Raw genomic sequence first — 57,671 nt, forward strand, 5'->3', positions numbered from 1 at the left:
TATATTTGAAAACAGGATTAAACTATAAATAATTTAACCCTGAGTTTTTTAACTTACACAGATTTTAGGATAGTGTCAAAAAAAGCGAAACTAAATAAGTTTCGCTTTTTTTATGTGATATAAATTTAGTCTAGTTATTAACACTAATTAGGTTAATATCAAATACTAAAACAGAACCACCAGGAATACCTCTATTATTATTTATTCCATAACCTAAATTATATGGAACTATTAAAAGACCTTCACCACCTTCTTTAAAAAGTTGTATACCTTCTGTCCAACCACTAATTACTTGACTTAAATTAAATTCTATTCCGGCCTCAGTACTTTTATCAAAAGTAACTCCATTTAAAAACGTTCCTTTGTAAGAAACAGTTACATCAGAACCGCTTGTTGGTTGAGTTCCTTCTCCTTGACTGTTAATAACATAATATAAACCAGACTCAGTTTTTGTAGCATCTAAATTATTGTCTTCAATGTATTTTAATATATCAACTTCTGTTTGAGGTTCAGGTTGAATTACTTCATTTTCTGAATCTATACAAGAAGTAAAAAGCACTATTGATAAAAATAAATATAAATAGGATTTCATGGTTCGTTTTTTTATTTAGGCGAATATAAAAGAAATACAAATCATTATATAATTTAACAATGGAAACTATTCATTATTTTAGTTATATTAAGGCTCTAAATTAGAATAATTATGAAATTACCAAAAAGAGCTGGAGATAAATCTATACCAGTTGAATTAGAAGAAGGAAAAAACTATGCATGGTGTACTTGTGGTTTGTCAGAAAACCAACCTTTATGCGATGGGAAACATAGAGGAACCGGTATGAGTCCGAATGTATTTACTGCCGAAAAAACAGAAACAAGAAATTTATGCGCTTGTAAGGCTACTAAAAACGGACCATTTTGTGATGGCTCGCATAAGTAATAATAATAAGGCTGTCTAAAAAGCAATAAACCTTGTCATGCTGAACTTGTTTCAGTCTCTTAACTTACTGAAATTCAATCTTCATAAGAATCTGAAATAAATTCAGATTGACAAAAATTCACTTTTTAGACAACCTTATTTATTTTATAGTAAACAAACCTATTTCTCATATAATTTTGTTTACAAGTGTTTTTACTTCGTTATAGTTTAATATAAAAAAACACTAGTTTATTGGTGTATTATTCACTTTTGTATACGAGACTCTCTCTTTTATTCTGATCATTATTTTTTAAAGTTTAATTACCTTATAATTAATAGGTTTAGATAAAAATCTTCTTAAATTTGAATATTAATTTCATTTATGATTAAAAATTTAATTAGATATTTTAAGAGTATTTATTTTATTAAAGCATTTTTAGTTGCTTTAGCTATGGTAATTGCTGTAATTGTCTCAGTTTATTTTTTCGATAGTTATAATGTAGGGTTTAGTATTGCTTTAGGCGCTATTTTATGTGCACCATCAGATGTTTCAGGTAGTGTAAAACATAAATTTTATGGAATGGTGGCATCCATAATTTTAGCTTTTTCCATTACATTACTAATAGGTTCCTTTAATAATTATCCATTTATTCTTGCTCCTTTATTAATTATTTTAGTTTTTTTAGTTTCTTATATTTCTGTATTTGGTTTTAGAGCTTCTTTAATTTCTTTATCTGGCTTAATAGCAATTGTTTTGGCTTTTGGGCACCATAGTACAGAAATTTCTATTTTAGAGCATTCGTTATTTATCCTTTTAGGAGGTGTTTGGTATTTAATTTTAGCAATTTCTACCCAGTTATTGTTGCCTGCAGTTCAGGCAGATTTTTTGTTTGTTCAATTATTAGAAAAAACAGCAGAATTTATAAAAATAAGAGGAGCGTTATTGGTTGAAACGAATGATAGAAGTTCTCTTTTAGAACAACATTTTAAACTTCAAACAGAGATAAATGAACTTCAAGAAAATATAAGAGAAGTTGTTTTAGAAAAAAAGTTTAATTCTGGATTTAGTCATAGAATACGACGTCAACAATTAATTTTTTCTAAAATTATTGAAATCTATGAACTCGGAATTTCAAATACAATTGACTATGAAAAGTTAGATGCTATATTTAAAGATCATCACGAGAAATTAGATGAATTTAAACTTTTAATATTTGAAGTTTCAGAAAAATTAAAGCACATTTCAAAAGTTATTTTAAAAGAAGAAAAGCTAACATATCAAAACAATTTTAAGGTTTTACTTAAAAAAATAGAAAATCATATTGAAATTTATAAAATAAAAGTTGGTTTACCAGAATCTAGGGAAGGCGTTATCTTTTTATTAAATTATAAGGGGTATCAAGAAAAACAAATCAGTAATTTATTAGATATTATTAGAATCTTAGATAACTACTATAAAAATGATAAAATTAGAGCTATTAAAGATGCAGAACAGTTTTTAACTCCTCAAGATTATGATTTTAAAAAACTAAAAGTAAATTTTACTTTTAAGTCACCTATTTTTAGGCATTCCTTAAGATTAACACTCACCATGTTAATTGGTTTTATAATTGGTTCTGCTATAGAAATGCAACAATCTTATTGGATTTTATTAACCATAGTTGTTATTATGAGACCTAGTTATGGTTTAACTAAAGAAAGAACCAAGAATAGAGTAGTAGGTACATTAATTGGTGCTGCAGTGGGAGTTGGAATTATATTTTTAACACAAAACCCAGTTATTTATGGAATAATAGCTGCATTATCTTTAATAATTGGTTTTTCTTTAGTGAAGCAGAATTATAGAAATGCGGCAGCTTTTATTACACTTTATGTCGTTTTTATGTATGCTTTAATCCACCCAAATATCTTAAAGGTTATACAGTTTAGAGTTATAGATACCTTAATTGGTTCTTTGTTAGCATACGTAGCAAATTATTTTTTTTGGCCCGCTTGGGAAGCTAAAAATATAAAAGAAGTATTATCTAAATCAATTGATGGTTTTTTAGCGTTTTTACAACAAATAGATGTGTTGTATCACAAAAAAGGAGAAGTGCCTACCGTATATGCCTTGGCCAGAAAAGAGGCTTTTTTACAAGTAGGAAATCTAAATGCAGCATATCAAAGATTGGCTCAGGAGCCAAAATCTAGGCAAGAAAATATTGCGATATTTTATGAGTTAATGACTATTTTTAATACCTATTTGTCTTCACTTTCATCTTTAGGGATGTATATAAGAACTAATAAAACGGGTAAAGTGCCACTACAATTTGAAGTGTATGTAAAGCACATTTTATCTAATTTAGAAAAAGCGAAAGAACTTCTAAATAATACGGAATCTACTATTTGTTTAGAGACTGAAGAGTTGGCTATTGCTACAAAAAACTATGATGATTATTTTCAAAGTTTATCAAATGAGAGAGATAAAGAAATAGAAAAAGGATTGCCAATTACAAAAGAAATGAGATCTCAATTGCACGAAACACAATTGGTTTCCGAGCAAGTAAGATGGCTATTAAGTTTGTCTGAAAGTTTGATAAAAAACATCAAAAAAATTTAGTTTTTTATCAAACTTAAAATAGCAAATAAAGTGTTTATATTAATACACTTTTTTACCATTTACATAACTAGCAACTGCTTTTGTATTCGGTATTTTATGGCCATCAACTTTCATGATGTCTTGGTTAAGAATTACAAAATCTGCAAACTTGCCAACTTCAATAGAGCCTTTTTCTTCTTCTTCGAAGTTAGAATATGCAGCCCAAATAGTCATTCCTTTTAAAGTTTCTTGTCTAGTTAATGCATTTTCCAAATGAAAACCATTTTCTGGATAATTGTTAAGATCTTTTCTAATAGTAGCAGCGTAAAATGTTAAAAACGGATTTACTTGCTCAACAGGAAAATCGGTACCCAATGCAATTTTTCCATATATATTTAGTAAGTCTTTAAAAGCATACGCACCTTTCATTCGCTCTTTTCCAATTCTATCTTCTGCCCAATACATGTCTGAAGTTGCATGGGTTGGTTGCACAGAAGGTAATATATTATCAAAGTTTTTAAAATCTTCAGGAGCAATAATTTGTGCATGTTCTATTCGCCAACGTCTGTCTTTTTCATTTTTTAAAACTTTTTTATAGGTTTTTAAAAGCCAAGTATTTGCAGAATCGCCAATAGCGTGTGTATTCATTTGAAAATCAGAGGCTGCAATTTGTGTTGCAATTTCTTCGTATCTCTCTGGCGCATAAATTAAGGCACCAAAATGGTTTTCCCTATCAGAATATGGTTTGCGCATTGCAGCGCCTCTAGAACCCAAAGCACCATCTCCATATACCTTAAAAGAACGTACATTTAGTCTGTCTGTTTTTACAATTCCATTGTTAATGTAATAATCTATTTCTTTTTGATTATCGCCAGAAACCATTGCATAAATACGCATTTTTAAACTTCCGGTTTGTTGTAAACTATCAATTAACTCAATTGTTTTTTTGTTGATACCAGCATCATCTACCGTAGTTAACCCGTAAGAAAAAGATATTTTTTGAGCATCTAATAAACCTTGAATTGCTTCTTCTTTTGTAGTTTCTGGAAACTTGATAAAATCCATGGCAGCATCAATTAAGACTCCAGTTAATTCACCATCTTTCAAAATAATTTCTCCCCCAGAAACTTTGGTATCTTTTGTTATTTCAGATAAATCAATTGCTGCTTGATTTACCAATAAAGCATGTCCATCAACTCTACCAACAGCAACAGGAGTTGTTGGAAATAATTGATCTAATTTTTCTTTAGTAGGAAATTCTTTTACTTCCCAATCATTCTGATCCCATCCACGACCCGTAATAAAAGTGACGTTTTTTTCTTTTTGAAAAGCAACAATCTTTTCTAAAACTTCGTCGTAACTTTTAGTGCCTTCTAGAGGTACTTTTTGTTGTTGCATACCCATTCCATAAAAATGACAATGTGCATCTATTAAACCAGGTACAATTGTTTGGTTTTTTGCATCAACTATATTTTCTGATTGATATTTTTCTTGAATTTCTTCGGATGTTCCTATGGCTATAAATTTTCCGTCTTTTATAGCAAAAGCTTCCGTTTTATCAAAATTATTATTAACGGTATAAGCATTCGAATTGATAATAATTAAATCTGTTTTCTGTTTGTTATTGCAAGAAATAAAAGCAATTGATATGGTGAAGAAGAAAAGAAGTTTTTTCATTTTGGTTGATTCTAAGGTTATGAGTTTAGGTAAATGAGGTAGGATAAATATATTAATAAAAATTGTAACGGAATTCTAACAATAGCTATTTTTTTAGAACCAATAGCAGGTCTTTCTTTGGTAACATCCCAAATATGAATGGGCAAGAAGAGGATCAGCAAAATAAAAATTCCTATAGCAGCATTTTTTACAGTAGATGGAAAAAACAGTCCTAAGCCTACTGCAAACTCAATAACTCCTGCAATATAATTGACCAATCGTTTCGGTAAAAAATTGGGAATAAAATGTTTAAAAATATTAGGTTTTATAACGTGCATAATTCCTGCGAAGCAGAATAAAACACCGAAAAATATTTTAAGAATTAGTATAAAAATTGCCATTCAATTCTGATTTTAAGAGTTTGTTGTTAAATAAATGAAACCTACATTAATTTCTAACACCCTTTTTTATCCTATCTATTTTTCTTCGGATGAAAATTGAACATTATCCACTGTTTTTTTAATTATCTATTACAAAATATTAGTAAGATTGATGATAAAAATTAGAGTAGTCATTTTTCATATTTGTAAAATCATTTAATTTTATAAAGCTACAAAAATGAAATGACTCTTTATTTAACCTGAAAATGAATATGATCATCATGTCTAACAGCACCACAACCATGAAATCTAATTTTAGAATTACGGATGTTAAACCTATTTTTAAGATGAGGTTCTATAAAAATTTTGCTAATAGCATCTTCTTTTAAGATGTGTATAATAAGATTTTTGGTTGCTTTTTCTGAGATTTTTAAAGTTGAATTGAAGCTTCCAAGAGTAGCGTATTTGGTATAATCATATTGCCAAAAGCCTTTTTTCTTGCAAATATTGGTTTGATGAATTTCATTATTTAAAGGTGTTACAAAGATTCCATAACCACTATTTGATGGTTTTAAATTAGATATGATTCCTTTTTTAGTTTGATAAATAAAAGAAATATCAATCTTTTTACCATCATTATGACTTAAATGGGGAAGTAGCGGAAAGCCATCAAAAAAAGGGAAATTTGCATCTAAATATACCACTTTTAGAGTAGGCGATTCAATCTTCATTTTTAAAGAAACAGCAGTTAACACTTCTTGTAGTTTAGGTGTAATGTAATTTCTATTAAAGAGTTTGGTAATAAAGTTATGTGCCTCTAAGTTTTTATTGTTTTCAATTTTAACACGTCCAAATAATGGTGCAACTTTAGGAACTATTAAAAAGGATGTTATGAAATATAAGGTGATGAAAACAAATGTTCTTTTCAATTTATATTTTGATACTTTATAAGAAACTAATAAAAATGTAATTACATATACTATGCCACCAATTTGAGTTGTTGCAGTTAAAAATATAAAAATTAATAGATGTAATACTCCTTTAAATAAATATTTAATTTTCATTTAGAATTTTACGAGCCTCAGAAAGTATGCTTCTATGTTTTCTGGCATTTACGTTTGTCATTGCATTTATTTCTGTAGTAACTTCCGTTAAAATTTCTTTAGCAGCTTCTTTTTTATCATTTCTAATTAAGAATTTTGACAGTTCAAGTCTTTCAGGGTAATGAGAATATCTAATGTCAATTTTTCTTAATTGAATTTCTGCTAATTCTAATTCACCTTTTTGCTCTAGCGCTAAACCATAAAAAAAGATGGTTTCTTTAAAGTTTTTTTCAATGTTTATTTTCGGAGCGTAAGCAATAACCTTGTCGTAATTTTGAACGTTATAATAACAAATAATGAGTTTATTTATGGTATGTGGGTCGTCTTTAAAGTTACTTGCTAGCGCATTTTCGTAGTGATCAATTGCTTTTAGGTACTCTTTGTTTTGTGCATACGCATCTGCTAAATTAATCTTGTTTTGAAATGTGTTAGAAAATTTTAATGCAGTTTCTAGCTCTTTAATTTTTTTAGTAGGGTTAATTATAGTGGTAATTTCTTCTGTAATTTGTGTAACGTCTGTTTTATTTATTACTTGTGTTAAAAGATAAATAATACAACCAATTACTGGAACAAAAAATATTATAAAATACCAATACATATTGTTTCTATTCTTATAGGCGTGGTATGCACAATAAATTTGAAGTCCAATAATTAAGTAATATAACATAAAATAAGTTTAGTAAAAAGGTTGTTTTTATACCCGTTTTTTAAAAATCGAACTTATAGGTTAACCCTCCAAGTATTTGAGCTCCTTGTGTATTAAAGTTTGCAAAACGTTGGTATTTTGTATTTAATACATTGTTTAATTTTAGAAAAGCAGAAAACTTATCGTTAAAATGATACCCTCCGTTTAGGTTTACATCTGCAAAAGAATTTATAGATTCTGTACCGCTTAAACTAGCTGGATATTGGTTACTATATAATGCATCTTTTCTCTCGCTTACAAAGAAAATATTAGCACCTGCAAACCATTTTGTTGCTTTGTATTTGGCAGAAATACTTCCTTCTACAGAAGGTAAGTTCCAAGCCTCTTCTGCATTTTTTAACTTGTAGTTGTTGTATATTCCTTGTAATCCGAAGGATAAATTTTTAGAATACTCATATTCTAGTTCTGTAAATAAAGAATTGGTTTTTACATCATCATAAGACACGTTAAAAGAATTTCCGTATTCATAACCGTTTAAATCCATGCTATTGAAAGCAGTATTAGTTCCATCAGATTTAGAATTGTTTCTTATAAACAAAGGTTTGTCTTCTTCTGATTTAAAACTGGCCTTTACGTTAAAACTTAAATCGTCTATAATTAAACCTTTAAGTCCAAAAAAGAGATTCGATTTTTCTAACGTTTGGGTTATAAAAAGGGTTGGTGAAACGTAAGGATTTTCCTCTGTAAAATTTTTGTAGCTATTGGTATGTAAATCACCAGTAAAACCACCATAAATGTTTAAATAATCGTCCATTATTGGTCCTTCTACAAAAATATCTGGTAATATAAAAAAGTTATTAGCGCTGTTTTCTGAATCAAAAGAAGCAATTAGTTTTAAGCCCGTTTTTATAGAAAAACCTTCATATTCTATTTTATATTGAGGATTTATGTTGATGGTAGATGTTCCGTATTTTAAAGAATTAGAGTTGCTATAATCGTTTTTAAATTCTCCTTGTAAAAACTCAATACTTGTTGCTAGAGAAAGGTCATTTAAATTTGATCCTATAAAATCTAAAGGCAGGTTCAATTTTGCATCAAATTTAACTAAGGTTTCCTTACTTTTATAACTATCTGTAAAATTGGCAATGTTTATTTTTCCAGAATCAATATAGGAATCCTCAAAAGTAAACTCACCAATTAAGTCGAAATAATTATATACTTGCTCTTCGTTAATAGCAGAAATTGTTGGATCAGTATAATTAAGGTCGGGTAGGCCATACCAATTATAAAGATTTCTTTCAGAATTTAAAGTTACTTTCCAATCGAAATAGCGCTCTTCTTGTTTGTAAAATGCGCCAATATTAAAGTTAGAAAAATTACTGTTAAGTACGGTATTACTTACATTGTCTAGAGAAGCTAAATACTTGGCATTAAAACCAAACTCGTTTTTAAAACTGGTACTATATTTTAGATACGCTTCTAAATATGGAGTTGTATAATTACCAAAACCAGCAGCTAAATAGTTGTTGTAAATTCTTTCTTTAACGCCCACATCAATGCCTTTTACAACACCACTTTTAGGGATAAAAGTAGAGGCAACTGGAGCAGAAAAAATAGTGTATTCTAGTTTTTTCTTCTCACTTTTTTTAAGCAATTCTATTTTTGGGTTTTTATTAATTTTTTTGGCATCAGAAATTTTAGGATTGTATTTTGTAACAATATTTACAACTTCTGTTTTTACGGTGTCTATAGCCTGATCCTTTTTTTGAGCGTTTAAACTTAAAAATGAGAAACAAACGAGAAATAATGTGAAACCTTTTTTCATTATTTTTTATTATTTTTAATAGTATTATCCTCTTTAATAGGAGTTACAGAGTTATTAGTTTTGGCTTCGTTTTCTTTTATTTTTCTGAGCTCTTTTTTAGCCTCTTCAACAATGTCTTCAAATTGAGTAAAGTTTTTAATAATGTTTTCTAAAACAAAAGTAGCTTGATATACATCTTTTAAACCATAATAATTTTTACCCATTATAATATAACTTTTTACAGCCCAATATTTATAAGAAGAGTAATTGGCAATTAAATTCTGAACCGTTTTATTAGAGTCTAGGTATTCTTCTTGCTGATTTTTAAAGAAAGCATTATAAAATAATGCTTCTGCTTTTAATTCTCCAGAAGCTTTAGTTTCTACTTCTGTATAATATTCTTCTGCAGTGTAGAAATCTTCGTTTTTAAAAGAAGCGCGTGCAATTATTATTTTAGCATCGTTTTCTAGTTGGCTATTTAACTTCTCTTTTGCAAGAACTTTTTTCGCATATTCTATAGCCTGCCCGTAAGCTGCTGTTTCATAATAGCCTTTCATTAGATTACTTTGGGCAAATAAAACATTTTCTGCAGTATAGGCCTCTAACTCTAATCTGTCTAAAATTTGTATGGCATTTTCAAACTCATCTCTTTCAAGAAATATTTGTGCTAATTTAGCAAGAGAATCTTCACTATATTCATTTTGTCCTTCTTCTAAAACATTTTGATAATAGGCAATGGCCTTGTTAAATGCTTTTTCTTTAAATAAGATATCTGCCAAGTAATAATTAGCCTTTAGCTTATGAATTCCTTCAGGAAAAGAAAGCGTATATTTAGAAAGTGCGGCAATAATTTCATTTCCTTCTTTAGCTTCAAAATATTTCTTTTCAGCCACAGCAAAGGTGGTATTATCTAAATCTGAATCTGTAACATTGATAAATTTTAAGCCAGATATCCAATTTACATAATCGTTTAAATTGCCATTATCAATATAAATATTTCTAGCATTTGCAACTGCTTCAAAAGCATCTGGAGAATTTGGGAACTGACTGGTTGTTTGTTTAAATTTTTCCAATGCTTTTTTACTCTCATTTTCACTATAATACAACAATCCCTGACGGACTAATGCCTTTGGTAGAAAAATACTGTTTGGGTGTTTTTCTATTAACCTATTGTAGGCATTATGTGCATTGTTATTCTCTTTTATGATGGTGTATGTATTTGCTAGTTGAAATAAGGCATCGTCTTTTAAATTTGAAACTTGGTATTTATTTACCACATTGGTAAGCGCTGTAATTTTTGCTTGGTTGTCTTCTATAAAACCATAACTCATACCAATTTGATACTGCGCATAATCTGCTTCTGCACCGTAGGTATTAACAACGGTAGTATAAGCATTAATGGCATTTCTATATTTTCTTAGAGCAAAGTAACTATCTCCCAAACGAATGTAGGCATCGTCTTTAATATCTTTTTCTATAGAACCTTTTTTTAAGAAATTTTCGAAAGAAATGGCAGCACTAGCATATTGTTTTAATGTAAAATTACTGTACCCTATATTGTAGTCAATTAGTTTAAAATCTTCTCCTGTTGATTTTAACTCATTTTTTAAAGCGGTAAATTTAGCCAGAGCTTCTTCTGGGCTTTCTAATTGATATAAGGTTTCTGCTTCCCAATATTTAGATTTTTCTCTAATAGATACGTCTGTTGCTTTTTTACCTGCTACAAATAAAGGCAATGCTTCTTGTAATTTTTGATCATTAAATAATTGAATACCTCTATACAGAGAAACTTCGGAAATTAATGAATTATTTTTCTCAGTTTTCTTTTTATTTAAAAACTCTAAAGCTCCTTTAAAGTCTTGTTGATGTAAAAAAGAAGAAACTACTAAGTCGTTAATTTCTTCATAAGCTACAGATTTTGGGTATTCTTTTAAATACTCTTGTAAAACTTCTGCAACACTTTTAAAAGGGTTACCTGCTTCGTAACTTAATTTAGCATAATTTAAAGCAGCATCTTCTTTAATTTTTCTGTCAAAATCCATTTCAGAAGCCGTTTTAAACGCATTTAAAGCCTCTGTCTTTTTTTCTAAATTAAGATAACATTCACCTAAATGATAATAGGCATTTTGAGAAACAAAGTTTTTTTCATCAATAATTTTATTAAAATTACTAATCGCATTTTCAAAATCGTTTTGTTTGTAATAGGCATATCCTAATTGATAAAAATCGGTGTTATTCCATTTTCCTTTTTTACCAGTATATGCTTTTAAATACGGAATTGCTTCGCTGTATTTTTCTAAATTAAAATAACTCTCACCAATTATTTTAGAAATCTCCGATCTATCTTTTTTCTTAAAAGTATTAATTAGTTGTTTACCAACGGTAATACAACGTTCAAATTTACCTGCTTGAAAACTAATGTCTAATAAATAGTAAGAAATTTCTACACGATAGGTTTCGTTGTCTGCAATTTCTTTAAATGTAGATTCTGCAACACCATAATCTTCTAATTTATAAGCAATGTAGCCATAATAATATCTAGAATCATTTCCGTATTTGGCGTCATTAATTAAAGGTAGAAATTTATCTTTTGCCAAAGGTAAATTGTTGCTCACAACATAAGAGTATCCCATTTTAAAATTGAGTTCTTTTTTATCTTCTTTAGATAGATAACTAACGTCTACTTTATTGTACCACTTAAGTGCGTAAGCTGCTTTTTTATTGGCAAAGTAATAATTTGCAACTGCAAATATTGCTGTATTTTTTTTACTACTATTAGGGTTTTCTTCAATAAAAGTTAGTACTTTTTTATCTGCATCTGGCTGCTTTAATCGAACAGCACACATGGCATCATAATAAGCAGCATCTGCTTTTAAGTTAGAGGCTGTAGTTGCCGTTTTGTTTATCGCTATAAAACTTATTTGTGCAGCAGCATAAGCTTTATCGTTAAATAATTTTATAGCATTATTGTACTCTGTTAAAGGATTCGTTTCTACAATTGTTTGCTGACTAAAACCAACAAAAACAATAAGAAAAAAGAAACATGTAATAAAACGTTTTTTTATAAAAACAAACTTCATATAATTATTTTTGATACCTAGAATGAATAACGAACTTATTTTAATTTTGTTTGATGTTAGAAGAAAATATTTCAAAAATATTTTAATTCAAAAATAAGAATTGTTTATAATTCATAGTATAAAATCGTTCAAAACTTTTAAGTTTGTAAAAACAAGTTTTTTATGGAAAAACCAGTCTTATTTTTAGAGAACGCAGATATTTATCAAAGAGAAAATTTGGTACTTTCTAACGTGAATTTATCAATACAAAAAGGAGAGTTTTATTATTTAATTGGTAAAACAGGAAGCGGGAAAAGTAGTTTAATGAAAACCCTATATGGCGATTTAAAACTACAAAAAGGCGCCGGTAGTATTGTAGACTTCGATTTAAAAGAAATAAAAGAAAAAGAAATTCCTTTTTTAAGACGAAAAATAGGAATTGTTTTTCAAGATTTTAAATTGTTAAGTGATAGAACTATTTTTGGTAACCTAGAGTTTGTTTTAAAAGCTACAGGTTGGAAAGATAAAGTTAAGATTGAAGAAAAAATTAACGAGGTTTTAGATAAAGTAGGGATGAAATCTCAAGCTTATAAGAAAACCTACGAGCTTTCTGGAGGAGAACAACAAAGAGTTGCTATTGCAAGAGCGTTATTAAATGATCCAGAATTAATTTTAGCAGATGAGCCAACAGGTAATTTAGATCCAAAAACTTCTTTAGAAGTGATGGAACTTTTAAATGAAATTCATAAAAGTGGAAAAACCATATTAATGGCAACTCATGATTATCAGTTAATTGTAAAATTTAAGCAAAAAACCTTAAAATGTGAAGGAGGAGAGTTGTTTGAAGTAGCTCAGAAAGCCACAATCTAATGCTATCTGTTCTTATACCGACATATAATTACAATACTTTTTTTTTGGTGAAAGAAATGCATCAACAATTAATTTTAGAAGACATACCGTTTGAAATTATTTGTTTAGATGATGGATCTAAGTCACCTTTAAATATACAAAATAACGACATAAATAAACTTTCTTTCTCTAGTTTTAAAAGCCTAGAAAAGAATATAGGTAGAAGTGCCATTAGAAATTTATTAGCAAAAAAAGCAATGTATAATTGGCTATTGTTTTTAGATGCCGATGTTGTTCCTGCAAAATCTAACTTTATAAAAAAATATTTAAATTGTTTCAAAAAAGATAGAACTGTTTTTTGTGGAGGCTTGTTATATGAAGATAAAAAAGAAAATTTTAGATTATTACGTTATAAATATGGGAAAAAACATGAAGAAATTTCTTTAGAAAAACGGTTAGAAAACCCAGAAAAGTTTTTTTTTACCTCAAATTTTTTAATTCAAAAATCAGTTTTTGATTCTGTAACTTTCGAAGAAAAATTAACAGAGTACGGTAGAGAAGATTTGTTGTTTTCTTTAGCGTTGATAAAAAAAGGATATAAAATTGAACATCTAAGTAATGAGGTGTATCATTTGGGTTTAGATAAAAATGATTTGTTTGTTTCTAAAACAAAAAAAGCGATGGAAAACCTTGTCTTTATTGATAAACAAACTTTAATTGATACAAAAGAAATGCCTTTATTAGAGCTGGTAAGAAAAATAGCAATCCTAAGAATGACGAGAGTAGTTGGTGTATTTTATCTTTTGTTTGAAAAATTAGCCATTAAAAAATCTTCCGTTTTTTTCTTAAATTGTATGAAAGTAAGCTACCTGTGTCATTTAAAATTGAAACATGAATAGAACTGAAATAGCCCGTTTAATTTGCATTAAATTAATTACAAATAAAGAAGTTTTAAAAATTCAGTTTTTAAAATCTAAAAATACTATTGGTTATTTTTTTATAGATGATTTGTTGCCTAAAGAGCTAGCGACAGAAATTTACAATAAATTTCCTACAACCAAGGAAGCTGTTAGAAAAAAGAATTTAAGAGAGTTTAAATTTACAGCCTACCAAATGGATAATTACAATACTCTTTTAGAAGAAGTTATTTATGCATTTCAAGACAAAAGTGTGGTAGATTTAGTTGCCGAAATTTGTCAATTAGAAGAAGTCTATAGTGATAAAAACTTATATGCTGGCGGACTTTCTTTAATGGAAAAAGACAATTTTTTAAATCCGCACTTAGATAATTCTCATGATAAAGATAGAAATAGATGGCGCGTTTTAAACCTTTTGTATTATGTTACACCTAATTGGATGGCAGACAACGGAGGTAATTTAGAGATTTGGCCACAAGGATTACAAAAAGCAGCAACTACTATAGAAAGTAAATTTAATAGATTGGTTGTTATGACAACGCATCAAAATTCTTGGCACTCTGTAAGTAAAGTAGAAAAGGACGCTGTTAGATGCTGTGTTTCTAATTATTATTTTTCTAACAAACCTATTTTAGTTTCAGATACTTTTCATGTAACAACATTTAGAGGAAGATCTTCAGAAAAAATAAAAGATGTTTTCTTAAGAATAGACAATAATTTACGCGCTAGTGTACGTAAGTTCTTTAAAAAAGGCATTAGAGAAAACCCGCATCAATACAAAAAATAACTATTTTAAATTATTAAAGATTGATAATAGTTTTTCTTCTTGCTTTTCCCAAACCAATTCTTCTTTAGTTTTCTTTAATTCTGTAGAGAAATCTTTTTCTAGTAACTTTTTAATTTGTGCAGCAAGTTCTTCTGGGTTTCTACTTTTAACAACTTCACCTACTTTATAATCTATTGCAATTTGCTTCATTTCTGGTAAATCCGAAACTAAAATAGGGACTTCGGCTTGTATATAATCAAATATTTTATTGGGTAAAGCAAACCTATAATTAAGGCCTAAATCTTCTTCTACACTAATACCTAAATTAGCTAAAGGAGTTAATGTATGTAGTTTTTCCGGAGAAATTTTACCTAAAAAATGAATTTTATCAGTTAAATTATTTTCATTTACTTTCTGTTTTAGTTCATCCGAAATATCACCATCACCAATAATAACTAAAATAGTATGGTCTAAAAACGGAATGGTATCAATCATCAGTTCTAAACCTCTACCTATATTAACCGCACCTTGGTATAGTATAATTTTTTCGCCTTTATAATTAAACGGAAATTTACCAAAGCGTATCTTTTTTGCAGTAGGTAAATTTATGATTGTTTTAAAGTGAGTATGGTATTTTTTATTATAAAAATCAGCAATACTTCTACAAACAGTATATGTGTTTTTTAGTTTTGGAAGTATCCCAGCTTCTAAATGAGACCAACATTTTTTAACAAAAGGTTTATGCACCAATTCTGGGATTTCAGGAAACAACTCGTGGCTATCGTACACTATCTTTTTTATTTGTAACACACTAACCAAATAGTTTGGTAGTAATGTATCTAAATCGTTAGACAGTAAAATGTCTTTCTTAGAAAAAAGTAATACAAAAAATAAGCGCAAATTATATTCCACATAAAACAAAAAACCTTTATTACATATTAAACGAATTCTTTTGGTTGTGTAAGATCTGTTTAAAGGAATACTGTTTTTTAATTTTCTACCGATTAAAATAATTTCGAATCCATTTTCTTGTAACGTACAACAAACTTTATCTACACGTTGGTCTGTAGATAAATCATTAGTTACAGAAACGATTATTTTTTTCAATGTGTTAATTTAAATGTAATTTAGAACAAAAACATGGTTCAAAAAAAAGTTAAAATATCAACTTAAATATAAAATAAAAACCTCCAAATTTGGAGGTTTTTATTTTTTGTGGAGACGCCGAGAATCGAACTCGGGTCCAAACGAGCAGCTAAAAAGCTTTCTACATACTTAGTTCTTTCTTGGTTTTCGACTAAAAGCTGATTAAGAACAATCTGCTTTTAGCTTATCTTCTTTAGTTTCAAAAACCCTCCGAAGTACCAGGTTTTCTATATTTACTTTTACGATATCCAAAAGTGAAACGCCGTAAATCAGGGCTTTCCGTGGACATAAAGCTTGCACACCTAGTGTGCCGAGGCCAATCCTACTGTGATTCGGATTAAGCAGCTAAAGCGTAGTTATTCTCGCCGTTTAAAAAGTTGAAATTAGGTTTAACGAGTGTTATTTCATAACTCGGTATGCTTACAAATCCACTGTCCTCGCTGTCAAAACCAGTCGTCCCCGTTTTAATAGTTTGGGCGTTACCACACAAATAAATGTGGTCAGGCTTTCCGTTATATCTTTTTTAATTGAAAAAATTAAAAAAGAATGTTACTTCAATCCTTAACGCGGTTTGCAAAAGTATAAAAAATACTGTTGCTTATCACCATAAATTCTAATATCTTCGAGCAAATATTATACCAATTCTACTAAACTAGTTTTAGTAGGCCTAAAAACCTTAATATTATGAAGTTTGGCATTATCAAAGAACGTAAAAATCCACCAGATAGAAGAGTTGTTTTTTCACCAGAAAAGCTACAAGAGTTTAAGGAAAAGTATCCAGAAGCCGCGATTAAGGTGGAGTCTTCAGATATAAGAGTATTCTCGGATGCAGCTTATAAAGCAGCAGGATTAGAAGTTACTAAAAATGTGTCAGATTGCGATGTTTTGTTTGGCGTAAAAGAAGTGCCAATTAATGCATTAATCAATAATAAAAAATACTTTTTCTTTAGTCATACCATTAAGAAACAGCCTTATAATAGAGAGTTGTTATTGGCTATTTTAGAAAAAAATATAGAATTATACGATCATGAAACCATCGTAAAAGAAAACGGACTGCGTTTAATTGGTTTCGGTCGTTATGCGGGTATTGTAGGTGCTTACAATGGTTTTAGAGCCATTGGTTTAACAAACGAAACGTTTAACTTACCAAAAGCAGCAACTTTAGATAGCCAAAAAGAATTAATTGACGAACTAAAAAAAATAAAGTTACCAAACATAAAAATTCTTTTAACAGGAAACGGAAAAGTTGCTTACGGAGCAAAAGAAATGTTAGATGCTATGAGCATTAAAGAGGTTTCTGTAGATGAATATGTAAGTAACTCGTTTGATGAACCTGTGTATTGTTTGGCAGATGTGTTAGATTATAACAAACGGAAAGACGGACAAACACTAGATAATTTCGATTTTTACGATTACCCAGAAAAGTATGAATCTGATTTTATGCGTTTTGCAAAAGTGTCCGATTTCTTTATTGCCGGTCATTTTTACGGAAACGGAGCACCATATTTATTTACACGAGAAGATGCAAAAGCAAAAGAGTTTAATATAAAATTTGTGGCAGATATTTCTTGCGATGTAGATGGACCAGTGGCATCAACCTTAAAATCATCAACGATAGCAGATCCTATTTATGGATATAATGCACAGACAGAAACAGAAGTAGATTATAAAGAAAAAGATGCCATTGTTGTAATGGCTGTAGATAATTTACCTTGTGAGTTGCCAAAAGATGCAAGTGAAGGGTTTGGAGAAATGTTTTTAGAAAATGTAATTCCTGCTTTTTTCAATAATGATAAGGATGGTATTTTACAACGTGCAAAAATGACAGAAAACGGCAAGCTTACAGAACGTTTTTCTTATTTACAAGATTATGTGGATGGTGTTGAATAGGTTTAAAATTTAATATTTTAAGTCTTCAAATTGCAGATTTGAAGTGTATCCTACAGCGCGGTTTAATAGTTTAATTCTATTACAAAATAATGTTACAAGACAGACAATTTCTTATCGATTTAGCAAAAATGAAAATGCCTTTTGGAAAATACCAAGGCAGGTATTTAATTAATTTACCAGAACATTATATTGTTTGGTATAAAAATAAAGGGTTTCCTGCAGGTAAATTAGGGAAGCAAATGGAGTTGGTATATGAACTTCAACTAAACGGATTAGAAGATATTATTAGAAAAATTCAACAAGATTTTACTTAAAAAAAAATATATTTGTTAAGGAAACAGTCTCACTTCTACCGTTTTCTTAACAAATAATTGGATCTTAATCAATTATTAAATAACGAAATTTTTATAAAAACTGCTTCTATATTTTTTCTTTTCAGACTTATTTATGCAATAGTAATAATATTACAAAAAGCAACTTTTAAAATAGTGAAAGATAATAGCTCTAAATACAAGTTTAAAAAGCTAATATATTTTATAGGCTACCTTTTCTTTGTTTTCGGAATTTTATACACCCTTAATACAAAATTATCGGGCATTGGTACGGCTTTATGTGTTGCTGGAGCTGGTATTGCATTTGCTTTGCAAGAAGTAATTGTAAGTATAGCTGGTTCTGTAACCGTTTTTTCTAGTAATTTTTATAAAGTTGGAGATCGTGTTAAGTTAGGTGGTACAAAAGGAGATGTTATAGATATTGGTCTGTTAAGAACTACTTTAATGGAAATAGGAGACTGGGTAAATGGCGATTTATATAACGAAAAAATGGTAAGAGTTGCCAATAGTTTTGTTTTTTAAGAACCTGTTTATAATTATTCTGGCGATTTTCCTTTTCTGTGGGATGAAATTACAATTCCTATAAAAACGAATGGCGATTATAAGTTTGCCAATGATACTTTTACCAGAATTTTAGAAGATGAGGTTGGTGATTTTGCAAAAAACTTCTCAGGTTGCGTGGGATAAAATGATTGGAACTTATAGTATAGAAAATGCTAGAGTAACACCTATGGTTTCTATGACTTTTGATGAAAATTGGATTACTTTTACCTTAAGATATGTAGTAGATTATAAATCTAGAAGAGGTATTAAATCTATTTTATTTGATAAGATTTTAACAGCAATAAATGCATCCGAAGGAAAAATAGAAGTGGCTTCTGCAGGATTTGAAATTACTGCTTTTCCACAAAAATAATTAATAAATTTAATGTGTTTCTTAGTTTTCTTATGGAAAATGAATTGCATTTTACTGTTTAATACAATTTTAAAACTCAATTCTAGATTCAAACGGAAGTGACCATTTAGAAGCTCTGCCAATCGCAGGAGCTAGTGTTGCAAATATTGCTGTTTTCTTTAAGAAATGAGAACTTCTATTGGTTAATTTACCTAGTTTTAAAGTCATAGGAACTTCAAAAACTTCATTTTTAGATGTAACAGTTATCAGTTTTGTTTTTTTACCTAAATACTCATCTTTTTTATCTTTAGAGATGGGGATAACTTTGCTTTCATCCCAATTAGAAACCATAAGAGGTGCATCTAATTCTCCATGAATTTCATAAACAAATAAATGCAAACAGTATTCCATTTTTAGATGTAAGTCAATATCATGGAATTCAATGTCTACTAAAATAGTAAAATCGTTATCGTTGTCATTAACAACGATAACCTCTGGAATAGAAACAAATTTTACAGATAAAATCTTTGCCATTATATTTTTATTTAGTTATTTATAGTAAGTAAAAAGTTATACGATTTTAATACTTAGAAAGAATTTGTTCTATTTTTTTTAAATTTAATAGACATTAAAACACCAACTAGAATACCTATAGAAAAGCTACCTAAAATAACTAATACTCTAGAAATAGATAGATTCCAGAATAAAAAATTGACATCTGTTGCTTCTGCATTTTGTATAGAAAAAATTACAATTAAGGCTATAAAAATTAAAGATAAAATATTTTTGTAGTTCATAAGATTAGAGTTTTAGACTCATATAAATAACACTAACAAAATTAAAAAGTCACTTTTAGTTTTTTTTGTTATGGTTATTTAGCTTCGTAAATGAGAAATTAAAATGTATCTTAATCTTTTGATAAAAACTATTATCAATAAAAAAGTTATTTGTTATAATAAGAACGTGACTTTTTAAAATTAGACGTGTTATATGTTTAAACACAATATTAAATGAATCTAACGTCGTATAAAAAACTATCCGATGATGAAATTATTAAGATTATATGCGAATCTAATAATTCTTTAGTTTTTGGTGTTCTTTATGATCGGTATTCGCAAATCATTTACAATAAATGTTTAGGGTTTACAAAAGAGAAGGATGATGCCAAAGATTTAACACAAGAAATTTTTATCAAACTATTTTTTAAACTAAAAGAGTATCAATCACAATCTAAGTTTAAGGCGTGGTTGTATGTATTTGTATATAATACATGTATTAACTATGTGAATAGAGATAAACATCACAATCAGTTAAAGTCTAAAGCACCAATTTATGAATTAGAAAATTTTCAGGAGGAAGAAGTTAGTGATTCCAGTGTTTTTGAGTTAAAAGTAGAAGCGCTAGATAAGTTGCTAATGCAAATAAGTCCGGAAGATAAAACGATATTATTGTTAAAGTATCAAGATGAACTTAGCATTAACGAACTCTCTAAGTTATATGGTGTTGGAGAAAGTGCTATTAAAATGAGAATAAAGAGAGCAAAAGAAAAGTTAGTAAAATTAAAGAATCTAAACGATTAAGATACAATGGAAAATCCTTTTAAAGAATTATGGAAACCCCACCATGAAGTACCTCAAGAAATTAAAAAAGAGGTAAAAAATGAAATAGCTTTTCGTTTGTTAGTTAGTGATTTAGCTAATTTATTTACAGTTAATTACGGAGAAGCAGCTAAAAGTATTATAGAAAATAAATCAACAATTAAAACAAAAACGAATGGAGAAGTTTAATGCTTGGAAAGAAATATCAATAAATTCTTTTAATAATTTATTTGAGGTGATTACCGAATTATTGCCAAATATTATTGGAGCGATTTTTATCCTTTTTATAGGGTGGTTAGCTAATAAAGTAATCGCGTTCTTTTTAAAGAAAGTTTTAAAATTGATTAAAATTGATGATTTATCTGATAGACTTAATCAAAAAGGAGTTCTTGGTAGGGAAATTAGAAATTTAGACATTTCAAAAATAATACTACTTTTTATTAAGTGTACACTTTTCTTAATTACAATAACTTTAGCTTTTGAAATTTTAGAATTACAAGCAATCTCTTCAGTTATTGGTAATTTACTGTTATACCTACCAAAATTATTCGGTGCAATAGTATTGTTTATTTTAGGTTTATATATTGCTAATTTTATTAAAAGTTCTTTAAATAAAGTCTTTGAATCTTTTGATATTATGGGAGGTAATATTATTGGTAATTTTGTGTTTTATATGATAGTTACTATTGTTACTGTTGCTGCAATTAATCAAGCAGGTGTAAATACTAGTATTATATCTAACAACTTAACCGTTATTCTTTTTATAGTATTAACTTCTATTGGGTTGTCTCTTGCTTTGGGGTCTAAGGAAGTAATTAGCCAATTAATGAAAGCCTTTTATGTAAGAAAGAAGTATAATATTGGTCAGAAGATAAAAGTAAAGAATCATACTGGTTATATTGAGTCTATTGATGGTATTTCTCTTACGTTAAATACAGAACCTAATAAGATTGTTTTTCCTATTTCAGAAATTGTTACTAATGATATTGAAGTTATAGATTAACGAATTTCTTTATAGTATATACTAAAAAGAGAGCATTCTAAAATGCTCTCTTTTTTCGTTTAAAGGGTATTTAAGTCATTTTTTTGTTGTTATTATGTAGATTTAAATACCTGCTTTTTGTTTATCTCTTAGTTATTAAATTTGCTACTGTCAGTAGAGTATAGAACTATTAGATCTCTAAAATAGGTTTCGACTGCGCTCAACCAGACATGTTGTTTATTTTTTAAACTAAACTCTATACAACTAACTATTTATCACCCTATTTTTATTATTCCCAGTAGATTCTCTACAATTACTAAACGTCACTTTAAGTTATCGTTTTATTACTGTTTAGGCTTAACTTATACTTTTATCAAGAAACCTAAAAGGTGAAACTTTTTTTAATGCATATAAATGATTTAAAAGTAAGTTTGCGTATTTGTTTAAGTTAATATGAATCTAATTATTTTGCTTTTGTACTAGATTTAAGCATCAATAAAAACCTATTTAGACAGTTCTTTACGTACCTTCTTTTAAATTTATTAAAACAAAAAAAAGCTGCTCTTATCTAGAACAGCTTTTAATATAATATTGCAATAACTTTGTTAATTAGTGCTTTAGCAGCACTATGTAATTAAATAATCTGAGTAACTTTTTTTAGTAAAGTAAGCTATTGTTTTTTATTAACTTCTTCACTATTTTTAGAGTTAGATTCAATTTCTTTATTTAAAGCCTCTATTTTCTGAAGAAGTTTACTATTTTTTTCCTTTTCTGTTTGTTTGTTGTTATTCAGTTCTAGTAATAACTTTTCTAATAAATTAACTCTACTATCTAACTGTTCAATTTTTTGATCTTGTTCTGTAGTATTGCTTTTTGTCTGTATCAATTTATTTTCTTCCGTTTTAGCAGGTACTGGATTTTCGTTATCTATATTTTGAAGAATTTTTTCTATTAGAGATTCAAATTCTTCAGGTGTCATTTTAATTAATCTCGGTGTTTCTTCTAATTGATTAGGAGTAGTTTCGGTTTTAATGGTACTTACTTCTTTTTCAGAAACCACAGCAGTAGCAACAGTAGTAGTTGGTTGTTCTACAGCTTTTACTTGAACTTTTTCTACCTCTTTAACTTTCTTTAAAGATTCTTCAACTTCTTTTTTCTCTTCAAGAATTTCTACTGCTTTTTCAACATCTTTTGTTTCGTAAGCTAGTTTAAGGTCGGCATTTAAAGTATTAATGTCAGATTGATATTCTTTTTTAAGGTTTTCAATCTTTTTATTATTTACATCATCTTGAGCTGTTAATTCTCTTTCTAAATTTTCTTTATAAACGCTACTAGGAGCTTTTGATTTTTTACCTAAAGTAAATTTAATCCCAGCACTGTAAAAAACATGTGTTTGAATATCATCTGTAGTAGTAATGTCTTTAGCATCTTCACCAGAAGTAATCATTGCTCTTGCGGCACCTGTAATTAATATATGCTTACCTAAAGGAATATTTAATCCTAAACCACCAGTAGCAAACTCGCCACCTTCTACATTAGAAAAAAGTCCATCTGCATTAGGTGCAGAAACATAACTATCGCTGGTACTTATATAACCACCACCTAAAGTTAAAAATGGTATTACGCCATTACCATCATTTAATCTTGCTCTAAACTCACCACCATACATGGCCATTTTATCAAAGTTGGTAGAGATTTCGTCATTTTCAGTTGCTTGAAAATAAAAGGCTCTAATACCAATGTATTCATTTAAATCTAAACCAGCATAACCACCTAACATATACGTGTCTTTGTACAAAGATTCTCCTGCAAAATCTACATACGCAAGACTTGGCTCTAGTACCCATTGTAAACCTTTAAAACCGCCTTTAAAATTTTGAAGATATGCCTTATCTAAATCAGATAAAGTTCCAGGTTTTCTTCCTCCTAAATAAAATTGTAAAGAACCCTGAGCAGACCAGTTAGATAAACGTTCGCTATTAAAATCTGCATCTGTTACACCAAAGTTCGTTTTATCTTCACTAGATAATAAAGAAGCGCCAGAATTAAATTTATAGCTTGTGTTTTTTGCCTCTAAAGCAAAAACAATACGTTTTGTAATATTAAATTTAACGCCTAAACCTAAAGAAGCATATACTTGTTCGTAATCTTCATTAGTATCTAAATTTATATTCTGTACACCAGCACCCAAAGTAAAGTAAGGCTTAATTCGTTTAGTGCCAAAGTTTGCTTTAAATTCTCCTCCATAACGAGAAACGGTTACATCTTGTGCTTTAAAAAGGGAAGGATTATAATTAGCAATACCAAAGTTACTGAAATCTGTTTTTTGATCTAAAGATTGTAAATAAATACCTCTAAGTTCTATATATTCACCAAAACCAAAACCTAGTTTTCCACCAACTAGTACATTGTTTTCTAGACCTGCTTTATCATCCCACCAAGTGTATTCTGCTGCTGGTGATAGTGTAAAACTGATATCTTTTACTTGTGCTTTACCTACGTAGGCACATAGAATAAGAAGCATTGTTGATAATTGTATTTTTTTCATTTTATTTAATTATTAACATTAATTAGTTATTGCTGTCAATATTATAAACACACTATTTATTGATAAGTCACAATTTTTTAAAATACTGTGTTCATAATGTGACTTATAGTATCTTTATTGTGTTTTATAAATAAGTGGTGTAATTACTATTTAATTTTTTAAAAAAATATAAAAATGAATTCAATAAAATATATTAGTATTTCTTTTCTTCTATTAGGTTCTCTAACCATGAGTTATGCACAACAAAACGATGCTAATATTTCTAATGAGAGTATGGTGGTAATGAGTGAAGATGACATTCTATCTTTAACTAAAAAATTAAGGTTGTACAAAAAAGAAAAAACGCTACAAAAGAATTCTAAAGAACAATTAATTAAGGGAACTGATACTGTTTTTAGTCAGCAAACTAATTCTAACTTCGAATTCGATTATTTAAAAAGTAGGGTAGCAGCGTTAGAAAATCGTTTAAATAATAAAAATGATAGTATAGAAAGAAATAATACTTCTAGTTCTGAATCTAGTGAGTTAAAAAATCTGAAATCTGAAATTAATCAACTTAGACAATCGTTATTACAGCGACAATCTAATAACGGTAAATCTAATGTTGTTTACCTACCTATTATTGCTCCTGTTAATAGAAATAAAGAAGAAGAGAATCAAATTGAAGAAGAAAAAGATGCTATTAATTCTTTGGTAGTACAACAAAAGCAAGATTCACTTTACGAAGGCGTAACTGTTTTAAATGAACAGGTTAAAACCGATTCTATCAATAATTTAGAAGCATTAGAATTAGAAATACAAGCGCTTAAAAATGAGATTTCTCAAAATAAGATGCTACCAAGTACTTATGAAAAATTAGTTGAAGCCTATAAAAACTTTAAAAAAGAGCTTTATTTTGCATCTAACTCTAAAGTTTTAAATGAGAACTCATTATTTATTGTGGAAGACTTGCATGCTATTTTAGAAGCAAATGTAAATCTAGATATAATAATAAATGGGTTTGCAAGTAATAAAGGAAATGCAATTTATAACGAAAACTTATCTATGCAGCGTACAGAAGCAGTTAAAAAAGCGCTAATGTTAAAAGGTGTACATCCAACAAGAATATTAACACAATACCACGGAATCGATTATAGCGCACAAAGCGACTCACAAGCAAGAAGAGTTGAGGTTTCTTTTCTGGTAAGAAAATAATTATAGCTTAAGGGAGGTATATTGTTCTTTGCTTTTTTAGATTCTTTGTACAGTAATTTTTAATTATCAACAAAAGTGAATTGTTTTTAGTTTTTATTGATAAATTTCTGTGAGATAGCTAATAAAACTTATTCTTTTACAGAAACACCATACGCTACATGTGCTATTCCTAAAATAGAAAGAGATGCAGACCAGTAGGTAGGTATTAAAAAACAGATAACTGCTAAAAGAACACTTAAGCCTGCTAAAATTAACAGATTTTTTCGATTTTTATTGTTGACTGAAAAGAGTAAAAGTCCATATAAAATAAGGAAAGTAGGAGTAAGGTAGGCTATATAACCAAGATTCATTAAAATTAGTAACGAGGCGAAAATTATGACCAATGCAATCATATATTTTTTTAAAGCTACTTTGCTTTTATCATTCCAAAGTAGGAGTTGATGGTTTTTAGCATTTCTTTTTCCATTAAAAAATAGTGCCAAAGAAGAAAAAATAAAAACGAGCAAGATAATAGTGATAATTAATATTTCTGTAGTTTGAGAAGACAGATTAAAAGGAGTTTCTTTAACTAAAAAACCTTTTAATAGGGTTTCTATTAAAAAGCCTGCAATAAAAAAGTAAGCACCAATTAAAATACTTGTAAATCCTTTTAAAGAAAAGTTTATTTGTATATTATCGTTCATGTAACTGTTATTTTTTAACCTTTGCGAATATACAACAATGAAACCTGTAGAAGATTATATTTTAAAGCAACCAGAACCTTTCAAATCTATTTTAATGCATTTGCAGATTTTAATTGAAACTAGTTTTCCGGAAGTAGATTTACAATTTAAATGGAAAATGCCTTTTTATTATTTAGATGAAAAGCCATTTTGTTACTTAAATCCTTCTAAGAAAAAAGGATATGTAGATGTTGGTTTTTGGGTTTCTGCACATTTAACAAAATACAATGAACATTTAATTTCAGAAAATAGAAAGGTTATAAAATCCTTGCGTTATTGTTCTATTGATGCTATTAATGAAGAAATTTTATTATCCGTTTTACAAGAAGCGCATCAACTGAAAGAAAAAGGGTTTTATAAAAGAAAATAATTTTTCCTGCAAGGTTTCCAAAACCTTGTAGGTTTAAATAGAAAGTACCAAATAAACAATTAAAACTATCGATTAAATTCTTTTGGTATAAGCAAGTAATAAATACCTACAAGGTCCAAAAAGAGACCTTGCAGGAATTGTGTAATTGTTTTTTATTGAAATTTAGTAATTGCGTTAAGGATTGAACCTTTCAACTACGCTCAAGAGAGGCTCTATGTTTGAGCTCTTTTTTTTTAGAAAAAAACAAGTAGTGAAAGCCTGTTAATACGCCTAAAAAATTACTCTTTTATAAATTATTTATCGTTTTTCTAATAGCAACTAAATTTGTTAACAAACCTTCTAAGTTATCTAAATGTAACATGTTTGCTCCGTCAGACTTTGCGTTTGCAGGGTCAAAATGAGTTTCTATAAACAAACCATCTACGTTATTTACAATTCCGGCTCTCGCAATAGTTTCAATCATGTCTGGTCTTCCTCCAGTAACACCAGCTACTTGGTTAGGTTGTTGTAGAGAATGCGTAACGTCTAAAATTGTAGGTGCAAATTTTCGCATTTCTGGAATTCCTCTAAAATCTACAATCATATCTTGGTAGCCAAACATAGTACCTCTATCGGTAATCCACGCTTTTTCAGACCCTGCATCTTTTACTTTCTGTACTGCATGTTTCATAGCACCAGGACTCATAAATTGTCCTTTTTTTAAGTTGACAACCTTACCCGTTTGTGCAGCAGCTACTACTAAATCTGTTTGGCGCACTAAAAAAGCAGGGATCTGTAACACATCTACATATTCTGCAGCTTTAATAGCATCTGAAATTTCATGAATATCTGTAACAGTTGGCACATTAAAAGTTTCAGAAACTTTACGTAAAATTTTCAATGCTTTTTCATCTCCAATTCCAGTAAAACTATCAATTCTACTTCTATTTGCCTTTTTAAAACTCCCTTTAAAAATATAAGGAATTTCTAATTTGTCTGTAATTGTAAGTACTTTTTCTGCAATTCTCATGGCCATTTCTTCACTTTCAATGGCACAAGGACCTGCAAGTAAAAAAAAGTTATTTGAGTTTACGTGTTTTATGTTTGGTATAAGAGATAAATCCATTTTATATATTTTTAGCAAAAATACGAAATAAAATTAGCTATATTTATCCTTTTAAAAATCTATTAAAATGAAGAAAATTAGCTTAATTTATGTCCTTTTGTTTGTGTTTATTTTTTCTTGTAAAGAAAGCTCTAAAGTAGTTAAAACCAAGAGAAAGGTAGCAACAATAGATTCTATTACTGTAAAAAAACACCTTTACACATTAGCTTCGGATGATATGGAAGGTAGAAATACAGGTACCCCTGGAATTGAAAAAGCTGCGAAATACATAGAAAATGAATTTAAAAAAATAGGTTTGTCTACTTATGATACTTTAAAGAATTATAGACAAACGTTTACGTTTAAAGATAAAAGCTCTAAAAAGGAAATTACAACTAGTAATATTATCGGTATTTTAGAAGGGAAATCTAGAAAAAATGAAATTGTAGTTATTTCTGCACATTACGATCATTTAGGCATTGTAAAAAAAGAAGGACAATTAGATAGTATTTATAATGGTGCTAATGATGATGCTTCTGGCGTAACAGGAGTTTTGGCTTTGGCAGCATATTTTAAAGCGAAAGGAACTAATGAAAGAACGATTCTTTTTGTTGCTTTTACAGGTGAAGAAATGGGGTTAATTGGTTCTACTCATTTTGGTAAAGGAATTGATGCGAGTAAATTTGTTGCAGGTATTAATTTAGAAATGATTGGTAAGGTGCCAAGTTTTGGACCAAATACAGCTTGGTTAACTGGTTTTGAAAGATCTGATTTTGGAAAAATTATTCAGAAAAACTTAATAGGAACTGGCTATCAATTATTTGCAGATCCGTATAAAAAGTTTAATTTGTTTTTTAGATCAGACAATGCTTCTTTGGCAAGATTGGGTGTGCCTTCGCATACTTTTTCTACAACACCAATAGATGTTGATAAAGATTATCATCAAGCTTCTGATGAAGCAGAGACTTTAAACATGACGGTAATTACAGAAACGATAAAGGCTGTTGCTAAAGGTACAGAGAGCATTATTAGCGGAAAAGATACCCCAACAAGAGTTGTAATTGAAGAAAATAAATAATATTTCTGATGAAAAAAACCCAATACTTCATATTACTTTTATTAATGAGTTGCTCAACCTCTAAAGTAATTACAGATTATGATGAGAACACCAACTTTAAGGAATACAAAACCTATGCTTTTTTTGATGATATTGGTGCTGGTTTAAATGAATTTGACGTGGATAGGGCAGCAGATGCACTATTTGAAGAAATGGAAGAAAAGGGTTTTAAAGAAGTAGAAGTTCCTGATTTTTATATCAACTTTAAGTCAAAAACATCTGCTCCTAAAGTTACAAATACCATTGCTATTGGTTTAGGTAGTGGAGGTAGAAACGGTGGTTTAGCTGTTTCTGGTGGAATACCAATTGGAGGAAAAAAACTAGATGAAGAAATAAAGGTAGAATTTGTAGATGCTAAAACCAACGAACTTTTTTGGGAAGGAATTTTAATATCAACCATAAAAGAGAAAAGAACTCCAGAAAAAAGAGTGCTTTATTTTAAAGAAGTTCTCCATAAAATATTAGATAGTTATCCGCTAAAATAAAAATAATAATGGCTTATAGTGAATATTTAGCAGATAGAGTTTCTCAATTTTTAAATGAAAAAAGTGTTTCTTTTATTACTAAAAAGATGATGGGAGGTTTGTTATTTATGGTAGATGATAAAATGTATGTTGCTGTAATGAAAGAAGAAATTATGGCGCGTATTAATCCTAATATTTATGAAGCATCTTTAGAAAAAGAAGGTTGTAACAAAATGAATTTTACAGGAAAACCGATGAAAGGTTTTGTATTTCTCTCTGAAGAAGCAGTAGATTTAGAGGAAGATTTAAACTATTGGTTGCAATTGGCTTTAGATTTTAATCCGCTAGCAAAAGCGAGTAAAAAAAGAAAACCCTCTAAAAAATAATTTAGAGGATTTTTTTTATAATCTTTTATTATCTAGAATTGGTACCTGATACCGAATGCTACGTCATTATCAAAATCATTGTATGTATTTCCAAAACCAAATTCTGGCCTTAAATCTAAAGAAAGTAATATTGGTGCGTCTGTAAAATTGTACTCAATTCCAATATCACCAGCTGCAAAAGCAAATGTTTCAGAAAAATTATCTTTGTTGTCTTTTCCACTGTAGTTTCCTAAACCACCACCTACACCAGCATACCAATTAAAACCACCTTCAATATTCCAAATCCATTGGTAAATACCAGTAGCTTTAAAACCGTCGTAGTTTTTGTTGTTTCTTAAACCTAAATCAATTTCTAATCTGTTATTATCTCCTAAAGCTCTTTGGTAAGATATTTCTCCTCCAAAACCATCATTATCTCCTAAACGTAAACCGATTGCGTTTTCAGAAATACTTTGTGCATTTACAGAAAATGCTCCAGCTACTAATAGACCTATAATTAAAAGTGTTTTTTTCATGTTTATGTGTGTTTTTTATTATGTTTCAAATTTAGATGTTTTACTGTATCTAAATGATCTTTATCCATTGAATTATTGATTCAAAAGGTTTTTCGATATAAACTTTAGTTTATAATAAAAAAGGTCCAATAGTTACAGTAGAAGGTTTTTAAAAGGTAAAATAATTTTAAAGTATGCCATAAACGAAACCAATAGAGCTCTTTAAAAGTAAATTTCTAATTGCGAGCATTAGGTTTAAATTATTGATTGTAATTAGCTTTGGGTTTTATCCTGCTAGTAAAAGCGAGTAAAAAAAGAAAATCCTCTAAAAATTAATTTAGAGGATTTTTATTATAATAAATTAATTATTTAGAATTGGTATCTTACAGAAAGTGCAATATCCGAGTTTACACCGCTTAATCCTCCAGTAATTCCTACTTCTGGTCTATAATCTAAAGAAAGTAAAATTGGTGCATCAAAATTATATTCAATACCTACAACACCAGCTCCATAAATTGCTGTTCCACCATTAGAAACGATTCCTCCACCAGCTCCTGCGTACCAATTAAATTTATCTTCTAAATTCCAAACCCATTGGTATAAACCTGTTGCTTTAAAATCAGCAAATTCATTTGCTAAACCCAAATCTACTTCTAAACGGTTGTTTTCACCTAATGCTCTTTGATAAGATATTTCTCCTCCAACTCCATTTCCGCCACTAAATCTTAGACCAATTGCATTTTCAGAAATACTTTGTGCATTTATAGAAAATACTCCAGCTACTAAAAGACCAATACTTAAAAGTGTTTTTTTCATATTCATTTGTTTTTTTATTAAAGTTCAAAGTTATATTTAATTTTTCATCTAAATGAACTTTATTTATTGAAAAATGAATCCAAAAGAATTTTTCCTTAACAATTTAGCACATAAAAAAACCTTCTAATGATTAACATTAGAAGGTTTTTTTTAGGGGGATTTTTTTTAAAACTGATATCTAACGGCTATACCTATATTAGAAGTTAAACCGCCTAAAGCCCCAGAAAAACCAAGTTCTGGTCTATAATCTAAAGAGGCTACTATTGGGGCATTAAAGTTATATTCAAATCCTACAACTCCAGCTCCGTAAATACCTAATTTACTAGCGGATGCAATTCCGCCACCAACGCCTGCGTACCAGTTAAATTGTTCTTCGATGCTCCAAAGCCATTGGTACAAACCTGTTACTTTAAAATCGTTAACTTCACTGGCTAAACCTAAATCTACTTCTAAACGGTTGTTATTGTTTAAATGCTTTTGGTAGGAGATTTCTCCACCTGTTCCATTTCCGCCGCCGATACGAACACCAATTGCATGGTCGGATATGTTTTGGGCTTTTACTGTTAAACTTACTGCAAATATTAAATTGAGGGCTAATAATATTTTTTTCATTATTTTAAATTGGGGGTTACTCAAAAATACAACCTTTTTACCCTTTTTTCAAAATATATGAGGTACTATTTTGCTAGGTAAAATGCTTAATTTTCTAACACCTTAATTCTTATCCCTTTAGAATGACTGCTAAATTCTGGAGCATACATACTTTGTATGGTTGTAATTCCGTTACTAAAATTACCAGCATTATTAACTCTTACATCATATTCGAAAACATAAACACCTTTTGGTAATCGATCAAAAAAGAAGTTCGTTGCAGCATCTTTAGTGCTTTCGTAATATCCTAAATTGTCTTGCCATTTATAGCTAGATAAAACATTTATGGGTTCTACTCCAGAAGCTCTCATATCTTTCATGTGAATAAACTCCATATCTCTGTCACTTCTTAACTCAATTCTAACTGTAATTAAATCACCAACCTTTAACTGTGTGTTTTTTATTATTTCTTGTAACTCTTTACCTGTGTCTGAATTTACTTTTAAGAATAATTTCTTATCTAATTTTAACGGAGTTTCTGCAGAGGTAATTTTATCTAAATCTTCAAAATATTGCCAATACAAACCTCCCCATGCAATTCCTTCTCCTTTCTTGTTGATGGTAATTGCTGCCATTTTTGGTGTAATTTCAGACCCATTCCAAGAAGTTTTAAAATAACCAGTTCCGGCTTCCACTTTTACATCTTCCAACTTTGTTGGATTAATTTCTTTATCACCAACTTTTATATCGACCATTTCTGTCACCGAAACCCAATCGCTGCCATTTAATAATAAGGCATACACTGCTTCAGACGTTGCTTTGGTAGTTTTCCAACTATTGGTTTGCTTGTTTTTTAGCAACCAAATTTTTAAATTGTCAATATCACTTAGATTCCTCTTCGCTCTTTGAGGCTCATTCGGAATGACACCAACTTCAGAGAAAACCTCTATCATTAATGCCTGAGTTTCTATAGGAGCTTGATAATAATAGTACCCTGCAGCATTTTCTTTCCAATACATTCCTAATTCATCAGAAGTAATTGAATTTTCTTTTAATGATTTTAAAATTTTGTTAGCAGTTTCTTTTTTATCATTTCTAAATAATGATAAAGCAATTTGTCCTTTTGCATATAAATTATAATCATTCCAATAGGTAACAGTTTGATTTCTGTAATAAGCAACCGCTTTTTGCAAGTTGTTATCCATAGAAATGTTGCTGTAAAAACTACGCATATACAAATACTGAATGGTAAAATAGTTCAAATTATTTTTAGCTAAATAATCATTGTATGCTTCTTTACCTTTCTTTTCTGTTTTTGCTTTTTGTTTGATTTGTTCGGCATTGGCTAATAACTTCTTATACTGATCATCCAATTCTTCATCTAAGAACTGTACAGCTTTTTCAATCATTTTTTTTGTTGAAGCATCTAAATCTGTAACGCCCAATTTTTGCAGATGACCAAAACCAGTTGCAATATGTTGTGTTATAAAATTGCTTTCATTTCTACTACCTTTAAACCAAGGAAAACCACCAGAATTCATCTGAATTCCTTGTAATTTATTGATGGCTTTTTCTTGCTCATTTTTCATCTTATTCAAGTCGAATAATAAAGCAATTCTCTTTTTTTGTTCGGTTTCAGATTGTGCATCTCTTAACCAAGGAGTTTCTTGAATTATCAAAGATTTTAATTCCTCATTTTTTTCTAAGTTTGATAAAAGCGCATCAGAAGATTTCCAAGCATTAAAAACCTCTTGAATTTTAGGGTTAGAATTTGCGACAAAACTCGCCAAAGTATTTGCGTAATATCTAGAGAAAACTTGCTCTGCGCATTCATACGGATATTCCATTAAATAGGGCAAAGATTGAATTGCATACCAAACTGGGTTTGATGTCATTTCTAAAGTCAACTTATGGTTTTTTAAAGTAGAAGAAGTATTATTCTTTAACTTATCTAAGGTAAAAGTTTTAGTTTCGTTAGATCTTACCCACATTGGTAAAGTTTCTGTAACCAACATTCTGTTGGATAAAACAGGTAAAACATTTTGTTCACCATCAGAGAAATCACCAGCTTTTGCAACAATTTTATATTGTACTGCTTGCACAGTTTCCGGAATTGATAAACTCCAAGAAACATTGGTATTTCCGTCTTTATCTACGGTAAATTTTTTGTTAGCATTGAGGTTTTCTAATGCTGTATCAATTTCTTTTCCTGTAATGGCATCTGTTAAAATTAGTTTAGCAAAACCACTTAATTGGTTATTTGTTAAGTTGGTTACTTTTGCCGAAAGTGTAATTTCATCTCCTTCACGTAAAAATCTTGGTGCATTTGGTACAATCATCAATTCTTTTTGCGTAACCGTTTCTAATGTTTTGGTTGCAGATTTTAACGATTTTGTATGTGCTAATAATTGCAATTTCCATTTTGTCAATGCTTCTGGCATTGTAAAAGAAAAACTTACTTGTCCGTTTTTATCAGTTCTTAATTGAGGTAAAAAGAAAGCAGTTTCATTAAAGTTTTTTCTGATTTGTATTCCTTCTAAAGAGACTTTTTCTTCTTCCTCTTTAACAAAAGAAACATCATCAACCATTTCACTTTCATCCGTTTCTGTAGATTCAATAATGTTTTCTGAAACTTCTTTTTCATCTTCAATTACCACAATCATTTCTGGGCTTGGTGCACTCATTTTTGTCATTTTACGTCTTAAATGAAGATTTCTATTCGTTCCAAAACGAAACCCAAACCAATTATAAGTATCATAAGAAATTGTTGGGTAACCAGATAGATTTCTTTGAGCATTAACGATGTTAAAATAAGTATTGCTAAAACTATTATTAGCATTACTATGGGTATAAGAATAATATTTTGGCTTTGAAGCTATCGGATTAAAACTCCAATTATGCGCTTTAAATTCATCTAAAGAAGCATCGTACATAGAAGCTAAAACTTCAGCAGCAAGTTGGTCGTTTTTATCATTTTTAATAGTAAAACTCCAAGTTTCATCTTGTCCTGGTAATAACTTGTCTCTAAAGATATTGGTTTCAATCTCTATGCTTTCTCTTTCTTCAGTTACATTAATTAATAAGTTTCCACTTTTAAAATAATTATAATTTACAAAGTGATATTTTACAGCAAAACCACCAATGTCTTCTTTGTTTACTGGTATTTTTATTGTTCTTGTATCGTTGTTTAATTTAATTAAACGAGTTTCTATAATTGTATGATTTTTTTCAACCTGTACAACAACAGTAATGTCTTTAGATGCAGAACCTATTTGGACTTCAACGACATCATTAACTTGATAAGCAGTTTTATCTGCATGAATTACAAATAAATTATTGTCTGTAACTTGTTTCTCTTTGGTGGCAAAAAATGTAATTATTTTTTCGTCTTTTACCTTCTGATTGAATTTATCTTTACTTTCTAAAACTATTTTATATTTACCAGAAAGCCAATTTTTGGTGTTTTTTAAAAGGAGTTTTTCACTAGTTTCTGTGTTAAACTCTTCGTTAAAAACAAGTGTTCCTTTTTCCCAATTTGTAGCATCCATTTCATTGTCTGAATAGGCATCATTAGGAAATAGTTTTCTAAACTCGTTTTCAGAAATATCTTGATAATCTGGCGCTGCCCAAGGTCTGTCTCTTAACGGATTTTTTGGAGCTTCTAATTTGTATATTTTGATATTTCCTTTTGCAGGAACAAACTCGCCATTTAAGTTTTTTGTATCAATATTTAAAGTAGTGTTATTACTATTTTTATCGATGTTGTTTTCTGATAAAATAGTTGTAACTAAAGCATGATATCCAACATTTACAATGCTAGTTGCACTGCGAGTTTCTCCGTTGATATCTATAACGTCTGCAGTGATTTCATAATTAAAAATAGGTAAACTTTCTTTATCGACACTTTCATCAGGAATGGCATTAAAGACTATTTTAAATGCGCCATTTTCATCAGTAATACTTTCTCCGTGTAAAATTTCTTGCGAACTAGAAACCGGATTTGGTCTTCTCCAATAATACCAACTTGGGAATTGCACTTTTCGGTGTACACGATACACTACTTGGGCATCGGTAATATTTGCGCCAGAAAAAGCTTTTGCAAATCCGTTTACGGTAATTGCGTCGTTAATTTTATAACTTTCAGTAATGGGTTTAAATTCCGTTTTAAATTTTGGTCTTTTATATTCTTCAACAGAAATATAAGAACGATTAGAATATAAACGAATCGAATTTTTACTTTTTGCACTTTGTTTTATTTCAATAGCATATTGACCAGTTAAACCATTGTTTGGTAAGATAAATTCGCCAGCAACAGAGCCAAATTCATTTAGTTTTAGTTCTAATGTACTTACCGTTTGATTATTGACGTCTTTTAAATTGATTTCTATAAAATCATCAGTAAACACAGTAGATTCTTCTCCTTGTTTCTTGATAATAATCGATTTAAAATAAACTGTTTGTCCTGGTCTATAAATACTTCTATCCGTAAAAATAAAAGACTGTAAACTTTGGTTTACTTCATTTGGTTGTCTTCCATTGGTTTTATATAAATAATGATTTCCAAAAGTAGCAACATCATCTTTTGTTTTTACTTTAATAATTACATCAGCATAATAATCGTCACTTTTAAAAGAAGCAAATCCGTTTTGACCTGTCGTTAATGTCTTATTGATACTCGCACCTCTTCTAGGTTTGTTGTTGGTTAGAGATACTTCTGCATTTTTTACAGGTTTCCCCGTATTTCTATCTACAATTTGATAATTGTATTTGTCATCAAAATTATTTTGGATTAAAGTTAAATCGGTTGCTTGAATTGTGGCTGTTCCAAAAATGGACTTTTCAACAATAATTTCATCTTCCGAAGAAACAATTAAATAATTCCCGTTGTCAAATTTTGGAAGTATTACTTCTGTACTGTGCTGTAAATAATCGTGCTCATTTCTTAGTTTATTGTTCCAATTTTTGTTCTGCTCTAAAGTGTTTATAAATTTTATTTTATCAGCGTTATTATACGTTTTATTGAACTTTTCTAGTTCTGTACTTGTAATTTTATACGCTGTAAAATAGATGTTATCAATATTTTTATAATATATCAATGCTCTAGAATTTGTGTTAATGGGCACAAATTGCTCAGCAGTAATAGAAAGTGATTTTTCTAAAATTTGGCTTTTAAGAACCGCACATTTTTGCGCTCCCATACTTTTTGGAAACTCATTAATTACCTCATTACAAATAGAAAAAGCAAGTCTATAATTGTCCTGTTCTCTATGGTATTTCGCTATTTGAAAAGTATATAAAGCACTTGCTTCATTTTTAATTAAATATTGTTTCGTTTTATTTAATGTGCTTAGATAGATTTTCTGTTTGTCGTTAAAAGCAGCATGTTCGTAAATAAAGTTTATACGTTGAATATCGATATCTACTAAAGCATATAAATTGTTTTCTTTAGTATGAAACTGAATTAAATTCTGATAGATTTTTAACGCATTAAATTGTAATGATAAGTCATCTTCAGTTTCAATTTTTAAGTCTGAAAAGGTTTTGTAATCAGATAAAAAATCTGAATTATCTAACACAAATTTATAAGAAGGTCTGGTAATGCTAGTTTCTGATGATTTATAGAAATCTAAAGCATTGTTTGCTAAAAAATCATATAAAGTTGGTCTGTATGTTTTAGACTCTTTGGAGATTTGTAAAATATCAGAATAGTCATAAATATCTGTTTTCTGTAATTCTTCTGCATTTTCTAAAGAAGCTTCAAAATGACAGTGAATTTCTTTAAAAAGGGTTTCTAAATCCCAAGTTCTAAAATCACCTTTTTTAAACTCAGAGCTTGTCGAAGAGGCTATTTTTGTTCGGTTGTAAAATTTGTATCTATTTTCATTAAAATATTGCCAATATAAATTTCCTAGTATGTTTTCTAATACGTTTCTTGTTGGAAATTCGCTTTTAGCAATGTGTTTTTTAAAATTATCTATGATGATTAATTGCGCATCTTCTTCTAATGTTAAGGAATATTTACTTTTATAAAAAAGTGTTTTTATCAATTGGGCAGCATTGTTTTGTGTATCCGCTTTAGCGTAAATATTTTCTACAATTTTTAAAGCAGATTTAGGTAAATTGTCTTTTTCAAAGGTATCTACTTGTAACCAAAGGTCTTTAAAAGAGTCTTGAGCGTTAGAAAAAGAAGAGAAAGCTATAATCATTATTAGTGTTGTTGTCAGTTTTTTCATAATCAATTTATTTTATGCTTTTAAAGCACCTACAAATTAGCTTGCAAATCAAAATTTATTTGAGTTTACGTCTAAAGATACTTTATATTGTAGTAAGCTTTTGTATTTTTACTTTTTTAAATTTTGTTCGATGAAAATTCATTTTATTGCTATTGGCGGAAGTGCCATGCACAACTTAGCAATTGCTTTATACCAAAAAGGATACCAAATTTCTGGATCTGATGATACAATTCACAATCCTTCTAAATCTCGTTTAGAAAAATACGGTTTATTGCCAGAAGTATTTGGCTGGTTTCCAGAGAAAATAACATCAGAATTAGATGTGATTATTTTGGGGATGCATGCTAAGAAAGACAATCTAGAATTATTAAAAGCCCAAGAATTAGGTTTAAAAATTTATTCTTATCCTGAGTTTTTATACGAGCAATCTAAAGATAAAACTCGTGTTGTAATTGGGGGTTCTCATGGTAAAACAACCATCACTTCTATGATTTTACATGTATTAAATTACCATGAAAAAGAAGTAGACTATATGGTAGGTGCACAATTAGATGGTTTTGAAACCATGGTACATTTAACAGAAGAAAACGATTTTATTGTTTTAGAAGGTGATGAGTATTTGAGTTCGCCTATAGACATGCGACCAAAGTTTCATTTATACAAACCAAATATTGCGTTGTTAAGTGGAATTGCTTGGGATCATATTAATGTTTTTCCAACATTTGAAGGTTATGTAGATCAGTTTAAAATCTTTACAGATTCTATGGTAAATGGAGGAAGTATGGTGTATAATGAAGAAGATGCCATCGTAAAAGAGGTTGTAGAAACCTCAGAAAATCATATTAAGAAATATCCTTATACGACACCTAAACATTTTATTGAAAACGGAATTACCTATTTAGAGACAGCAGAAGGAAACTTACCTTTAGAAGTTTTTGGTAAACACAATCTGCAGAATTTAGCAGGAGCAAAGTGGATTTGTCAACACATGGGGGTTGATGAGGATTATTTTTATGAAGCTATTGCTAGTTTTGCAGGAGCAAGCAAGCGATTAGAGAAAATTGTAGAAACTCCATCAACAGTAATTTTTAAAGACTTTGCACATTCACCAAGTAAAGTGGAGGCAACTACAAAAGCGGTTAAAGAACAATATTCAGAAAGAACAGTTTTGGCTTGTTTAGAACTACATACCTATTCTAGTTTGAATGCTGAATTTTTAGCAGAATACAAAGGAGCCTTAGATGCAGCCGATAAAGCGGTGGTATTTTATTCTCCGCATGCTGTAAAAATTAAACAATTGTCAGCAGTTACTGCAGAGCAAATTGCAAATGCTTTTGAAAGAGATGATTTGGTTATTTATACGAATCCAGATGAATTTAAAGCCTTTTTATTCAGTCAGAATTTAGAAAAATCTGCGGTGGTTTTAATGAGTTCTGGTAATTATGGTGGTTTAGATTTTGATGAGGTTAAGAATTTGGTTTAGGCTTTTTTAGACCAAATTGTTTTAAATAAAATGGAACACTTTTAAAACGCCTAAATGTATATGATCGATACTCTTTATCAGTAAAAGAATATTGTAGAATTTTTAGCTTATCTTTTAATTTTATATAAGAATTAATTCGATTAATTTTTTTGATTTCCGCTTGGGAATTTTCTGAAATTAAAAGGTAAGATTTTAAATATTTAGAAGCTTCTTCATTTTTGATAAAAGTTAAACTCTTAGGATGATTCAAAATTTCTGATGCAACAATTGCATAATTATTAAGATATTTTTCTAATTTTTTATTATTTAAAACTCTCTTTTTTGAGGTTGTTTTGTTAGCTAATAAATAGCTGTCATAGACATTTCTTAAAGTAATTGTTTTAGAAAAATAGAGATTATCATTAATCTGTTTTTGTAAAACGGTAATTAAAGATTGATTTTCAAAAGAAGCAACTGTAATTTTATTTACACTAAAAGAATCTTTTTTTAAAGTTTGGTAATCTAAATACTGAGTGTATGGCTTTTTTAAAACTTTGTTATGCACTTCTACAGCAGCAATACGGTTCTCTTTTACCATTTTAGGATAATGCCAATGAAAGTTCATGTAAACCTCATTTTTAGCGGAATACATTTGGTCTTTTAAAAGCTGAATAGCTTTTTTAAAATCGGTATTAGAAACAATTATATCTATATCCCCAACCATTCTCTCGGCAATATCTTCATATAATCCTTCAAGCAAGTTGCCTGTTCCTTTTAAGAAAATAGTAGTAATGCTATTAGCTAATAAAATAGTGTTTATTTCTTTAGCTTGATCAATAATATCCTGATTTCTTTCTCTATTTAAATCAGTAATATGAATCATATAATTCACCAATTCTTCCGGTAAATAATTCAGAAAATTGGCTCTTTTTAGATTGCAATACAAAGCAGGAAATACAAAATGACCTGTGCTTACTTTTACAACAGCATCCCAATCTATTTCTGTAGTTTTTAGTTGTGTCTCAATTTCTATTTTGTTTTTTTCTTCCGAAGAAATTGTTAAACATTTTGCAACAAAAAAAAGCGTTTCTTTATAAGTCATTCTTAAATATTTTAGAAACAGTTGCTATCATTTCTTCATTATTAGAGTAGGTTAGTTGGTAACAATTTAAACTACTAAACCAGTCTAAAAATATTTGTGCATTTTCTTTCTTTGGTGAGATCCAAGAATCCGGAATCAATTGCTGGAAAGCAGTTACTTTAGAAATTTTCTCACAAGTTAAATCAGCATCTTTTTCATACTTTATAAAAATCAAATCATTACAAGGTAAATGATTGAAATAATTGGTGTTATTAGGCTTTAAATAGCGTACAATTTTATTTAATCTCGTAAAATTATATTCTGCGGTTGTTTCTAATTCTGGATAAATAGGAAGCAACGTTTCTAAGCTGTTTTTTTTGATGGATATAGAAGCAGGAAAACTATATACTTCTCTTTTTTCGATATCTATAGGTACAAAATCATCTGCTAAACAAGTAAAACCGTTTGCTTGTAAAAGTGCTAAAGAAGTACTTTTTCCATTGCCGGAATCACCTAAAAATAAGATTGATTTTTTTTTGTCGCTTACAGCAGATGCGTGAAAAACGCCCATCCATTCGTCTTCTTCTTTCTGATGAATTTTCTGAATAAATTGCATCGAAAATTTTCCTTGAAAATAATGAATATCATTACGGCTCCAAGCACCTATCAGTTGCTTATCAACAATAAGAAAAATAAATTTATTATTTATAAAAACATCAAATTCATAATCAAAATTGCTGCTATCCTTAATCACTAAATGTGCAAATTTAGGATGCACAAGAGAAAGTTCTTTTTCACTTAAAAAAGAAACTTTAAAAACAACGTTGTTAACTTTGTAGAACTTTATAAACTCATAAGATTTTGGTTTTTCAATATCTCTATAATCATTAATGATTTCAGATTCCTTATTGCTTTTAGGTACGTAAATCTTTTTTTCTAAGTCTATTATAAAATCTATAGTTCTATCTAAAGGAACTGCCAATTTTTTAGATAAAGCTTCAGCAATTTCTTTTACAGCAATTCCTTTGCTTAATCTTTTTAAAATATCTGCAGTGGTATTTTCTAGAATTAGATATTCATTACTATTTTCAAACCAAACAATAGTTTTGTCTTCAATAGCTTTATACAAGAAATTCGATTGTTTTTTCATAAAGAATAAAAGTAGCTTTTTTATTATTTATACAAAACAAAAAACGCCTCAAAATTGAGGCGTAAATTATTTGAAAATTAAATCTATAATTAATTTTTACGCCAAAAGAAAGGAGTAAATAAAATAAGTACTGTAAAAAGTTCTAAACGCCCAATAAGCATTAAAAAGGAACAAAACCATTTAGCGGCATCAGATAAATGAGAATAACTATCTACAGGGCTTACACTACCAATAGCGGGTCCAATGTTTCCTAAAGAGGAAGCAGCTGCACCTAAAGCAGACATAAAATCTAAGCCTAAAAGGGTTAGTATTACAGAGGCTAATATAAAGATGAGCATGTAAATAATAAAAAACGATAGTATATTAAATACAATAGTTGGAGGTATTGATTTTCCGTCTAATCGTACAGGTATTATTGCATTTGGGTGTAAGGCTTTTTTAAATTCTAGAAAACTATTTTTAAGCATTACAATGTGTCTAACTATTTTTATTCCACCACTTGTAGAACCTGCAGAACCACCTGTAAAGAACAAGGCAAAGAAAATACCTGTTGCAAAGAAATTCCACATGGTAAAATCTGCACTTACAAAACCAGTTGTAGTTACCACAGAAATCACCATAAAAAGTGAATGTCTAATAGCGCTTTCTACTTCACCATAAATCATAGGGTGCTGAATGGTTGTTTGTAAATTAGGGTCTTGAAAAAAGATGATTAAAATTGCTATTAATGTAGAAACGCCTAATATTCCAAAAAAGTAGTATTTAAATTCTTCACTTTCATAAACTTTACGAACCTTTCCTTTTAAAGCGAAATAAGTAAGTACAAAGTTAGTACCTGCCACAAACATAAAAAAGATAATAATATATTGTACCAGAGGTAGGTTGTTGTAGAAAGCTACACTACTATTTTTAGTAGAAAAACCACCCGTACTCATTGTTGCCATAGCATGGTTAATAGCATCAAACCAATTCATACCAGCTAATTTTAATAAAAAGAATTGGGCAAACGTAAGAGATATATAAATTAAATACAAGCGTTTTGCAGTATCTGTAATTCTAGGGTGTAATTTATCTGCAGATGGGCCTGGAGCTTCTGCCATAAAAAGTTGCATTCCTCCAATACCTAATAATGGTAAAATAGCAATAGTAAGTACAATTATTCCCATTCCTCCAATCCAATGCGTTGCACTGCGCCAAAATAAGATTCCTTTTGGCATGGATTCTATGTCTGTTAATATAGATGAACCTGTGGTAGAATAGCCAGATATGGTTTCGAAAAAAGCATCTGCAACGCTTGGTATGGTTCCAGAAAATAAATAAGGGAGCATTCCTGTTAAAGAGAGGATTAGCCAACCTAAGGTTACAATTAAGTATCCATCTTTCTTTTTTAAATGGGTGCTTTTAGGTTTGTTTAGAAAATAAAGTAATAGTCCAAGAATTACAGTTACAACTCCTGCATTTAAAATTCCCCACTTGGCATCTTCATTATGATACAGACTAAACGGATATGCAATAAACATAAAGCAACCGTTTAAGATTGCAGTAATACCTAAAAATCGAAATATTATTTTGGTGTTTAAAGTACTCGTCATATTTATTTAAATAAACGTTCTACAGCACTTATGGCTTCTGTTAAACAAAATACGATTACTTTATCACCTGTTATAATTTGTACATTTCCATGAGGCATAATTGCCTTTTTATCTCTAATAATACCACCAAAAATAGCTTCTCTAGGAATGCGTATATCTTTAATAGGATGTTCTGATACTTTAGCACCTTCTTGAACCTCAAATTCAAAAATTTCTGCATCTACATTGTGTAAATTGGCAAGGTCTAAAATTTCACCTTTTCTAATATGTCTAAAAATATTACTTGCAGCAAGTAATTTTTTATTAATTAAAGATTGAATGCCAATAGTTTGAGAAATATCAATATATTCCATATTTTCAACTAAGGCAATTGTTTTTTTAACACCTTTAGATTTTGCAAGTAAACAAGACATAATATTGGTTTCAGAGTTTCCTGTAACCGCAATAAAAGCATCCGTTTCTCTAATGTTTTCTTCTTCTAATAGTTCTAAATCTCTACCATCACCATTAATAACTAAAGTATCACTTAGCTCTTCAGCTAAAAATTCTGCTTTATCTCTATTCTTTTCTATAAGTTTTACTCTAAAATTATCTTTACAAAGTTTTCTTGCCGTTTTTTCTCCAATACTACCACCTCCAAGAATCATTACATTTTTAATTTGCAAGCGTTTTTTACCAGTAATAGGGTAAAGGTCTTTCATGCTGTAATTTGGTACACAAAAATAAACTTGGTCTCCTATTTCATAAACAATATCTCCTCTAGGAATAATCGTTTGAGATTCACCTTGTCTTTTAATTGCAATTGTGATGAAATCTACATCAGCAAATTTTTCTTTTGCATCTTTAACCGTTAAATCTACAATGGGAGATTTATAGGTTAATGGCGTACCTAATACATTAAAAATACCGCTTTCAAATGCTACAGTATCATTAAATGAAGATTGATTTAACAGCATTTTTATTTCATTAGCCGCTAATTCTTGAGGCGAAATCATAAAGTCTAAACCAAATTTTGTAAAATCTACTTCACAGTTATTCAAAAACTCAGGATTGTCTATTCTAGCAATTGTTTTTTTGGCTCCTAAAGATTTTCCAATTACAGAAATAGTAAAATTGGTATTCTGACTATCGGTAACCGCAATTAACAAATCTGCAGATTCAATTCCAATTTCTTTTAATAATTTTATGGATGTAGCATCACCTTTTTTAGTAATTACATCTAAATGACTGTTCAGATATTCTAACTTTTCACCATTAAAGTCTATAATATAGGTGTCTTGAGATTCGTAAGAAAGAAGTTTAGCTAAGTGAAAACCAACTTCTCCAGCACCAGCTATAATAATTTTCATAATTTAAAGGTAGAATGTGTCGGCAAAGATATAAAGAGTTTTCATGGAAATGGGTAATAAATAGATTTTTTCAAATTTAAGTAAGTATCGGTTCTTTAACAGATTTGTAAAAATAATAGTTAACAATGAGGTAATCGACAAAACAGAATATAAGCATATTAGAAAAAATAATTAGGAATGTTTTATAGGTTTATGAGGTATAAAAATAATTACAGTTATTTTTATTCTTTTAATAAAAGCCTAATTAGTAGTTGTGTATTTTGATTTTCACTGTATTTTATTAAGAGTCAAAAAAAGTATTTTTTCAATAAAAGATGATAAATATCTTCTTTTCTGTTACCTAGAAACTTTAGTTTTACTATTTATAAACATTAAGTTTCGTGAAATTAACCAACTTACGCTCATCCGTCTTTTTAAAAATAAATTCATTTTTAATCTTTTCCTTATTTATGATGTCTTTTTTTTCTTGTGATAAAAAACAAGATTATAAAGCTGTAGTAGCTGATAGTAGTGTTTTTCTTTCGGGGAAAATTATTCCTGATGATCATTTTTTAGGAGATCAGAAGTGTAAAGAATGTCATCAAGATCAATTTAAAAGTTGGGAAGGTTCTCATCATGATAAAGCGATGGAAATTGCCGATAGTGTTTCTATTTTAGGTGATTTTAACAATCAGAAATTTACAAGTCAGGGTGTGACTTCTCATTTTTATAAAAAAGACAATGATTTTTATGTAAATACAGAAGGACCAGATGGTGAAAACCACGATTATAAAATAATATACACGTTTGGTATTACTCCTTTACAGCAATATATTGTTCAATTTCCTGACGGACATTACCAATGTTTAAGAACTGCTTGGGATTCTGTAGAGAATAAATGGTTCGATTTATATCCAGATTTTAAAGTTGTACACTCTGAGTGGTTGCATTGGTCTAGAGGTGGTTTAAATTGGAATAATATGTGTTCTGATTGTCACTCTACAAATGTTCGTAAAAATTACGATGCAGAAACACATAGTTATAATACCGAGTTTGCAATTATTAATGTGAATTGTGAAGCGTGTCATGGTCCAGGAAAAGAACATGTTGCCGATGTAGATAAACTTGGTGAAGATTACATGGACAGCGGAACTTTTCAAATGACAATAAAAACAAGGCCTAAAGAATTGGTAGACCAATGCGCACGTTGCCATATGAGAAGAGAGCAGTTTTCTGGAGCCTTTAATTTTGAAGGAACGATGTTAGATCATTATTATCCACAGTTATTAGAAGCTCCTTTATATCAGGCAGACGGACAAATTTTAGATGAAGATTATGTGTATGGTTCGTTTACGCAGAGTAAAATGTATCAAAATGATGTAACTTGTACAGATTGCCATGATGCACATACATTAAAACTAAAGTTTGATGGTAATAAATTGTGTGCGCAATGTCATGTTTCAGAAAAATATGATACTCCTACACATCATTTTCACGAACAAAATACCGATGGGGCAAAATGCATTAACTGCCACATGACAGGAAGATTTTATATGGGAAATGACTTTAGAAGAGATCATAGTTTTAGAGTGCCAAGACCAGATTTAAGTGTAAAATATGGAAATCCAAATGCTTGTTCTGGTTGTCACACAGATAAAGATGATGTTTGGGCAGCCGAAAATTTCACAAAATTATTTGGAGAGGTAGATTCTATTCATTATTCAGAAAAATTAGCACCAGGAATAACCATGCAACCAAATGGTCATGAAGGTTTAATTGATTTGATGCACGATACGCATCAACCCGAAATAGTAAGAGCATCTGCAACAAAAGTGTTGGCTAATTACAATGCACAGAATTTTGTGGAAGATTATATTTCACTTTTAAATGATGATTCTGCTTTGGTTAGAGGAGCAAGTGTAGATGTTTTAGGTGGCATAAATACCACGGATTATAATGCTTATTTTTTACCTTTATTAGAAGACCCAAAAAGAACTGTTAGAGTAAAGGCTTTTTATGGTTTAGGAGGTTTGGCTGAAACAGATGTGCCTGAAGTTTATAAAGAAAGTTATCAAAAGGTAAAAAAAGAATTTTGGTTACATATTGATACAAATTTAGATTTTGTAGGGATAAGAATGAAAAAAGGTGACTATTTTCTAAAACAGGGATATATAGAAAAAGCCATAGAAACTTTTGAAAGTGCTCAATCTATTGATGTCATTAACAATCAAATTAGAATAAATTTAGCTACATTATATTATAATATTAAAGATTATGAAAAGGCAGAAATAGCTTTTAAAACAGTTATTGAACAAGAGCCAGAATATGGACCTGTTTATTACTCTTTAGCTTTAATGTATGCAGAATTAAATAGAGAAGATGAGGCAATTGAGCAACTTAAAATAGCGATGGTAAAAATGCCTGACAATATTCGTGTTTATTATAATTTAGGATTGTTGTACGATAAAAAACAAGACTTTAAAAATAGTGAGAAAGCATTGGTCAAAGGTTTAAAAGTAGATGCGCAAAATGAAGGTTTATTGTATGCATTGGCTTATTTATATTCTAAATCTGATCAAAAAGTAAAAGCGAAGAATATTGTGGAAAGATTAGTAGATTTATACCCAAAGAACCAACAGTATATTAATTTTCTAAATCAATTAGAATTAGATTAAATTTATTTGAAGGGTTTTTATCAATAAAAATAAGTTTATAACAGTTAATTTTCATTTTTGTATTTTTATGAAAAAAGAAAATGGAAAAGTTAACTATTAAATCTTGGGCTTTAGATGATAGGCCTAGAGAAAAGTTGTTGGCAAAAGGAAAATCAGCACTTTCTGATGCAGAATTAATAGCAATCCTTATCGGTTCTGGTAACAGGCAAGAAAGCGCTGTAGCATTGTCTAAAAGAATTTTGCAATATGTAGCTGGCAACATAAACGAGCTTGCAAAATTATCCGTAGAAAAATTAACCACTTTTAAGGGAATAGGAGAAGCAAAGGCAATTGCTATTATTACCGCCTTAGAAATTGGTAAAAGACGTCAATTAGAAATTGCCTTAGAAAAACCTAAGATTACGAGTAGTAAGGATGGTTTTAATTTAATGCAACCTGTTATTGGAGATTTAGAGCACGAAGAATTTTGGGTGCTATTTTTAAATAATTCTAACAAAGTTTTAGCAAAAAGTCAGATTAGTAAAGGAGGCTTAACTGCCACGGTTGTAGACGTTAGGTTGTTGTTTAAAAGAGCCTTAGAATTGGCATCTGTAGCAATGATTGTTTGCCATAATCATCCTTCTGGTAAATTACAACCTAGTAATGCCGATAAACAACTTACTCAAAAAATTAAAGAAGCAGGAAACACTTTAGATATAAAGCTGCTAGATCATTTAATTATTACCGAAAAAGCGTATTTTAGCTTTGCAGATGAAGGATTGCTTTAGTTTGCAGTTATCGGTTTTAGTAATCATTTAAAAAGGGTACTTGAAATTATAACTGAACACTGAGACTGCAAACTGAGACTGAAAACTGAATACATGATACTAGTTTACACACATAAAATTACACCAAGAGTTCGTTATATTTTTAAACATATTCTTACAAGAACTTTATTAATTCCGGTAGATTTTACTTCTAAAGTAGAAGAATTTGTTGCTTTTAATGGTCCTAAGATGACCTACACAAAAACACCTTTAGGGAATGAGTTTTTTGTAAAAAGCAACAATTTATTGTTTGAGCAGGGTGTTAATGATATGGAGATTTCTATGCAAAAATGGGATGAAACTCCATGTTTCTTTAAAACCGGACCAAAATCGTCTATTCCTTTTGATGTTTTTGCGGCAAGTTTTTATCTTATTACTAGATATGAAGAATATTTACCACACGTAAAAGATATTCATGGTCGTTATACTGCAGACCAGAGTTTGGCTTATAAAAAACGTTTTTTAGAAAAACCAGTAGTAGATATTTGGGCGTATAAATTATTAGATGCTTTAAAAGAAAAGTTTCCAGATTATGATTATAAAAATCGTACGTATGAATTTATTTCTACGGTAGATATTGATAATGCGTATGCTTATAAGTATAAGAGCTTGATAAGAAGTGTAGGTGGTTTTATTAATGATTTACTTCATTTTAGAGTGTTAGATGTTTGGAATCGATTTGCAGTTACGTTCAATTTAAAAAAAGATCCTTTTGATACTTTTCAGAAAATTTTAGAGATTAAAAAGGAATATAAAATTAAAACAATCTTTTTCTTTTTAATTGGTGATTATACTACTTTTGATACCAATGTTTCTGCTTCAAAAAGTAAGTACAAACTACTTATTAAAGAAATGGTAGATTATGCAAAAGTGGGTTTACATCCTTCTTATTTTACCATGCACAATACTGCTTTATTAAAAAAAGAAAAACTGAGGTTAGAGAATATTATTAATTCTCCAATTCAGAGGTCTAGGCAACATTATTTGCGATTTAGTTTGCCAGAAACGTATCAACATTTAATAGATTTAGAAGTAGAAGAAGATTACTCTATGGGTTATGCAAGCAACGTAGGTTTTAGGGCAAGCACGTGTACTCCTTTTTATTTTTACGATTTAGATTTCGAAATTCAAACTCCGTTAAAGGTGTTTCCATTTGCATTAATGGACACTACTTTAAACGATTATATGAAGCTAACACCTAAACAATCTTTAGGAAGAATAAGAGATATAAAAAATGAGGTAAAAGCGGTTAACGGAACTTTTATCACCTTATTTCATAACGAGAGTTTAAGTGATTATTTACGTTGGAAAGGCTGGAAAAGACTGTATGAATCTATGATTAAAATAGCTATTTCATAATGATTCAATATGTTAAAAGAAAAGATTTAAATATTCTTAAATATGATGCTTGTATAGAAAATTCTATTCAATCTAGAATTTATGCTTTTTCTTGGTATTTAGATATTGTTGCAGATAATTGGGATGTTTTAGTTTTAGGTGATTATAAAGCTGTGATGCCACTGCCATGGAAACAAAAATATTTTATAAAATATATTACACAACCTTTTTTTTGTCAGCAATTGGGTGTGTTTGCGTTAGAAAATATAACTGAAGATTTATTTTCGGACTTTTTGAAAGCGCTACCAAAAACCTTTGTGAAAATTAATTTACAATTTAATTCAGATAATTATCTGATTGAGAAAATGAATTGTAGAATTAATTATACATTAGGGTTAAATAATAATTATGATACTATTTTTAAATCTTTTTCAAAAAGAAGAAAACGTTCTGTAAAAGCAGGAGTAAAGAATAATTTATTTATAAAAAGTAGTTCTATATCAGATTTAATCAAAATTAAAAAGGAGTTCTATAAGCATATCAGTTTTCCTGAAAACTTGATTGAAAAATTAGCAGATTATATCATAAATAACGATAAAGGATTTATTTTAGGTGTTTTTAAGGATGATGTTCTATTAGGAGGCTCGTTATTTTTAAAATCTAATAATAGAATTATTTACTTGTTTTCGGCTTATAATAATGAAGCAAGAAAATTAAATGCATCGAGTTTTTTAATAAATAATGTTATTAAAGAATATCAAAATTCTAATTTTATATTAGATTTTGAAGGGAGTAACTTACCTGATATTGGTTCTTTTTTTAAGAGTTTTGGAGCCGAAAATGAACGTTACTATTATTTAAACTCTAATGCATTAAATATGTTTTTTTAATATATAATGAAATAATGAATCCTATTTTAAAAAAACTTATTGCAGTATCTAATCAAAGGGTAATTGTACCGTTTTATCACAAAGTTTCTGATGAAAAACCAACCTTTGAAAAAAGTTTATATCCATCTAGAAAAATTGCAGAATTTAAAAATGATATTGATGTTTTAAGTAATTATTTCAATCCTATTTCTATGAAAGAATTTATAGAAATTTCTAAATCTAAGGATGAATTAAATCAGAATTACTTTCACTTAACTTTTGATGATGGTCTTTCTAACTTCTACAAAATAGTCGCTCCAATTTTAAAAGAAAGAAATATACCTGCAACTGTTTTTATAAACTCAGATTTTGTTGATAATAAAGCGCTTTTCTTTAGATATAAAGCTAGTTTATTATTTCAAGTTTATGAAAAATCATCCGTAAAATGTAAAAAAGTATTTCATGATTTTTTTGAAGGTAAAGAAGCTATAGAAGAAATTTTGTTTGCAATTAATTATAACAATAAACATATTTTAGATGAATTAGCAAATGCTGTTAATTATAGTTTTGAGGAATATCTAGAAACGGAGAAACCTTACTTATCTTCTATTCAAATTAATGAATTGATAGATACGGGGTTTACTGTTGGGGCACACTCTAAGAGCCATGCTTTGTATGCAGATATTAGTTTTAAGGAACAAGTTAACCAAACTAAAGAAAGTATGGATTGGTTGGTTCATAAGTTTAATTTAGACGATCGTTTTTTTTCCTTTCCGTTTACAGATTTAGATGTTTCTAAAGAGTTTTTTACCAAACTATCAGAAGAAAAAATAATAGATATTAGTTTTGGTACATCCGGAATTAAAAAAGATAATATTGAAACTAATTTTCAAAGAATACCTTTTGAAATAGGAAACACAAATGCAGAAGACTATTTGTTAAAAGAATACATGAAATATTTTTTGAAGATTCCTTTTAAAAAAAATAAGATACATAGAAATTAAATGGTTACTATCAAAAAAATTTCACTTCAAGAATTGGATAGCTATGTAAATTCTAAGGAGTTTATCAACCTACAAAACAAGCCAATATCAAAAGCTAGGGTAAGATCGTATATAAATAACCCTAGAGCTCATAAAAATGATATTGTGTTGTTTATGGCTTTTAAAGAGCACCAAATTATTGGGTATAGAACTGTTTGGGCAGATACATTTTATAGTCAAGAAAAAAAAGTGTCTTTTGGTTGGTTAAGTGGAAGTTGGGTACATCCAGAGTTTCGTAGAAAAGGAGTTTCAACACTTGTTTTTAATGAAGTTTTAAAAGATTGGGATTACAAATTAATGTACACTAATTACTCTGAGACCTCTAAGTTATTGTATGACAAAACAACGCAATTTAAATTGTTAAACAGTTTAACAGGAACAAGATATTATATTCGATTTAGTCTTGCTGATATTTTACCACCAAAAAGAAGAATATTCGAGTTAACAAAAAGGTTTTGGTCTTTTGTTGATGAGGTTTTAAATTTCATTTTTGATCTTCGATTTACTTTTAAAAATCAAACTAATAATAAAAATATTGAAGTAAAGGTTAATGAAGTTTGGAATGAAGATATTGTAGTTTTTCTTGAGAATTTTAATAATAATTTATTTAAAAGAAGTGAAAGAGAGTTTCAATGGATTCAAAGTTTTCCATGGGTTTTAACGGGTGAAGAGGTAAAACAAGAAAATAAGAGTTATTTTTTTTCTTGTTATGCAAATCAATTTGAATCTAATTTTTATACAATTTATAACAAAGATCAGCAATTGATTTCATGTTTGATGATTACAATAAGAGATGGTCATTTAAAAATACCTTATTCATATTCTACAAATGAATATATGAATGAAATTTCAAGCTTTATTGTTGATATTTGTCTCCAGAAAAAGGTAAAAACAATTGTTGTTTACAATCGTGAATTGGAGGAGAAATTAAACCAGAAGCTTTTTTTTATAAAGAAAAAGACATTTAATCAAAAGTACTTTGTAACAAATAAATTGAGCAGCTCAATTTTAAAGAACACCATTTCTATTCAAACCGGAGACGGTGATGTGGTTTTTACTTAACTTATTTCAAAACTCAAATTACATATTAGATTTTAAAGGATCTATAATTATAGGCATTACTTTTTTACAAAGATTTTTGGGCTTATTTAGATAACTGTAATTTAACTAAACACAGTGTTTTTTTTGAGAAACTAATTAACCTCACCAGTTTATAAAATTAGTTTATCTTGTTTTTAGAATAATAAATGTACCATTGTGTAATTATCTCGTTGTAGTTTTTTGATGATTTATGAACGCTTAGTTTGTTTGAAGTCATTGCAATAAACATTTGGTTTGTAATTGGTTTGTAATTCATCCAATCATTTTTTTGAATGAGATACTGTTTTATAAAAGTTGGTAAAAATGGTTTTATTTGGTTTTTTACTTTTTGATTATAAATATTTTTTTCAGAAGGTTGTAATTCTTTTTCAAAATGTACATTATAGAATTTAAAATATTCATTAATTAGAATATCATCATAAAGAGTTTTCATAATTTTATGCTTTACAGGAACTTTCTTAAAGAAATCTAACAATTCTTTATCCCAAAAAGGGAACCGATGTTCAAACCCGAAATACGTGTAAAAATTTGCTGAATTAAAAATGTATTTGGCAATTTTTTCTTTAAGATCAAAATCTTCAAAAACAGATGAAGGATTTTTTTTTAAATAGTTTATATCAAAATCTAATAATGTTTTTTCAACTTCTTTTTTTATCCTTTTTTTATTAGAACTTGTAAGTTTAAAATTAGAATATTTTTTTGAAATAATTAAATCAACAATTTGATGGTGTTCTAATTTTTCAGGAATTACTTTTAGAAACTGACTGCCTCCCAAAAAATCTCCTGCATAACCAGGAATAAAGATGGAGTCTTTAGGGATAACTTTATTGTCTTTTAAATATTTTACAGCAAAATACTCTTGCAAATATGGCATAGAAGATAACTTTCCTGCAAAATGTGCGTATTCTTTAAATTCATTTGTTTCTAAATAATTGTTGATTATTTGAGAATTATATTCAATAAAAAGCCATTTAAAACCTAATACTTCTGCTGTTTTTTTAGAATTCTTAATTTCAAAACTATCTTTTCTACCATAGGTATAACAAATTACATTTTTGTAATTGTGTTTTTTTAACATTACAGCAATTAATCTGGAATCGAATCCACCGCTTAAAGGAATAATGGCAGTTCTATTATTTAATGAGTTTATAAAGCGTTTAAAAGTATTTTCAAACGCATTTATGGCTTTGTTTTTTAAAATTGCATAAGAATCTGAACTTTCTTTTTCTATAGCGTAGGAATAAAAAAAATTACTTTCAATGATATGATTATTTTCAATGATTAGAAACTCACTTGCTTGAACTTGATAAACATTTTTTAGTAATGTTTTTTTTCCTAGAGTGTGGTTTGCTGCCTTAAATTCTATTTCTGAAACAGCATCAAAATCGTTAATATTAAAGGTGTCTTTTAAATAATGAATATCATCACTTAAAAAAAGTTTTTTATTCTGAAGTGTATAAAAAAGAGGGAAGGTCCTAGTAACATCAGAAGCTATAAAAATATTTTCTTTATTTTTAATAATGATAGTAAAAACACCATTAATGGTATTTAAAACTTCTTTAAATTTATCTGTAGATGTTATTTTAGAAAGTAGATTTAGGGCTTTTTCTTTTTCGTAAAACGTATCATTTATATAAAAATACCCTTTTATAGAAACCGTATTGTTTTTATACCAAGAAAAACCTAAATTATGTTTTAATGTAATTTCCATTAAATAAACTTCTTTTTTATTTTATAAATAATAGCACTAGAATATAACGAAAACTGATATTTATCTTTTAGGATTGATAAAACTTTAGTGTAAAATTTCTTAGATATTAATATTGCTAAAAATGATTTGTTTTGCAAAGAACTTTTATCGTTAATTGTTTCTATCAATTTAGGGTTTTCTTTTCTAAATAAGATTCTATATGCTTCCTTTTGCCACTTTGTTTTATAATTAGAGAAATTACATAATTCTTCTATTTTTTCTTGAAACTCTTTAGAGTCTACGGAATCAATTTTTCCTTTATTAATAAGGTAAGGAATAAACTTAAATGTAAAGTTATTTTTTGTGAAATGAAACTTTAATAGTGCGCTATTGTTAGTTTCTTTATAGGGTTTGTGGTTTGGGATATCAAAAATAAAATTACCTAAAGAATAAAATATAAAGGTATTTTTATGTTTTTCATAACCTTGTAATGTATGAGAATGATGCGCAATAACACAGCTAACTTCATCTAATGCTGCAATTTTTTTAAGAAAATTTCTTTTTACAGTAGAGGGGTATAAGGTATATTCTTCTCCTCCATGAAAATTTACGAAAATAAAATTGACCTTGCTTTTATAGGTGTTTAATTGTTTTTTAAAGTCTAAAAATTCATCAGCATTAAAAACGTGTCCTTTGTCATTTTTTTTAGGGTTACATTCTGCAATACCAAAAAGTGCAATTGAAATTCCATCCTTTTTTATAATTAATGGTGTAATTGCTTTTTCTTTTGACATATCTGCACCAAAATAGCTGCATTTTTCATTTTTAATAGCAGATATTGTGTGTTGTAATCCTAATTCACCATAATCTAGAATATGATTATTAGCTAAATTAAATATAGAAATATTTCTTTTATTTAAATAATCAATACTATTAGCAGGACTTTTAATAGGTGTGTTGTAATTGTAAAATTTCTTAGAAGTTGTTGTAGGACCTTCTAAATTACCAATAACAAAATCAGATTTTATTAACTCATCAGTAATGTTCTTAGAAAAAATCTCTGCATTAGATTTAATTTTTTCTTTAAAAGAACCAGTAATACTTATATCTCCAGTAAATGTTAAAATCATAAATTATTTATATGCATTTCTGTTTACACTTTCAGTCTTAGAAATTTTAAAAAAGTAAATAAGAATAAAGATATTAAAAAAGACACCAACAGCTGAAAATAAAATTAATGATATTAAAATATCATTATAAAAATAATATCCAGCATAAAAGGCTAAAAAGCGAAAAGTTAAAAGGCATATGTCGTAAAAAAGTATAACTTTTTGTTTGTTTAAAATTACTATTAAAGAAGTTATAGGTGAACTTAAAAACATAATATATAACCATGGAATTAAAATTCTTAAATACGTGCCAACATCTGTCCATTCGCTTCCAAATATAAAATCTAAAAAGTAAGAAATAATGAATAATGGAATAAAGATTAATAAAGAAATTTTCAATAAATTAAAGCACGTTTTCTTTACAATATTTTGCAAATTTTCTTTTTTATTATAAACTTCAGTAGCTTTATTAAAGAATACTTGGCTTACAGAATCCTGTACTATTCCACTTGGAGCTCTTCCTACTTTAATAGCTAAACCATAAATACCTGCGGTTGAAAGTCCAAAATACTTGGTAATTAACAATACAGGTATTTCGTTAGAGAGTGTGTTTAAAAAAGTAATAAGTGTATTTAAAAGCGGTATATCTTTGTATTTTTTTATTAATATGAGCATTCTAGTATAAGAAATTTCATTTTTTAATTTATAAATAGATTTTGTAGACTTTTTTAGAAGAAATATAAGTTGTGCTATTTGTCCCAATAACATTCCTGGAATTAACCCCAAATAATTAGCAGCACTAAAGCCTGTTGTTATCTGGCCAACGCTCATTACTGCAGATTTAGTAATAGTACCATTAGCAATATTATTAAATTTTTTATTTCTATTATTCCAGTAATTTAAAGAGGTTATAAATCCCAAGAAAAGTGTACTAAAAGGAATAAAATAAATAAGAAAAGATAATTTTTTTATTTCAAAAAATGATAATATTGATCTTTTAAAAATTAATATGATGATAAATGTTAATAGGCTTAAAACTAGCGTTGCAAATATGGTTAAAGCAAATGTATTAATAGCATCTTCATCTTTCTGTGGTAAAATGATTGCTAATTCTAATTGTAACGTAATAATTGGTTTTAACACTAATACAGAAGAAGTGAATAATATATATACACCAAATAATTCAGGCGAAAAAAGTCTGGTAAGTAATAAAATAGAAGTATAAACAATTATTTGACCTAAAGCAGCTCCTGTTATTAATGTAAATACATTTTTAACAAACTCTTTTTTTAGAAAAGAAAATAGTTGCATATTACTTACTTAAAATAATGTATTCAAATATAATGTAAATGACACAGATACAACATGTCTTTTTTGATTTAGATCACACTTTATGGGATTTCGAAAAAAATTCTGATTTAGCCTTTCAGAAGGTTTTTACTAAACATAGTATTACTTTAAATATAGAAACTTTTTTAACTGTTTACAAACCTTTAAATTTTAATTATTGGAAATTGTTTAGAGAAGAGAAGGTTACTAAAGACAAGTTAAGATACGGTAGATTAAAAGATAGTTTTGATGCTTTAAATTATACGATTTCAGATGCTATTATTGATGAGATGGCAGTTGACTATTTAGATTTTCTGCCAGATTTTAATTATTTATTTGATGGAACTTTTGAACTTTTAGATTACTTAAAAGATAAATATAAATTGCACATCATTACCAATGGTTTTGAAGAAGTGCAAAATAAGAAGATGATGAGTTCTAATATTTATCATTATTTTGATAAAATTATTACTTCAGAATCTGTGGGTGTTAAAAAACCCAACCCCAAAGTATTTACGTACGCTTTAGATATCGCAAAAGCAAATAAAGACAATTCTATTATGATTGGTGATAGTTTAGAGGCAGATATAGAAGGAGCAATAAATGTTGGTATGCAGGCTATTTATTGTAATTTTGAAAATAATACTTCAGTAAAAGGAGATTTTTTTTCTGTTAATTCCCTTTTAGAAATAAAGCAATATTTGTAACTTATAAAGCGTTTTATATTTAAATAAAGAAAAGTTAATTTATATAGAAATCTATATAGTATCGTACAATTTTGCGATATTGCATTAACAAATAATAATACTGTAAAATTAGAAATCCAATAAATATTCAATTAAAATGATTAAAAAAATAACATTTAGTTTTTTGTTTTTAATAACAATATCGGCATTTAGTCAAGAACTAAGTATCAATAACTATAAATATGTAATTGTACCAGATAGATTTGAGTTTTTAAAGAGTTCAGATCAATACCAAACAAGTTCCTTAACTAAGTTTCTTTTAGAAAAAAAAGGATTTGAAGTTTTTTTAAGTAATGAAACATTACCATCAGATTTAATGACGAATAGATGTAAGGCTTTAACTGCAAATGTTATAGACGATTCTAGTATGTTTACTGTAAAAAGTAAAATACAATTACAAGATTGCAACGGTAAGGTTTTGTATACATCAGAAGAGGGTAAGAGTAAAGAGAAGGAATATAAAAAATCGTACCAAGAAGCTATTAGAAAAGCCTATGCTACTATGGAAGAATTCGAGTATACATTTACTCCATTACAAGCAGAATCTATTGTTAAAACAGTTGTTGAGGTTGCAGAAGTAGCGCCTGTTAAAATGGTTGCTACTAAAGAAGTTGCTCTGGCAAAAAATAATTTAGACGTTTTATATAGTCAGGTTAAAAAAAATGGTTTCCAGTTAGTAGATACTACACCGGCAGTTGTTTTTCAGATTCTTAAAACAAATGTAAAAGATGTTTTTGTTATTAAAGATAAGAATGGAATTATCTATAAAAATGGCAATAACTGGGTGGCAGAGTATTATGAAAATGATACCTTAGT

General features: G+C 28.7%; 50 protein-coding genes and 1 other RNA gene (1 of these 51 running past the window's edge). 26 read left to right on the plus strand and 25 right to left on the minus strand.

All coding sequences use genetic code 11. The annotated features are described in order from the left end of the window. Window positions 1-130: 130 nt before the first annotated feature. Complete coding sequence (locus GQS58_RS02475; protein ID WP_166382538.1) at window positions 131-592, minus strand: FKBP-type peptidyl-prolyl cis-trans isomerase; 462 nt, start codon at window positions 590-592, stop codon at window positions 131-133. 111 nt (window positions 593-703) lie between these two features. On the opposite strand from GQS58_RS02475, the gene GQS58_RS02480 reads away from it, so the two are divergent. Then, window positions 704-937: a CDGSH iron-sulfur domain-containing protein gene (locus tag GQS58_RS02480; RefSeq protein WP_166382540.1), complete on the plus strand. Its 234-nt coding sequence runs from the start codon at window positions 704-706 to the stop codon at window positions 935-937. A gap of 361 nt (window positions 938-1,298) precedes the next feature. After that, the gene (locus tag GQS58_RS02485; RefSeq protein WP_166382542.1) at window positions 1,299-3,515 is read left to right on the plus strand and encodes an FUSC family protein; all 2,217 of its coding nucleotides are present in this window, start codon (window positions 1,299-1,301) and stop codon (window positions 3,513-3,515) included. A gap of 39 nt (window positions 3,516-3,554) precedes the next feature. Here GQS58_RS02485 and GQS58_RS02490 read toward each other — a convergent pair whose 3' ends face one another. The 6 genes from GQS58_RS02490 to GQS58_RS02515 form a co-directional block, all read right to left on the minus strand. Further along, window positions 3,555-5,171, minus strand: coding sequence for an amidohydrolase (locus GQS58_RS02490; protein WP_166382544.1), 1,617 nt, complete (start codon window positions 5,169-5,171; stop codon window positions 3,555-3,557). A gap of 17 nt (window positions 5,172-5,188) precedes the next feature. Further along, window positions 5,189-5,551, minus strand: coding sequence for a MauE/DoxX family redox-associated membrane protein (locus GQS58_RS02495; RefSeq protein WP_166382546.1), 363 nt, complete (start codon window positions 5,549-5,551; stop codon window positions 5,189-5,191). A 230-nt stretch (window positions 5,552-5,781) separates the two neighbouring features. After that, on the minus strand, window positions 5,782-6,594 hold the full coding sequence (locus GQS58_RS02500; RefSeq protein ID WP_166382548.1) for a hypothetical protein: 813 nt from the start codon (window positions 6,592-6,594) through the stop codon (window positions 5,782-5,784). After that, window positions 6,584-7,300, minus strand: a complete 717-nt coding sequence (locus tag GQS58_RS02505; protein ID WP_166382550.1) for a hypothetical protein — start codon at window positions 7,298-7,300, stop codon at window positions 6,584-6,586. Before GQS58_RS02505 ends, GQS58_RS02500 begins: the two co-directional genes overlap by 11 nt. A gap of 40 nt (window positions 7,301-7,340) precedes the next feature. Continuing rightward, window positions 7,341-9,104 (minus strand): hypothetical protein, encoded by a 1,764-nt coding sequence (locus tag GQS58_RS02510; RefSeq protein WP_166382552.1) that lies wholly within the window; start codon window positions 9,102-9,104, stop codon window positions 7,341-7,343. Beyond that, window positions 9,104-12,163, minus strand: a complete 3,060-nt coding sequence (locus GQS58_RS02515; RefSeq protein ID WP_166382554.1) for a tetratricopeptide repeat protein — start codon at window positions 12,161-12,163, stop codon at window positions 9,104-9,106. The genes GQS58_RS02510 and GQS58_RS02515 overlap by 1 nt, the downstream gene beginning before the upstream one ends. 162 nt (window positions 12,164-12,325) lie before the next feature. Between GQS58_RS02515 and GQS58_RS02520 the strand changes: the two genes are divergently transcribed. Genes GQS58_RS02520 through GQS58_RS02530 form a run of 3 tightly spaced genes read left to right on the plus strand, consistent with a single transcriptional unit; the run spans window position 12,326 to window position 14,695 of the window. Continuing rightward, window positions 12,326-13,012 carry a cell division ATP-binding protein FtsE gene (locus GQS58_RS02520; protein WP_166382556.1) on the plus strand — a complete coding sequence of 229 codons (687 nt, stop codon included), beginning with the start codon at window positions 12,326-12,328 and terminating at the stop codon, window positions 13,010-13,012. Further along, the gene (locus GQS58_RS02525) at window positions 13,012-13,890 is read left to right on the plus strand and encodes a glycosyltransferase family 2 protein (RefSeq protein WP_262887945.1); all 879 of its coding nucleotides are present in this window, start codon (window positions 13,012-13,014) and stop codon (window positions 13,888-13,890) included. Before GQS58_RS02520 ends, GQS58_RS02525 begins: the two co-directional genes overlap by 1 nt. Continuing rightward, on the plus strand, window positions 13,883-14,695 hold the full coding sequence (locus tag GQS58_RS02530; protein ID WP_166382560.1) for a 2OG-Fe(II) oxygenase: 813 nt from the start codon (window positions 13,883-13,885) through the stop codon (window positions 14,693-14,695). Before GQS58_RS02525 ends, GQS58_RS02530 begins: the two co-directional genes overlap by 8 nt. On the opposite strand, the gene GQS58_RS02535 is transcribed toward GQS58_RS02530, so the two are convergent. Both GQS58_RS02535 and ssrA read right to left on the minus strand, forming a co-directional pair. Beyond that, on the minus strand, window positions 14,696-15,781 hold the full coding sequence (locus GQS58_RS02535; RefSeq protein WP_166382562.1) for a glycosyltransferase: 1,086 nt from the start codon (window positions 15,779-15,781) through the stop codon (window positions 14,696-14,698). 106 nt (window positions 15,782-15,887) lie between these two features. Further along, window positions 15,888-16,281: a transfer-messenger RNA gene (gene ssrA, locus GQS58_RS02540) on the minus strand. A gap of 223 nt (window positions 16,282-16,504) precedes the next feature. On the opposite strand from ssrA, the gene GQS58_RS02545 reads away from it, so the two are divergent. The 4 genes from GQS58_RS02545 to GQS58_RS02560 all read left to right on the plus strand — a co-directional run bounded on the left by GQS58_RS02545 (window position 16,505) and on the right by GQS58_RS02560 (window position 18,958). After that, window positions 16,505-17,710, plus strand: coding sequence for an NAD(P)-dependent oxidoreductase (locus GQS58_RS02545; protein ID WP_166382564.1), 1,206 nt, complete (start codon window positions 16,505-16,507; stop codon window positions 17,708-17,710). Window positions 17,711-17,799: 89 nt separating this feature from the next. Then, window positions 17,800-18,024: a DUF3820 family protein gene (locus tag GQS58_RS02550; protein ID WP_166382566.1), complete on the plus strand. Its 225-nt coding sequence runs from the start codon at window positions 17,800-17,802 to the stop codon at window positions 18,022-18,024. 174 nt (window positions 18,025-18,198) lie between these two features. Continuing rightward, on the plus strand, window positions 18,199-18,564 hold the full coding sequence (locus tag GQS58_RS02555) for a mechanosensitive ion channel domain-containing protein (RefSeq protein ID WP_166382568.1): 366 nt from the start codon (window positions 18,199-18,201) through the stop codon (window positions 18,562-18,564). 127 nt (window positions 18,565-18,691) lie between these two features. Continuing rightward, window positions 18,692-18,958: a hypothetical protein gene (locus GQS58_RS02560; RefSeq protein WP_166382570.1), complete on the plus strand. Its 267-nt coding sequence runs from the start codon at window positions 18,692-18,694 to the stop codon at window positions 18,956-18,958. Window positions 18,959-19,027: 69 nt separating this feature from the next. Here the strand turns inward: GQS58_RS02560 and GQS58_RS02565 are convergent, their stop codons facing one another. Both GQS58_RS02565 and GQS58_RS02570 read right to left on the minus strand, forming a co-directional pair. After that, on the minus strand, window positions 19,028-19,471 hold the full coding sequence (locus GQS58_RS02565; protein WP_166382572.1) for a hypothetical protein: 444 nt from the start codon (window positions 19,469-19,471) through the stop codon (window positions 19,028-19,030). 53 nt (window positions 19,472-19,524) lie between these two features. After that, window positions 19,525-19,734, minus strand: coding sequence for a lipopolysaccharide assembly protein LapA domain-containing protein (locus tag GQS58_RS02570; RefSeq protein WP_166382574.1), 210 nt, complete (start codon window positions 19,732-19,734; stop codon window positions 19,525-19,527). Window positions 19,735-19,947: 213 nt separating this feature from the next. Here GQS58_RS02570 and GQS58_RS02575 point away from each other — a divergent pair, with 213 nt between their 5' ends. From GQS58_RS02575 to GQS58_RS02585, 3 genes are read left to right on the plus strand one after another with little or no spacing between them, the layout of a single operon-like run. Beyond that, a complete protein-coding gene (locus GQS58_RS02575; protein WP_166382576.1) occupies window positions 19,948-20,517 on the plus strand; it encodes an RNA polymerase sigma factor in 570 nt (189 codons plus the stop codon). A 6-nt stretch (window positions 20,518-20,523) separates the two neighbouring features. Continuing rightward, window positions 20,524-20,724, plus strand: coding sequence for a hypothetical protein (locus GQS58_RS02580; RefSeq protein ID WP_166382578.1), 201 nt, complete (start codon window positions 20,524-20,526; stop codon window positions 20,722-20,724). After that, entirely contained in the window at window positions 20,711-21,538 is an 828-nt protein-coding gene (locus tag GQS58_RS02585) for a mechanosensitive ion channel family protein (RefSeq protein WP_166382580.1), read from the plus strand. Before GQS58_RS02580 ends, GQS58_RS02585 begins: the two co-directional genes overlap by 14 nt. Before the next feature lie 649 nt (window positions 21,539-22,187). Here GQS58_RS02585 and GQS58_RS02590 read toward each other — a convergent pair. Continuing rightward, window positions 22,188-24,065 (minus strand): outer membrane beta-barrel protein, encoded by a 1,878-nt coding sequence (locus GQS58_RS02590; RefSeq protein WP_166382582.1) that lies wholly within the window; start codon window positions 24,063-24,065, stop codon window positions 22,188-22,190. Between the two features lie 174 nt (window positions 24,066-24,239). Between GQS58_RS02590 and GQS58_RS02595 the strand changes: the two genes are divergently transcribed. Continuing rightward, window positions 24,240-25,259 (plus strand): OmpA family protein, encoded by a 1,020-nt coding sequence (locus GQS58_RS02595; RefSeq protein ID WP_166382584.1) that lies wholly within the window; start codon window positions 24,240-24,242, stop codon window positions 25,257-25,259. A gap of 128 nt (window positions 25,260-25,387) precedes the next feature. On the opposite strand, the gene GQS58_RS02600 is transcribed toward GQS58_RS02595, so the two are convergent. Beyond that, complete coding sequence (locus GQS58_RS02600) at window positions 25,388-25,942, minus strand: hypothetical protein (RefSeq protein ID WP_166382586.1); 555 nt, start codon at window positions 25,940-25,942, stop codon at window positions 25,388-25,390. A 37-nt stretch (window positions 25,943-25,979) separates the two neighbouring features. On the opposite strand from GQS58_RS02600, the gene GQS58_RS02605 reads away from it, so the two are divergent. Next, a complete protein-coding gene (locus GQS58_RS02605) occupies window positions 25,980-26,351 on the plus strand; it encodes a DUF1801 domain-containing protein (RefSeq protein ID WP_166382588.1) in 372 nt (123 codons plus the stop codon). Between the two features lie 286 nt (window positions 26,352-26,637). Here GQS58_RS02605 and kdsA read toward each other — a convergent pair whose 3' ends face one another. Further along, entirely contained in the window at window positions 26,638-27,456 is an 819-nt protein-coding gene (gene kdsA / locus GQS58_RS02610; protein WP_166382590.1) for a 3-deoxy-8-phosphooctulonate synthase, read from the minus strand. Window positions 27,457-27,523: 67 nt separating this feature from the next. Between kdsA and GQS58_RS02615 the strand changes: the two genes are divergently transcribed. The 3 genes from GQS58_RS02615 to GQS58_RS02625 are packed head-to-tail and all read left to right on the plus strand — an operon-like array spanning window position 27,524 to window position 29,402. Further along, on the plus strand, window positions 27,524-28,513 hold the full coding sequence (locus tag GQS58_RS02615) for a M28 family peptidase (RefSeq protein ID WP_166382592.1): 990 nt from the start codon (window positions 27,524-27,526) through the stop codon (window positions 28,511-28,513). Between the two features lie 8 nt (window positions 28,514-28,521). Beyond that, window positions 28,522-29,037 (plus strand): DUF4136 domain-containing protein, encoded by a 516-nt coding sequence (locus tag GQS58_RS02620; RefSeq protein WP_166382594.1) that lies wholly within the window; start codon window positions 28,522-28,524, stop codon window positions 29,035-29,037. 8 nt (window positions 29,038-29,045) lie between these two features. Next, window positions 29,046-29,402 carry a TfoX/Sxy family protein gene (locus GQS58_RS02625; RefSeq protein WP_166382596.1) on the plus strand — a complete coding sequence of 119 codons (357 nt, stop codon included), beginning with the start codon at window positions 29,046-29,048 and terminating at the stop codon, window positions 29,400-29,402. Window positions 29,403-29,434: 32 nt separating this feature from the next. Here GQS58_RS02625 and GQS58_RS02630 read toward each other — a convergent pair whose 3' ends face one another. The 4 genes from GQS58_RS02630 to GQS58_RS02645 all read right to left on the minus strand — a co-directional run bounded on the left by GQS58_RS02630 (window position 29,435) and on the right by GQS58_RS02645 (window position 37,536). Further along, complete coding sequence (locus GQS58_RS02630; protein ID WP_166382598.1) at window positions 29,435-29,917, minus strand: hypothetical protein; 483 nt, start codon at window positions 29,915-29,917, stop codon at window positions 29,435-29,437. A gap of 348 nt (window positions 29,918-30,265) precedes the next feature. Continuing rightward, window positions 30,266-30,712: a hypothetical protein gene (locus GQS58_RS02635; protein WP_166382600.1), complete on the minus strand. Its 447-nt coding sequence runs from the start codon at window positions 30,710-30,712 to the stop codon at window positions 30,266-30,268. 165 nt (window positions 30,713-30,877) lie between these two features. After that, window positions 30,878-31,324, minus strand: coding sequence for a hypothetical protein (locus GQS58_RS02640; RefSeq protein WP_166382602.1), 447 nt, complete (start codon window positions 31,322-31,324; stop codon window positions 30,878-30,880). A gap of 86 nt (window positions 31,325-31,410) precedes the next feature. Next, complete coding sequence (locus tag GQS58_RS02645) at window positions 31,411-37,536, minus strand: alpha-2-macroglobulin family protein (protein WP_166382604.1); 6,126 nt, start codon at window positions 37,534-37,536, stop codon at window positions 31,411-31,413. Between the two features lie 130 nt (window positions 37,537-37,666). Here GQS58_RS02645 and GQS58_RS02650 point away from each other — a divergent pair, with 130 nt between their 5' ends. Next, the gene (locus GQS58_RS02650; protein WP_166382606.1) at window positions 37,667-39,019 is read left to right on the plus strand and encodes a UDP-N-acetylmuramate--L-alanine ligase; all 1,353 of its coding nucleotides are present in this window, start codon (window positions 37,667-37,669) and stop codon (window positions 39,017-39,019) included. Here the strand turns inward: GQS58_RS02650 and GQS58_RS02655 are convergent. From GQS58_RS02655 to trkA, 4 genes are all read right to left on the minus strand, one after another. Beyond that, window positions 39,003-40,100 carry a nucleotidyltransferase family protein gene (locus GQS58_RS02655; RefSeq protein ID WP_166382608.1) on the minus strand — a complete coding sequence of 366 codons (1,098 nt, stop codon included), beginning with the start codon at window positions 40,098-40,100 and terminating at the stop codon, window positions 39,003-39,005. The two genes, GQS58_RS02650 and GQS58_RS02655, sit on opposite strands and share 17 nt — an antisense overlap. Further along, the gene (locus GQS58_RS02660) at window positions 40,090-41,229 is read right to left on the minus strand and encodes a hypothetical protein (RefSeq protein WP_166382610.1); all 1,140 of its coding nucleotides are present in this window, start codon (window positions 41,227-41,229) and stop codon (window positions 40,090-40,092) included. Before GQS58_RS02660 ends, GQS58_RS02655 begins: the two co-directional genes overlap by 11 nt. Before the next feature lie 89 nt (window positions 41,230-41,318). Beyond that, window positions 41,319-42,821, minus strand: coding sequence for a TrkH family potassium uptake protein (locus GQS58_RS02665; RefSeq protein ID WP_166382612.1), 1,503 nt, complete (start codon window positions 42,819-42,821; stop codon window positions 41,319-41,321). Window positions 42,822-42,823: 2 nt separating this feature from the next. Beyond that, on the minus strand, window positions 42,824-44,170 hold the full coding sequence (gene trkA / locus GQS58_RS02670; RefSeq protein WP_166382614.1) for a Trk system potassium transporter TrkA: 1,347 nt from the start codon (window positions 44,168-44,170) through the stop codon (window positions 42,824-42,826). Between the two features lie 449 nt (window positions 44,171-44,619). Between trkA and GQS58_RS02675 the strand changes: the two genes are divergently transcribed. The 6 genes from GQS58_RS02675 (at window position 44,620) to GQS58_RS02700 (ending at window position 51,942) form a co-directional block, all read left to right on the plus strand. Then, entirely contained in the window at window positions 44,620-46,824 is a 2,205-nt protein-coding gene (locus GQS58_RS02675; protein WP_166382616.1) for a multiheme c-type cytochrome, read from the plus strand. 80 nt (window positions 46,825-46,904) lie between these two features. Next, window positions 46,905-47,591 carry a RadC family protein gene (radC, locus tag GQS58_RS02680; RefSeq protein ID WP_166382618.1) on the plus strand — a complete coding sequence of 229 codons (687 nt, stop codon included), beginning with the start codon at window positions 46,905-46,907 and terminating at the stop codon, window positions 47,589-47,591. 93 nt (window positions 47,592-47,684) lie between these two features. Then, the gene (locus tag GQS58_RS02685) at window positions 47,685-48,989 is read left to right on the plus strand and encodes a polysaccharide deacetylase family protein (protein ID WP_166382620.1); all 1,305 of its coding nucleotides are present in this window, start codon (window positions 47,685-47,687) and stop codon (window positions 48,987-48,989) included. Further along, window positions 48,989-49,858 (plus strand): hypothetical protein, encoded by an 870-nt coding sequence (locus tag GQS58_RS02690; RefSeq protein WP_166382622.1) that lies wholly within the window; start codon window positions 48,989-48,991, stop codon window positions 49,856-49,858. The genes GQS58_RS02685 and GQS58_RS02690 overlap by 1 nt, the downstream gene beginning before the upstream one ends. Before the next feature lie 14 nt (window positions 49,859-49,872). After that, window positions 49,873-50,841 carry a polysaccharide deacetylase family protein gene (locus GQS58_RS02695; RefSeq protein WP_166382624.1) on the plus strand — a complete coding sequence of 323 codons (969 nt, stop codon included), beginning with the start codon at window positions 49,873-49,875 and terminating at the stop codon, window positions 50,839-50,841. Then, window positions 50,842-51,942 carry a GNAT family N-acetyltransferase gene (locus GQS58_RS02700; RefSeq protein WP_166382626.1) on the plus strand — a complete coding sequence of 367 codons (1,101 nt, stop codon included), beginning with the start codon at window positions 50,842-50,844 and terminating at the stop codon, window positions 51,940-51,942. Window positions 51,943-52,099: 157 nt separating this feature from the next. On the opposite strand, the gene GQS58_RS02705 is transcribed toward GQS58_RS02700, so the two are convergent. From GQS58_RS02705 to GQS58_RS02715, 3 genes are read right to left on the minus strand one after another with little or no spacing between them, the layout of a single operon-like run. Then, a complete protein-coding gene (locus tag GQS58_RS02705; RefSeq protein WP_166382628.1) occupies window positions 52,100-53,692 on the minus strand; it encodes an asparagine synthetase B family protein in 1,593 nt (530 codons plus the stop codon). Then, complete coding sequence (locus GQS58_RS02710; protein ID WP_166382630.1) at window positions 53,692-54,801, minus strand: CapA family protein; 1,110 nt, start codon at window positions 54,799-54,801, stop codon at window positions 53,692-53,694. Before GQS58_RS02710 ends, GQS58_RS02705 begins: the two co-directional genes overlap by 1 nt. Before the next feature lie 3 nt (window positions 54,802-54,804). Further along, window positions 54,805-56,091 carry a lipopolysaccharide biosynthesis protein gene (locus GQS58_RS02715; protein ID WP_166382632.1) on the minus strand — a complete coding sequence of 429 codons (1,287 nt, stop codon included), beginning with the start codon at window positions 56,089-56,091 and terminating at the stop codon, window positions 54,805-54,807. 38 nt (window positions 56,092-56,129) lie between these two features. On the opposite strand from GQS58_RS02715, the gene GQS58_RS02720 reads away from it, so the two are divergent. Next, entirely contained in the window at window positions 56,130-56,816 is a 687-nt protein-coding gene (locus tag GQS58_RS02720; protein WP_166382634.1) for a YjjG family noncanonical pyrimidine nucleotidase, read from the plus strand. A gap of 136 nt (window positions 56,817-56,952) precedes the next feature. Further along, on the plus strand, window positions 56,953-57,671 hold the 5' portion of the coding sequence (locus GQS58_RS02725) for a hypothetical protein (protein WP_166382636.1). The gene runs 28 nt beyond the window's last position; only the first 719 of its 747 coding nucleotides appear in the window; the start codon lies at window positions 56,953-56,955; its stop codon lies beyond the right edge, outside the window.

The sequence above is a fragment of the Polaribacter sp. 11A2H genome, assembly GCF_011379025.1.
Taxonomy (GTDB): Bacteria; Bacteroidota; Bacteroidia; order Flavobacteriales; family Flavobacteriaceae; genus Polaribacter.

What these genes read in the sequence shown, in the direction of transcription:
- GQS58_RS02475 (WP_166382538.1), bottom strand. Translation starts at nt 592, where the DNA reads ATGAAATCCTATTTATATTTATTTTTATCAATAGTGCTTTTTACTTCT.
- GQS58_RS02480 (WP_166382540.1), top strand. Translation starts at nt 704, where the DNA reads ATGAAATTACCAAAAAGAGCTGGAGATAAATCTATACCAGTTGAATTA.
- GQS58_RS02485 (WP_166382542.1), top strand. Translation starts at nt 1,299, where the DNA reads ATGATTAAAAATTTAATTAGATATTTTAAGAGTATTTATTTTATTAAA.
- GQS58_RS02490 (WP_166382544.1), bottom strand. Translation starts at nt 5,171, where the DNA reads ATGAAAAAACTTCTTTTCTTCTTCACCATATCAATTGCTTTTATTTCT.
- GQS58_RS02495 (WP_166382546.1), bottom strand. Translation starts at nt 5,551, where the DNA reads ATGGCAATTTTTATACTAATTCTTAAAATATTTTTCGGTGTTTTATTC.
- GQS58_RS02500 (WP_166382548.1), bottom strand. Translation starts at nt 6,594, where the DNA reads ATGAAAATTAAATATTTATTTAAAGGAGTATTACATCTATTAATTTTT.
- GQS58_RS02505 (WP_166382550.1), bottom strand. Translation starts at nt 7,300, where the DNA reads ATGTTATATTACTTAATTATTGGACTTCAAATTTATTGTGCATACCAC.
- GQS58_RS02510 (WP_166382552.1), bottom strand. Translation starts at nt 9,104, where the DNA reads ATGAAAAAAGGTTTCACATTATTTCTCGTTTGTTTCTCATTTTTAAGT.
- GQS58_RS02515 (WP_166382554.1), bottom strand. Translation starts at nt 12,163, where the DNA reads ATGAAGTTTGTTTTTATAAAAAAACGTTTTATTACATGTTTCTTTTTT.
- GQS58_RS02520 (WP_166382556.1), top strand. Translation starts at nt 12,326, where the DNA reads ATGGAAAAACCAGTCTTATTTTTAGAGAACGCAGATATTTATCAAAGA.
- GQS58_RS02525 (WP_262887945.1), top strand. Translation starts at nt 13,012, where the DNA reads ATGCTATCTGTTCTTATACCGACATATAATTACAATACTTTTTTTTTG.
- GQS58_RS02530 (WP_166382560.1), top strand. Translation starts at nt 13,883, where the DNA reads ATGAATAGAACTGAAATAGCCCGTTTAATTTGCATTAAATTAATTACA.
- GQS58_RS02545 (WP_166382564.1), top strand. Translation starts at nt 16,505, where the DNA reads ATGAAGTTTGGCATTATCAAAGAACGTAAAAATCCACCAGATAGAAGA.
- GQS58_RS02550 (WP_166382566.1), top strand. Translation starts at nt 17,800, where the DNA reads ATGTTACAAGACAGACAATTTCTTATCGATTTAGCAAAAATGAAAATG.
- GQS58_RS02565 (WP_166382572.1), bottom strand. Translation starts at nt 19,471, where the DNA reads ATGGCAAAGATTTTATCTGTAAAATTTGTTTCTATTCCAGAGGTTATC.
- GQS58_RS02570 (WP_166382574.1), bottom strand. Translation starts at nt 19,734, where the DNA reads ATGAACTACAAAAATATTTTATCTTTAATTTTTATAGCCTTAATTGTA.
- GQS58_RS02575 (WP_166382576.1), top strand. Translation starts at nt 19,948, where the DNA reads ATGAATCTAACGTCGTATAAAAAACTATCCGATGATGAAATTATTAAG.
- GQS58_RS02580 (WP_166382578.1), top strand. Translation starts at nt 20,524, where the DNA reads ATGGAAAATCCTTTTAAAGAATTATGGAAACCCCACCATGAAGTACCT.
- GQS58_RS02585 (WP_166382580.1), top strand. Translation starts at nt 20,711, where the DNA reads ATGGAGAAGTTTAATGCTTGGAAAGAAATATCAATAAATTCTTTTAAT.
- GQS58_RS02590 (WP_166382582.1), bottom strand. Translation starts at nt 24,065, where the DNA reads ATGAAAAAAATACAATTATCAACAATGCTTCTTATTCTATGTGCCTAC.
- GQS58_RS02595 (WP_166382584.1), top strand. Translation starts at nt 24,240, where the DNA reads ATGAATTCAATAAAATATATTAGTATTTCTTTTCTTCTATTAGGTTCT.
- GQS58_RS02600 (WP_166382586.1), bottom strand. Translation starts at nt 25,942, where the DNA reads ATGAACGATAATATACAAATAAACTTTTCTTTAAAAGGATTTACAAGT.
- GQS58_RS02605 (WP_166382588.1), top strand. Translation starts at nt 25,980, where the DNA reads ATGAAACCTGTAGAAGATTATATTTTAAAGCAACCAGAACCTTTCAAA.
- kdsA (WP_166382590.1), bottom strand. Translation starts at nt 27,456, where the DNA reads ATGGATTTATCTCTTATACCAAACATAAAACACGTAAACTCAAATAAC.
- GQS58_RS02615 (WP_166382592.1), top strand. Translation starts at nt 27,524, where the DNA reads ATGAAGAAAATTAGCTTAATTTATGTCCTTTTGTTTGTGTTTATTTTT.
- GQS58_RS02620 (WP_166382594.1), top strand. Translation starts at nt 28,522, where the DNA reads ATGAAAAAAACCCAATACTTCATATTACTTTTATTAATGAGTTGCTCA.
- GQS58_RS02625 (WP_166382596.1), top strand. Translation starts at nt 29,046, where the DNA reads ATGGCTTATAGTGAATATTTAGCAGATAGAGTTTCTCAATTTTTAAAT.
- GQS58_RS02630 (WP_166382598.1), bottom strand. Translation starts at nt 29,917, where the DNA reads ATGAAAAAAACACTTTTAATTATAGGTCTATTAGTAGCTGGAGCATTT.
- GQS58_RS02635 (WP_166382600.1), bottom strand. Translation starts at nt 30,712, where the DNA reads ATGAAAAAAACACTTTTAAGTATTGGTCTTTTAGTAGCTGGAGTATTT.
- GQS58_RS02640 (WP_166382602.1), bottom strand. Translation starts at nt 31,324, where the DNA reads ATGAAAAAAATATTATTAGCCCTCAATTTAATATTTGCAGTAAGTTTA.
- GQS58_RS02645 (WP_166382604.1), bottom strand. Translation starts at nt 37,536, where the DNA reads ATGAAAAAACTGACAACAACACTAATAATGATTATAGCTTTCTCTTCT.
- GQS58_RS02650 (WP_166382606.1), top strand. Translation starts at nt 37,667, where the DNA reads ATGAAAATTCATTTTATTGCTATTGGCGGAAGTGCCATGCACAACTTA.
- GQS58_RS02655 (WP_166382608.1), bottom strand. Translation starts at nt 40,100, where the DNA reads ATGACTTATAAAGAAACGCTTTTTTTTGTTGCAAAATGTTTAACAATT.
- GQS58_RS02660 (WP_166382610.1), bottom strand. Translation starts at nt 41,229, where the DNA reads ATGAAAAAACAATCGAATTTCTTGTATAAAGCTATTGAAGACAAAACT.
- GQS58_RS02665 (WP_166382612.1), bottom strand. Translation starts at nt 42,821, where the DNA reads ATGACGAGTACTTTAAACACCAAAATAATATTTCGATTTTTAGGTATT.
- trkA (WP_166382614.1), bottom strand. Translation starts at nt 44,170, where the DNA reads ATGAAAATTATTATAGCTGGTGCTGGAGAAGTTGGTTTTCACTTAGCT.
- GQS58_RS02675 (WP_166382616.1), top strand. Translation starts at nt 44,620, where the DNA reads ATGATGTCTTTTTTTTCTTGTGATAAAAAACAAGATTATAAAGCTGTA.
- radC (WP_166382618.1), top strand. Translation starts at nt 46,905, where the DNA reads ATGGAAAAGTTAACTATTAAATCTTGGGCTTTAGATGATAGGCCTAGA.
- GQS58_RS02685 (WP_166382620.1), top strand. Translation starts at nt 47,685, where the DNA reads ATGATACTAGTTTACACACATAAAATTACACCAAGAGTTCGTTATATT.
- GQS58_RS02690 (WP_166382622.1), top strand. Translation starts at nt 48,989, where the DNA reads ATGATTCAATATGTTAAAAGAAAAGATTTAAATATTCTTAAATATGAT.
- GQS58_RS02695 (WP_166382624.1), top strand. Translation starts at nt 49,873, where the DNA reads ATGAATCCTATTTTAAAAAAACTTATTGCAGTATCTAATCAAAGGGTA.
- GQS58_RS02700 (WP_166382626.1), top strand. Translation starts at nt 50,842, where the DNA reads ATGGTTACTATCAAAAAAATTTCACTTCAAGAATTGGATAGCTATGTA.
- GQS58_RS02705 (WP_166382628.1), bottom strand. Translation starts at nt 53,692, where the DNA reads ATGGAAATTACATTAAAACATAATTTAGGTTTTTCTTGGTATAAAAAC.
- GQS58_RS02710 (WP_166382630.1), bottom strand. Translation starts at nt 54,801, where the DNA reads ATGATTTTAACATTTACTGGAGATATAAGTATTACTGGTTCTTTTAAA.
- GQS58_RS02715 (WP_166382632.1), bottom strand. Translation starts at nt 56,091, where the DNA reads ATGCAACTATTTTCTTTTCTAAAAAAAGAGTTTGTTAAAAATGTATTT.
- GQS58_RS02720 (WP_166382634.1), top strand. Translation starts at nt 56,130, where the DNA reads ATGACACAGATACAACATGTCTTTTTTGATTTAGATCACACTTTATGG.